Source organism: Bacillus sp. EB106-04-02-XG92, from assembly GCF_058791995.1.
This window is the reverse complement of the sequence record NZ_JBYTEA010000012.1, coordinates 1-56568: the sequence shown is the minus strand read 5'-3', so window position 1 is coordinate 56568 and position 56568 is coordinate 1. Positions and strand designations below refer to the sequence as shown.

General features: G+C 34.4%; 64 protein-coding genes, 3 pseudogenes, 1 riboswitch and 1 other annotated feature (1 of these 69 only partly in view). Of the genes and pseudogenes, 44 read left to right on the top strand and 23 right to left on the bottom strand.

What is annotated here, in order from left to right; all coding sequences use genetic code 11:
* Nucleotides 1-36: the 5' portion of a hypothetical protein gene (locus tag AC3WVA_RS23505; protein ID WP_000801653.1), read on the bottom strand. Its footprint begins 174 nt before the window's first position; the window shows 36 of its 210 coding nt (coding positions 1-36); it begins with the start codon at nucleotides 34-36; its stop codon lies off the left edge, out of view.
* Nucleotides 37-211: 175 nt separating this feature from the next.
* Between AC3WVA_RS23505 and AC3WVA_RS23500 the strand changes: the two genes are divergently transcribed.
* The 18 genes and pseudogenes from AC3WVA_RS23500 (at nucleotide 212) to AC3WVA_RS23415 (ending at nucleotide 16412) form a co-directional block, all read left to right on the top strand.
* A complete protein-coding gene (locus AC3WVA_RS23500) occupies nucleotides 212-1051 on the top strand; it encodes a phosphotransferase family protein (RefSeq protein ID WP_098519936.1) in 840 nt (279 codons plus the stop codon).
* Between the two features lie 27 nt (nucleotides 1052-1078).
* Nucleotides 1079-1639 (top strand): DUF7010 family protein, encoded by a 561-nt coding sequence (locus AC3WVA_RS23495; protein ID WP_098347511.1) that lies wholly within the window; start codon nucleotides 1079-1081, stop codon nucleotides 1637-1639.
* 25 nt (nucleotides 1640-1664) lie between these two features.
* Nucleotides 1665-2489: an MBL fold metallo-hydrolase gene (locus AC3WVA_RS23490; RefSeq protein WP_098347512.1), complete on the top strand. Its 825-nt coding sequence runs from the start codon at nucleotides 1665-1667 to the stop codon at nucleotides 2487-2489.
* 55 nt (nucleotides 2490-2544) lie between these two features.
* Nucleotides 2545-2631, top strand: a pseudogene (locus AC3WVA_RS23485) (esterase); the annotation flags it as partial.
* Between the two features lie 359 nt (nucleotides 2632-2990).
* Nucleotides 2991-3386 carry a transcriptional regulator SpxA gene (spxA, locus tag AC3WVA_RS23480; protein WP_098347513.1) on the top strand — a complete coding sequence of 132 codons (396 nt, stop codon included), beginning with the start codon at nucleotides 2991-2993 and terminating at the stop codon, nucleotides 3384-3386.
* Nucleotides 3387-3416: 30 nt separating this feature from the next.
* Entirely contained in the window at nucleotides 3417-3551 is a 135-nt protein-coding gene (locus AC3WVA_RS23475; RefSeq protein ID WP_098347514.1) for a BA3454 family stress response protein, read from the top strand.
* A gap of 192 nt (nucleotides 3552-3743) precedes the next feature.
* A complete protein-coding gene (saiR, locus tag AC3WVA_RS23470) occupies nucleotides 3744-4157 on the top strand; it encodes an Rrf2-family transcriptional regulator SaiR (RefSeq protein ID WP_001083471.1) in 414 nt (137 codons plus the stop codon).
* 114 nt (nucleotides 4158-4271) lie between these two features.
* Nucleotides 4272-4607: an IDEAL domain-containing protein gene (locus AC3WVA_RS23465; protein ID WP_097906926.1), complete on the top strand. Its 336-nt coding sequence runs from the start codon at nucleotides 4272-4274 to the stop codon at nucleotides 4605-4607.
* A gap of 15 nt (nucleotides 4608-4622) precedes the next feature.
* Nucleotides 4623-4787 (top strand): annotated as a pseudogene (locus AC3WVA_RS23460) (DUF3888 domain-containing protein); the annotation flags it as partial.
* 975 nt (nucleotides 4788-5762) lie between these two features.
* A complete protein-coding gene (locus AC3WVA_RS23455; protein WP_048525115.1) occupies nucleotides 5763-7082 on the top strand; it encodes an aromatic amino acid transport family protein in 1320 nt (439 codons plus the stop codon).
* 106 nt (nucleotides 7083-7188) lie between these two features.
* Nucleotides 7189-7611 carry an STAS/SEC14 domain-containing protein gene (locus AC3WVA_RS23450; protein WP_098881553.1) on the top strand — a complete coding sequence of 141 codons (423 nt, stop codon included), beginning with the start codon at nucleotides 7189-7191 and terminating at the stop codon, nucleotides 7609-7611.
* 226 nt (nucleotides 7612-7837) lie between these two features.
* Nucleotides 7838-8314, top strand: coding sequence for a heme-degrading domain-containing protein (locus AC3WVA_RS23445; RefSeq protein WP_071758701.1), 477 nt, complete (start codon nucleotides 7838-7840; stop codon nucleotides 8312-8314).
* A gap of 585 nt (nucleotides 8315-8899) precedes the next feature.
* Nucleotides 8900-9499 (top strand): nitroreductase family protein, encoded by a 600-nt coding sequence (locus AC3WVA_RS23440; protein WP_098881537.1) that lies wholly within the window; start codon nucleotides 8900-8902, stop codon nucleotides 9497-9499.
* A gap of 839 nt (nucleotides 9500-10338) precedes the next feature.
* Nucleotides 10339-11823 (top strand): glucose-6-phosphate dehydrogenase, encoded by a 1485-nt coding sequence (gene zwf / locus AC3WVA_RS23435; protein ID WP_098345520.1) that lies wholly within the window; start codon nucleotides 10339-10341, stop codon nucleotides 11821-11823.
* 96 nt (nucleotides 11824-11919) lie between these two features.
* Nucleotides 11920-12813 (top strand): phosphogluconate dehydrogenase (NAD(+)-dependent, decarboxylating), encoded by an 894-nt coding sequence (gene gnd / locus AC3WVA_RS23430; protein WP_098881536.1) that lies wholly within the window; start codon nucleotides 11920-11922, stop codon nucleotides 12811-12813.
* A gap of 51 nt (nucleotides 12814-12864) precedes the next feature.
* Nucleotides 12865-13533: a fructose-6-phosphate aldolase gene (gene fsa, locus AC3WVA_RS23425; RefSeq protein ID WP_098881535.1), complete on the top strand. Its 669-nt coding sequence runs from the start codon at nucleotides 12865-12867 to the stop codon at nucleotides 13531-13533.
* Between the two features lie 149 nt (nucleotides 13534-13682).
* Nucleotides 13683-15223: pseudogene (gntK, locus tag AC3WVA_RS23420) on the top strand (gluconokinase).
* Nucleotides 15224-15344: 121 nt separating this feature from the next.
* Nucleotides 15345-16412: a lactonase family protein gene (locus AC3WVA_RS23415; RefSeq protein WP_195756793.1), complete on the top strand. Its 1068-nt coding sequence runs from the start codon at nucleotides 15345-15347 to the stop codon at nucleotides 16410-16412.
* A gap of 148 nt (nucleotides 16413-16560) precedes the next feature.
* Here AC3WVA_RS23415 and AC3WVA_RS23410 read toward each other — a convergent pair whose 3' ends face one another.
* Nucleotides 16561-16737, bottom strand: coding sequence for a DUF1272 domain-containing protein (locus AC3WVA_RS23410; protein ID WP_048525140.1), 177 nt, complete (start codon nucleotides 16735-16737; stop codon nucleotides 16561-16563).
* Nucleotides 16738-16932: 195 nt separating this feature from the next.
* Between AC3WVA_RS23410 and AC3WVA_RS23405 the strand changes: the two genes are divergently transcribed.
* A complete protein-coding gene (locus AC3WVA_RS23405; protein ID WP_098521458.1) occupies nucleotides 16933-17754 on the top strand; it encodes a pentapeptide repeat-containing protein in 822 nt (273 codons plus the stop codon).
* A gap of 42 nt (nucleotides 17755-17796) precedes the next feature.
* On the opposite strand, the gene AC3WVA_RS23400 is transcribed toward AC3WVA_RS23405, so the two are convergent.
* Nucleotides 17797-18681 carry a DMT family transporter gene (locus AC3WVA_RS23400; protein WP_098881533.1) on the bottom strand — a complete coding sequence of 295 codons (885 nt, stop codon included), beginning with the start codon at nucleotides 18679-18681 and terminating at the stop codon, nucleotides 17797-17799.
* Nucleotides 18682-19007: 326 nt separating this feature from the next.
* On the opposite strand from AC3WVA_RS23400, the gene AC3WVA_RS23395 reads away from it, so the two are divergent.
* A complete protein-coding gene (locus tag AC3WVA_RS23395; RefSeq protein WP_052788997.1) occupies nucleotides 19008-19793 on the top strand; it encodes a glycosyltransferase family 2 protein in 786 nt (261 codons plus the stop codon).
* Here the strand turns inward: AC3WVA_RS23395 and AC3WVA_RS23390 are convergent.
* From AC3WVA_RS23390 to AC3WVA_RS23370, 5 genes are all read right to left on the bottom strand, one after another.
* Nucleotides 19762-20685 (bottom strand): NAD-dependent epimerase/dehydratase family protein, encoded by a 924-nt coding sequence (locus tag AC3WVA_RS23390; RefSeq protein ID WP_141539686.1) that lies wholly within the window; start codon nucleotides 20683-20685, stop codon nucleotides 19762-19764. The two genes, AC3WVA_RS23395 and AC3WVA_RS23390, sit on opposite strands and share 32 nt — an antisense overlap.
* A complete protein-coding gene (locus AC3WVA_RS23385; RefSeq protein ID WP_492322200.1) occupies nucleotides 20682-21905 on the bottom strand; it encodes a methyltransferase domain-containing protein in 1224 nt (407 codons plus the stop codon). Before AC3WVA_RS23385 ends, AC3WVA_RS23390 begins: the two co-directional genes overlap by 4 nt.
* A gap of 12 nt (nucleotides 21906-21917) precedes the next feature.
* Entirely contained in the window at nucleotides 21918-22973 is a 1056-nt protein-coding gene (gene rfbG / locus AC3WVA_RS23380; RefSeq protein ID WP_098521461.1) for a CDP-glucose 4,6-dehydratase, read from the bottom strand.
* A 1-nt stretch (nucleotide 22974) separates the two neighbouring features.
* Nucleotides 22975-23742 carry a glucose-1-phosphate cytidylyltransferase gene (gene rfbF, locus AC3WVA_RS23375; protein WP_088081913.1) on the bottom strand — a complete coding sequence of 256 codons (768 nt, stop codon included), beginning with the start codon at nucleotides 23740-23742 and terminating at the stop codon, nucleotides 22975-22977.
* A gap of 113 nt (nucleotides 23743-23855) precedes the next feature.
* Nucleotides 23856-24629, bottom strand: a complete 774-nt coding sequence (locus AC3WVA_RS23370) for a glycosyltransferase family 2 protein (RefSeq protein ID WP_048525148.1) — start codon at nucleotides 24627-24629, stop codon at nucleotides 23856-23858.
* Nucleotides 24630-24915: 286 nt separating this feature from the next.
* On the opposite strand from AC3WVA_RS23370, the gene AC3WVA_RS23365 reads away from it, so the two are divergent.
* From AC3WVA_RS23365 to AC3WVA_RS23350, 4 genes are all read left to right on the top strand, one after another.
* Nucleotides 24916-25296 (top strand): MerR family transcriptional regulator, encoded by a 381-nt coding sequence (locus tag AC3WVA_RS23365; RefSeq protein ID WP_002044232.1) that lies wholly within the window; start codon nucleotides 24916-24918, stop codon nucleotides 25294-25296.
* Between the two features lie 120 nt (nucleotides 25297-25416).
* Nucleotides 25417-26745, top strand: a complete 1329-nt coding sequence (locus tag AC3WVA_RS23360; RefSeq protein WP_046198393.1) for a hemolysin family protein — start codon at nucleotides 25417-25419, stop codon at nucleotides 26743-26745.
* A 52-nt stretch (nucleotides 26746-26797) separates the two neighbouring features.
* Nucleotides 26798-27211 carry an ATP synthase subunit I gene (locus tag AC3WVA_RS23355; protein WP_098345528.1) on the top strand — a complete coding sequence of 138 codons (414 nt, stop codon included), beginning with the start codon at nucleotides 26798-26800 and terminating at the stop codon, nucleotides 27209-27211.
* 199 nt (nucleotides 27212-27410) lie between these two features.
* Nucleotides 27411-27959 carry a DUF2179 domain-containing protein gene (locus tag AC3WVA_RS23350; RefSeq protein WP_000938433.1) on the top strand — a complete coding sequence of 183 codons (549 nt, stop codon included), beginning with the start codon at nucleotides 27411-27413 and terminating at the stop codon, nucleotides 27957-27959.
* A gap of 118 nt (nucleotides 27960-28077) precedes the next feature.
* Here AC3WVA_RS23350 and AC3WVA_RS23345 read toward each other — a convergent pair whose 3' ends face one another.
* The 3 genes from AC3WVA_RS23345 to AC3WVA_RS23335 form a co-directional block, all read right to left on the bottom strand.
* Nucleotides 28078-28317, bottom strand: a complete 240-nt coding sequence (locus AC3WVA_RS23345; protein ID WP_048525150.1) for a DUF3923 family protein — start codon at nucleotides 28315-28317, stop codon at nucleotides 28078-28080.
* A gap of 76 nt (nucleotides 28318-28393) precedes the next feature.
* Nucleotides 28394-28774, bottom strand: a complete 381-nt coding sequence (locus tag AC3WVA_RS23340; protein WP_141539687.1) for a hypothetical protein — start codon at nucleotides 28772-28774, stop codon at nucleotides 28394-28396.
* Between the two features lie 148 nt (nucleotides 28775-28922).
* Entirely contained in the window at nucleotides 28923-30122 is a 1200-nt protein-coding gene (locus tag AC3WVA_RS23335) for an MDR family MFS transporter (protein WP_098345529.1), read from the bottom strand.
* Nucleotides 30123-30234: 112 nt separating this feature from the next.
* Here AC3WVA_RS23335 and AC3WVA_RS23330 point away from each other — a divergent pair, with 112 nt between their 5' ends.
* Together AC3WVA_RS23330 and AC3WVA_RS23325 are read left to right on the top strand one after the other, a co-directional pair.
* Nucleotides 30235-30777, top strand: coding sequence for a CGNR zinc finger domain-containing protein (locus AC3WVA_RS23330; RefSeq protein WP_142320983.1), 543 nt, complete (start codon nucleotides 30235-30237; stop codon nucleotides 30775-30777).
* Nucleotides 30778-30818: 41 nt separating this feature from the next.
* The gene (locus tag AC3WVA_RS23325; RefSeq protein WP_098881532.1) at nucleotides 30819-31574 is read left to right on the top strand and encodes a class I SAM-dependent methyltransferase; all 756 of its coding nucleotides are present in this window, start codon (nucleotides 30819-30821) and stop codon (nucleotides 31572-31574) included.
* A 54-nt stretch (nucleotides 31575-31628) separates the two neighbouring features.
* On the opposite strand, the gene AC3WVA_RS23320 is transcribed toward AC3WVA_RS23325, so the two are convergent.
* The gene (locus AC3WVA_RS23320) at nucleotides 31629-31772 is read right to left on the bottom strand and encodes a hypothetical protein (RefSeq protein ID WP_000945246.1); all 144 of its coding nucleotides are present in this window, start codon (nucleotides 31770-31772) and stop codon (nucleotides 31629-31631) included.
* A gap of 97 nt (nucleotides 31773-31869) precedes the next feature.
* Nucleotides 31870-32012: riboswitch (cyclic di-AMP (ydaO/yuaA leader) on the bottom strand.
* A 38-nt stretch (nucleotides 32013-32050) separates the two neighbouring features.
* Nucleotides 32051-32512 carry a GNAT family N-acetyltransferase gene (locus AC3WVA_RS23315; RefSeq protein ID WP_098881531.1) on the bottom strand — a complete coding sequence of 154 codons (462 nt, stop codon included), beginning with the start codon at nucleotides 32510-32512 and terminating at the stop codon, nucleotides 32051-32053.
* Between the two features lie 136 nt (nucleotides 32513-32648).
* Between AC3WVA_RS23315 and AC3WVA_RS23310 the strand changes: the two genes are divergently transcribed.
* Together AC3WVA_RS23310 and AC3WVA_RS23305 are read left to right on the top strand one after the other, a co-directional pair.
* The gene (locus AC3WVA_RS23310) at nucleotides 32649-32897 is read left to right on the top strand and encodes a GlsB/YeaQ/YmgE family stress response membrane protein (protein ID WP_098521465.1); all 249 of its coding nucleotides are present in this window, start codon (nucleotides 32649-32651) and stop codon (nucleotides 32895-32897) included.
* Between the two features lie 63 nt (nucleotides 32898-32960).
* Nucleotides 32961-34082: an AI-2E family transporter gene (locus tag AC3WVA_RS23305; protein ID WP_141539689.1), complete on the top strand. Its 1122-nt coding sequence runs from the start codon at nucleotides 32961-32963 to the stop codon at nucleotides 34080-34082.
* A gap of 75 nt (nucleotides 34083-34157) precedes the next feature.
* On the opposite strand, the gene AC3WVA_RS23300 is transcribed toward AC3WVA_RS23305, so the two are convergent.
* Nucleotides 34158-34469 carry a hypothetical protein gene (locus tag AC3WVA_RS23300; protein ID WP_071758714.1) on the bottom strand — a complete coding sequence of 104 codons (312 nt, stop codon included), beginning with the start codon at nucleotides 34467-34469 and terminating at the stop codon, nucleotides 34158-34160.
* A gap of 152 nt (nucleotides 34470-34621) precedes the next feature.
* Nucleotides 34622-34830, top strand: a binding site (T-box leader).
* A 43-nt stretch (nucleotides 34831-34873) separates the two neighbouring features.
* Here AC3WVA_RS23300 and AC3WVA_RS23295 point away from each other — a divergent pair.
* From AC3WVA_RS23295 to AC3WVA_RS23280, 4 genes are all read left to right on the top strand, one after another.
* Complete coding sequence (locus AC3WVA_RS23295) at nucleotides 34874-35872, top strand: tryptophan--tRNA ligase (protein ID WP_098521466.1); 999 nt, start codon at nucleotides 34874-34876, stop codon at nucleotides 35870-35872.
* A 76-nt stretch (nucleotides 35873-35948) separates the two neighbouring features.
* A complete protein-coding gene (locus AC3WVA_RS23290; protein ID WP_000633429.1) occupies nucleotides 35949-36098 on the top strand; it encodes a hypothetical protein in 150 nt (49 codons plus the stop codon).
* On the top strand, nucleotides 36091-36849 hold the full coding sequence (locus AC3WVA_RS23285; RefSeq protein ID WP_492322199.1) for an ABC transporter ATP-binding protein: 759 nt from the start codon (nucleotides 36091-36093) through the stop codon (nucleotides 36847-36849). Before AC3WVA_RS23290 ends, AC3WVA_RS23285 begins: the two co-directional genes overlap by 8 nt.
* Nucleotides 36846-39335 (top strand): FtsX-like permease family protein, encoded by a 2490-nt coding sequence (locus tag AC3WVA_RS23280; protein WP_098881561.1) that lies wholly within the window; start codon nucleotides 36846-36848, stop codon nucleotides 39333-39335. The genes AC3WVA_RS23285 and AC3WVA_RS23280 overlap by 4 nt, the downstream gene beginning before the upstream one ends.
* A 41-nt stretch (nucleotides 39336-39376) precedes the next feature.
* Here the strand turns inward: AC3WVA_RS23280 and AC3WVA_RS23275 are convergent, their stop codons facing one another.
* Together AC3WVA_RS23275 and AC3WVA_RS23270 are read right to left on the bottom strand one after the other, a co-directional pair.
* Nucleotides 39377-39826, bottom strand: a complete 450-nt coding sequence (locus AC3WVA_RS23275) for an NUDIX hydrolase (protein WP_098881560.1) — start codon at nucleotides 39824-39826, stop codon at nucleotides 39377-39379.
* An 18-nt stretch (nucleotides 39827-39844) separates the two neighbouring features.
* Nucleotides 39845-40684 (bottom strand): DUF2785 domain-containing protein, encoded by an 840-nt coding sequence (locus AC3WVA_RS23270; protein ID WP_048525161.1) that lies wholly within the window; start codon nucleotides 40682-40684, stop codon nucleotides 39845-39847.
* A 123-nt stretch (nucleotides 40685-40807) separates the two neighbouring features.
* On the opposite strand from AC3WVA_RS23270, the gene AC3WVA_RS23265 reads away from it, so the two are divergent.
* The gene (locus AC3WVA_RS23265; RefSeq protein ID WP_098345537.1) at nucleotides 40808-41530 is read left to right on the top strand and encodes a GNAT family N-acetyltransferase; all 723 of its coding nucleotides are present in this window, start codon (nucleotides 40808-40810) and stop codon (nucleotides 41528-41530) included.
* Between the two features lie 175 nt (nucleotides 41531-41705).
* Complete coding sequence (locus AC3WVA_RS23260; RefSeq protein WP_098345538.1) at nucleotides 41706-42728, top strand: tyrosine-protein phosphatase; 1023 nt, start codon at nucleotides 41706-41708, stop codon at nucleotides 42726-42728.
* A gap of 95 nt (nucleotides 42729-42823) precedes the next feature.
* Here AC3WVA_RS23260 and AC3WVA_RS23255 read toward each other — a convergent pair whose 3' ends face one another.
* Entirely contained in the window at nucleotides 42824-43249 is a 426-nt protein-coding gene (locus AC3WVA_RS23255; RefSeq protein WP_098521471.1) for a DUF1648 domain-containing protein, read from the bottom strand.
* Between the two features lie 340 nt (nucleotides 43250-43589).
* Here AC3WVA_RS23255 and AC3WVA_RS23250 point away from each other — a divergent pair, with 340 nt between their 5' ends.
* Both AC3WVA_RS23250 and AC3WVA_RS23245 read left to right on the top strand, forming a co-directional pair.
* Nucleotides 43590-44300 (top strand): YjjG family noncanonical pyrimidine nucleotidase, encoded by a 711-nt coding sequence (locus AC3WVA_RS23250; RefSeq protein WP_098345540.1) that lies wholly within the window; start codon nucleotides 43590-43592, stop codon nucleotides 44298-44300.
* A gap of 70 nt (nucleotides 44301-44370) precedes the next feature.
* Complete coding sequence (locus AC3WVA_RS23245) at nucleotides 44371-45333, top strand: tubby C-terminal domain-like protein (protein ID WP_098881559.1); 963 nt, start codon at nucleotides 44371-44373, stop codon at nucleotides 45331-45333.
* Nucleotides 45334-45379: 46 nt separating this feature from the next.
* Here AC3WVA_RS23245 and AC3WVA_RS23240 read toward each other — a convergent pair whose 3' ends face one another.
* Complete coding sequence (locus tag AC3WVA_RS23240; protein WP_044793191.1) at nucleotides 45380-45583, bottom strand: helix-turn-helix transcriptional regulator; 204 nt, start codon at nucleotides 45581-45583, stop codon at nucleotides 45380-45382.
* The gene (locus tag AC3WVA_RS23235; RefSeq protein WP_098345542.1) at nucleotides 45571-45930 is read right to left on the bottom strand and encodes a DUF3796 domain-containing protein; all 360 of its coding nucleotides are present in this window, start codon (nucleotides 45928-45930) and stop codon (nucleotides 45571-45573) included. The genes AC3WVA_RS23240 and AC3WVA_RS23235 overlap by 13 nt, the downstream gene beginning before the upstream one ends.
* Nucleotides 45931-46109: 179 nt before the next feature.
* On the opposite strand from AC3WVA_RS23235, the gene AC3WVA_RS23230 reads away from it, so the two are divergent.
* The 6 genes from AC3WVA_RS23230 to AC3WVA_RS23205 all read left to right on the top strand — a co-directional run bounded on the left by AC3WVA_RS23230 (nucleotide 46110) and on the right by AC3WVA_RS23205 (nucleotide 51788).
* Entirely contained in the window at nucleotides 46110-46304 is a 195-nt protein-coding gene (locus AC3WVA_RS23230; RefSeq protein ID WP_000958869.1) for a hypothetical protein, read from the top strand.
* An 86-nt stretch (nucleotides 46305-46390) separates the two neighbouring features.
* Nucleotides 46391-47116, top strand: coding sequence for an ABC transporter ATP-binding protein (locus tag AC3WVA_RS23225; RefSeq protein ID WP_048525168.1), 726 nt, complete (start codon nucleotides 46391-46393; stop codon nucleotides 47114-47116).
* A complete protein-coding gene (locus tag AC3WVA_RS23220) occupies nucleotides 47109-48767 on the top strand; it encodes a putative ABC transporter permease subunit (RefSeq protein WP_088315878.1) in 1659 nt (552 codons plus the stop codon). The genes AC3WVA_RS23225 and AC3WVA_RS23220 overlap by 8 nt, the downstream gene beginning before the upstream one ends.
* Nucleotides 48768-48823: 56 nt before the next feature.
* Entirely contained in the window at nucleotides 48824-49582 is a 759-nt protein-coding gene (locus AC3WVA_RS23215) for an SDR family oxidoreductase (RefSeq protein ID WP_098345543.1), read from the top strand.
* Between the two features lie 338 nt (nucleotides 49583-49920).
* Nucleotides 49921-50637, top strand: a complete 717-nt coding sequence (locus tag AC3WVA_RS23210) for a hypothetical protein (protein ID WP_098345545.1) — start codon at nucleotides 49921-49923, stop codon at nucleotides 50635-50637.
* Between the two features lie 92 nt (nucleotides 50638-50729).
* Nucleotides 50730-51788 (top strand): pyruvate kinase, encoded by a 1059-nt coding sequence (locus AC3WVA_RS23205; protein ID WP_098521478.1) that lies wholly within the window; start codon nucleotides 50730-50732, stop codon nucleotides 51786-51788.
* Nucleotides 51789-51989: 201 nt separating this feature from the next.
* Here the strand turns inward: AC3WVA_RS23205 and AC3WVA_RS23200 are convergent, their stop codons facing one another.
* Together AC3WVA_RS23200 and AC3WVA_RS23195 are read right to left on the bottom strand one after the other, a co-directional pair.
* Nucleotides 51990-52280: a DUF1292 domain-containing protein gene (locus AC3WVA_RS23200; RefSeq protein WP_142342073.1), complete on the bottom strand. Its 291-nt coding sequence runs from the start codon at nucleotides 52278-52280 to the stop codon at nucleotides 51990-51992.
* Nucleotides 52281-52430: 150 nt separating this feature from the next.
* On the bottom strand, nucleotides 52431-53111 hold the full coding sequence (locus AC3WVA_RS23195; RefSeq protein WP_098345547.1) for an NAD(P)H-dependent oxidoreductase: 681 nt from the start codon (nucleotides 53109-53111) through the stop codon (nucleotides 52431-52433).
* Between the two features lie 128 nt (nucleotides 53112-53239).
* Here AC3WVA_RS23195 and AC3WVA_RS23190 point away from each other — a divergent pair, with 128 nt between their 5' ends.
* Nucleotides 53240-53620: a winged helix-turn-helix transcriptional regulator gene (locus AC3WVA_RS23190; protein ID WP_071758723.1), complete on the top strand. Its 381-nt coding sequence runs from the start codon at nucleotides 53240-53242 to the stop codon at nucleotides 53618-53620.
* A gap of 121 nt (nucleotides 53621-53741) precedes the next feature.
* Here the strand turns inward: AC3WVA_RS23190 and AC3WVA_RS23185 are convergent, their stop codons facing one another.
* Both AC3WVA_RS23185 and AC3WVA_RS23180 read right to left on the bottom strand, forming a co-directional pair.
* A complete protein-coding gene (locus AC3WVA_RS23185; RefSeq protein WP_098881557.1) occupies nucleotides 53742-54053 on the bottom strand; it encodes a hypothetical protein in 312 nt (103 codons plus the stop codon).
* 162 nt (nucleotides 54054-54215) lie between these two features.
* Complete coding sequence (locus tag AC3WVA_RS23180; protein WP_098881556.1) at nucleotides 54216-55493, bottom strand: histidine--tRNA ligase; 1278 nt, start codon at nucleotides 55491-55493, stop codon at nucleotides 54216-54218.
* A 339-nt stretch (nucleotides 55494-55832) separates the two neighbouring features.
* On the opposite strand from AC3WVA_RS23180, the gene ybaK reads away from it, so the two are divergent.
* Nucleotides 55833-56309 carry a Cys-tRNA(Pro) deacylase gene (ybaK, locus tag AC3WVA_RS23175; RefSeq protein WP_098345550.1) on the top strand — a complete coding sequence of 159 codons (477 nt, stop codon included), beginning with the start codon at nucleotides 55833-55835 and terminating at the stop codon, nucleotides 56307-56309.
* Nucleotides 56310-56568: the final 259 nt, after the last annotated feature.

Below are 56568 nucleotides of genomic sequence, written 5' to 3'. Positions count from 1 at the left end.
AGCATCATGTACCGCTTTTAAAAATTCAGGTTTCATAGTGACCTCCTATAGGTATGTAGCGTTATTGTTATTATCTCCCTATTTTTGAAATATAAAAGTAAATGAATTTTTGTTATATTAAGATTTTGGAAGGGGTTTCCTATTTGTTTGTCAAATAATAGTAAAGTTGTCTTTTAAATTAAGGGAATCTTCGGAATTAAAAGGTGAGGGAATGGACATTTCAATAATTGCTACACAACTCGTTAGGGAGAAAGTTATTTCAAATGATCCAAATAGCATAAAAGTGTTGAACGGAGGAACGACAAGTACTGTGTATTTGTTGGATGAAAAATATGTAGTAAAGCTGAATGAACCGGACGTAATACGTGAAGAAGCTAATTTTCTCTCGTTTTATGGGGGGAATACTTTATTTTCAAAGCTTTTGTATAAGGAACCTTTCCATACATATTTCGTATATTCTTTCCTTGAAGGTAATACTTCGTGCGAACAAGGATATAAAAGAAGTACGCTTCGTACACTTATAAAAGAAGTTATTAATAAGTATAAAATTGTCCCAGAGGCAGATGGCTGGGGGTGGAAAGAAAGTCCGGTTCAATCTTGGAATGAATTTTTAAAAGGAAATGTGATGGAAGCTTATGAAAATGTAAAACGTTACATAAATGAGGAAGAGTATAGAATTGTTCTTAAACTAGCAAATAGGGATGCCGGAGTAAATCAGCCATTTTTATTACATGGTGATTGCGGATTTCATAATTTTATATTTCGGCAAAATAGGTTACATGGGGTAATTGATCCGTTACCAGTCCTTGGAGATCCTTTATATGACTTAATTTACGCGTTCTGTTCAACTCCGGAGGATATAACGAAAGAAACGATTGATTATGCGATGGAACAATGTGTATTTCAGAAAAAAGAGCGGGATTTGTACGACGAAATAGTCATAGGATTATATTTGCGTATAGATACATGTTTGAGACACCACCCGAAAGATTTAGAAGATTATTTACTAGCTTGGCGTTATTGGATGGACGAAATCAATCCAGCTTTATAGTACAAATAGTTGGGGGGAGATAATGAAATGAACATAGCAGAAGCAAAAAGAGATTTAGCACAAAGAACGAAAAGAGGATTTCCAGTTATAATAGCTGGTTTTTTATTTTGGGTTGTAGCGAGTGTAACCGGTATTCTTCTTTCTGAAAAGCAAGTTGTGTGGGTGTATTTAATTGGTATGGGCTGTGTGTTTCCTTTCGGCTTAATAATAGCTGCTATATTGAAAATTGATATGTTTGCGAAAGGAAATCCGCTAGGAACTTTAGCTGGATTAATTGGCGGGATAAATGTATTAAATATTCCGTTTGTATTACTTGCCTATTTTCAATTTCCAGAGTGGCTACCTTTTGTAGTAGCAATGTTAATAGGAGTTCATTTCGTACCGTACGTATGGATTTATGAAAGTAAAAGTTATGGTTTATTGGCAGTAGGGACTGTATTCGTAACGTCAGTTTGCGGGATTCTTTTTGCAGAGAATGGATTTGCTATAATTCCATTGTCAGTTACAGTTGTCTACTTACTCACTCTAATTGGTCTATTAATTGAAAATAAAAAATTAGATCAGTATCAACAAAAATCAGCTTCATAAAAATATAGGGGTAGGGGGAATTATGATGGAAAATTTCGTTTGTACAACGTGTGGCGTACAGTATGCAGCGAGTGTGGAAGAACCGGTAAGTTGTGTTATTTGCGATGAGGAGAGACAATATGTAAATCCGAAAGGGCAGTCTTGGACGACTTTAGAAAACTTGCGAACGAGTGATACATATAAAAATGAAATGATAGAAGAAGAGCATGGACTTTATAGCATTACGACAAAACCAAAATTTGCAATCGGTCAAACGGCATTTGTCGTAAAGACAGATTCTTATCGATTATTATGGGATTGTATTACTTATTTAGATGAAACGACAATTGAGAAGATAAAGGAGTGGGGCGGGTTAGATGCGATTGCACTATCTCATCCTCATTATTATTCAACGCAAGTAGAATGGGCAGAAACGTTTGATGTACCAATTTATATACATGAAGACGATAAAGAGTGGGGAGTACGCCCGAGTAGCCGTATTATTTACTGGTCTGGTGAGTCTTTACAATTAGCGGACGGAATTACTATTCATCGTCTCGGAGGACATTTTAGCGGCGGTTCTGTATTACATTGGGAAGAAGGAAATGATGGGAACGGTATTTTATTAACAGGTGATATTATTCAAGTTGTAGCGGATCAGCAGTGGGTGAGTTTCATGTACAGCTATCCGAACTTAATTCCATTACCGGCAAGAAAAGTGGAGGAAATGGCGAATCGAGTGAAGCCGTTACAATTTAATCGTTTATATAATGCATTTCACGGAGTAGTGAAAGAGAACGCTAATGAGGCAGTGGAACGTTCTGCTGAAAGATATATTAAGGCAGTAGAAGGAAAGTTATTTCATACGTAAAAGGAGAATTAGCTATATGAAAACTTTAGTATGTTTCGGTGATAGTATTACAGCTGATGAAAAAGACGGCTTACATTTTGGTCGACAAGGTTATGAGTATGTAGCGGAGTTAATTGGTAAAAAGTTAAAAGGGATTTTGTAAGAAGCAAAGTGTGTGCGCTTTGCTTTTTTTACTCGTGTATTTCCTCCTACAATGTTGCTGTGTTCATTGCAGTAGCTTTTATTATGCTAAACATATAGGGAAGAAATGAATAAAGTGGAATATAATTTGCTGCGCTAATGGAATGCATCCAAGACTTAACAGTTGATTAATTGAACTGTAAAGTTTAAAATTACAGTATAGTTTTTAGAAGTGAATTGTTATTGTTTGTAAAAAACAGATAAATTAAATATTCTCGAATAAATAATATAACGTGTATTTCACTTTAAACTGTAATTTTTTTTAATACATTTTAATAATCTATATAATAATTTTAAAATGTAAAGGAGTGTGTGTAAAATATGGTGATTTTATATACGACAGCAAGCTGTAGTTCATGCCGAAAAGCAAAAGCATGGCTTGAAGAACATCAAATTGATTATACCGAAAAAAATATCGTATCAAATTCGCTTACAGTCGATGAACTTAAATCCATTCTTCGTTTAACTGAAGATGGTGCTACTGAAATTATTTCAACTAGATCTAAAACTTTTCAGGAATTAAATATAAATATTGAGGCGCTTTCGCTTAATGAGTTTTATAAATTAATAATTGAGTATCCTCAAATGTTACGTCGTCCAATTATGCTGGATGAAAAAAGATTACAGGTTGGTTTTAATGAGGACGAAATTCGCAAATTTTTACCGCGTAGCGTTCGAACATTTTTGAATGTTGAATTGCAAAAAATGGCTAATTAATAAGTAATATTTTGAAAGGAGGAAACAGAAGTGGTTGAAGTACGTGTTACAGTTAATTATAAAGATAGAAATTATCACACAAATGTTATTGTGAGTAAAGATACGATTTGGACACAAATTAAACAATTGGCAGAAGAACAAGTTAAGAAACAGTGGACTGTTTAAATTGATTTGCGACTTAAAAAGCTACATGAAGTTAGGAGATATAGGGGAGTTCTGATAGAATATAAAGGGGTTTAATTTTTCATGCTAAGCATGCTTCTTATATTTTTACGTTTGACTAACCTATCTGTAATATTTATGGCTACAGTAAGTTACTAAGCGAGAAATCATATTTTTTATCGTAGGAGGACAACAATGAACAGCGACTTTACCTTGGCCATACACAGTTTAACTTATTTAGCTTTACAGCCAGATCGAATGTCAACAAGTAATGCTATTTCCGAGAGTGCAGGTGTTCATCCCGTGCGTATTCGCAAAGTGCTAAGTTTGTTAAAAAAACATAAGTTTATACAATCAAAAGAGGGAACTGGCGGAGGCTTTATTTTTGCCCGTGATTTAAGTGAAATTAACCTTTGGAATATGTATCAAATAACTTCTGAAGGTGCGTTGCAGCCGAAGTGTCCAGAATCAAATGATCAGTGTATTGTAGGTTCGAATATGCGGAAAGTTCTTTTTGCTATTTTCTTAGGTGCAGAAGAACATCTAGGTGAATATTTAAAGAATTATACAATGAAAGAAGTTGTTGACCTTATTAATCAAGAACGTTAAACGGCTTAATTATTATGTAGCCGTGAGTTCTTAAAAAATAACTGTAATTAAAAGAATTACAGTTCGAGTTAGTTTTTATCGTTTCAAAAAATATGTATAAGAAGGTGAAAAGGTATGGTGTCAAATAATAATCATGTTTTAAAAGTGGGAGATTGGGTTCGTGGAATATCAAATGAGGGTGAATTCATAGTTGGTTACATTGTATCACTTGATGAAGTAGAAGATGTAGTTACAGTTAGCATTGTGAAACGTGACGATAAGTACACAAAAAACGAAGCGATTTTACTCTTTAGTAAACACGTTAACAAACTTCCTGAATCAAAGGTAATAAATAAGGAACAAATCCTTTATCTTATAGACCTTGCATTATTAACAGGGGATGAAGAATGGTTTATTGAGCTCTCTGCAAAATTAAACTCGATAAAAGAGCTAGTTAATGAGGGGTTTTAAAGATTATATTATTATATTTTCTATGTAACTGTGCAAATTCAAACTTTTGAAGGGGCACACAACCCGCCTTATGGAGAGGATACAATTACTTTTCGTATAAAAGGAAATGAAATAAAATCCATTCATTACAAACATAGAAATATTCTTGAAGAAGAGTTGAAAAAACTACAATTAAGATGACATTGAAGTGATTTGTTTGCTAACGCCTAATAATGATGTAAATAAGCTGTCTGTATACGGGCAGCTTATTTTATGTTTTCGTTTAGAAAAATGTTAGCGGTTCCCTCGTTACCATCAAGTTAAAATGTATATGAATGCAATATCTATAATTTATATCCTAAAAATTGGTTTGTGCATTTAAAAAGACAATTCTTTTAAACCACATTAATTATTTATTAGAATATCTTTTTAAAATTAAAATAAAATTTTCGATAAAGAAATATATATAAATTTTTAAAATGAGTAGTTTAAATACACAATATTTTACTGTATTTTATGCTCATTAATTCCGTTTTAAGCGATAGGAACAAGGGTTGCGTACTAACTGTAAAATATTATCCATGTAAAATTATATCCATTTAATATTTCTGAAAATATAAAAATATTAATTTTATAAATATACACGTTATAATGAGTGCGTCGAGAGAAATTTTATTATCTCTGGAGAAAATATAAAAAATGCGATTATTAGTAAGAAGGGTGTGTGGTTAGAGGAGAAGTGTATGTAAAGTGCTTCAGTGGCTTGTGTAATCAATACCATAAATGCTGCCGAAGCTATGAAAGTGATGTATAGAATTGAGAAAGAAATGCCTCATAAATGAAGAGAGGCCGGTTTAGCTGAAATTACTATTACAAGTAATTCAGAGAAACCATTAAAGTAATACATTGTTATTAGAAATGTTGCAACGTATTTATGAAATCTATTCTATATTGTTCTCTTAAGCGGTCTTTATATAAGGAGCGGATAGTACGAGTAAACTTTTTTGTTAACGCTAACAATTATATTAGGACGCTATCTAGTGAATGTTTTAATTTGGATTCATTTTGATGAAGGACTTGCAATGTGGGGCAACTTGTAAGGAATTCATTTTCCGAAAAAAATATTCGCTAGCCATAAAGAGAGATACAGGAATAGATAAAAGGGGGAGTTATTATATGAACGGGAATACTGCAAAGAAAATAGAAGTTCAAGCTGAAAATAACGCACGAAAAAATGAGCAATATGCAGATCCGAAAAAGTGGCATAAGCAGGATACTACATGGGCATTGAGCCTATTTGGAACTGCAATTGGAGCAGGGGTGCTCTTTTTACCGATTAATGCAGGTTCAGGTGGATTATTATCATTACTACTAATTACATTGCTTGCATATCCAGTTATGTATTACTCACATAGGGCACTTGCTAAAATGATATACGCTTCTAATTCTGCTGATGAGGGGATCACAGGTACAATTAGAGAGTATTTCGGAGATAAAGCGAGTATCATTTTTAACATCGTATATTTCGGTTCAATTTATACAATCGTACTAATGTATTCGGTTGCACTTACAAATACTGCAAGTAGTTTTATCGTACATCAATTGCACATGCCAGAGCCTCCAAGGGCTATTTTATCACTTGTATTAGTTCTTGGTCTTATCGCTATATTGAATTTTGGTCAAGATATTACTGTAAAAGTCATGAGTATGCTAGTGTATCCTTTCATAGCTTCTCTACTGTTTATCGCAATATCTTTAATTCCACAGTGGAATACGTCAATGCTTAGCTTCTCAGCTGTTTCTACTGCTTCAACAGGAACAGGATATTTTGGAACGATATTAATGATTCTACCAATCATCGTATTCTCATTTAATCATTCACCTATGATTTCATCATTTGTTGTGAAACAGAGAGCTACGTATGGAATAGAAGCTACTGATGCTAAATGTGCACAAATACAAAAAGTTTGTTACATTATGACATTTGTTGTAGTTATGTTCTTCGTTTGGAGTAGTGCACTGAGCTTAACTCCAGATGATTTAAAAATGGCAAAAGAGCAAAACTTATCAATCCTTTCTTATCTTGCGAATGAGCTTAATTCACCTGTAATTACGATTGCAGCTCCAATCATTGCTTTTGTGGCTATTACAAAATCTTTCCTTGGCCATTATATCGGAGCATTTGAAGTAATGCGTGACATGATTATTAAGTTCGGTAAATCACGTGGAAAAGTAATTGAAGAAAAAACAATTAAGACAATCGTTCTTACTTTTGTTGTATTATCATGCTGGTTTGTTGCTTATACAAATCCAAGCATTCTTGGACTTATTGATTCTCTAAGTGGTCCATTAGTTGCTGCTATCTTATGTCTATTACCGATGTATGCAATTCAAAAAGTACCAGTACTAGCTAAATACAAAGGGAAAATGAGTAACGTATTTGTTATTATTGTAGGTGTGCTTACTGTTTTAGCAAGTATTAAATCATTATTCTAATTCACGATTGTTAGTTCTAATACAAAATAGAACGATTTTGGGACAGGCTTCTCCGTTTGGAGAGTCTGTCCTTTTTAATGCGTTACAATTTAATCTTATTGATTTTATGGGATATTTCCGCATAATTGTAACTAAGGGAGATGATTTCAGATTGAGTAAACTGAATATTAGTACAACGGTTTCGGGAGATATAATTGTTACCCGTCTAATCGGCAAAATTAAAACAGATGATGTGTATGAATGGTTTAATGGTCTTGAGCAAGTTTGTCAGCAATTCATTTCCGAGGGACGGAAATACAAATTGCTGGTCGATAGAAAAGGATACACGCCAGATCATTTTTCTGTTCAAAAAATATGGAAAGAGAAGTTTTTCAATGAAACGATTTTGAAACACAGTAAGGCAATTGCTTTTCTTCTTGAAGAAGGGGAGATACTGAATTATTTACAACAGTCTAATACAAAAGAATCTGTAAAATTCTTCGATGATTATGAACAAGCATTCCTTTGGTTGAATGAATATCCAATATGAAACTGTTAGTGAACCAGCTGCTTAAGCAACTGGTTTTTTTATGTTTGCGAGTAGTATTCGGAAGAAAACTTCTATACGAAATGTTTAGCATTAGAGGACATACATTTTTAGTGCGTTAAATATAATTCATAATAGCACCAGGAAGAAATGAATACGCTTTACGGTATTAGATATATTGATTTTAAAAATATCAATGCGGCATAAAGTGAGTAAGGGGGATAAACATATGAGTACTTCGAATTTGAATGAAATTAGTAAACAAATTTTAATAGAGGAGGAAACACTTCAATTTTCCTCTTTTACAAATGAAGATGCACTGCAAATAGGATTATTTATCGTTGAAACAGCAAAAAAGGAAGGGAAATTGATTGCTGTTGATATAGCGAAAAATGGTGTGCAACTATTTCATTTCAAGATGACAGGGACAACTGCGGAAAATACGCAATGGATTGAGCGTAAAAAAAGAGTTGTTTCTTTGCATAATCATAGCTCGTATTATATGCAAATACAAAGTGAAATAACGGGCGTTCCATATAATGAAAAGTATCTTTTAGATAGGTCGGATTATGCGGCGTTTGGTGGATGTGTTCCTGTTCAAATAAAAGACGTAGGGGTTATTGGAATGATAACTGTTTCAGGATTACCACCAGAAGAAGATCATGAATTAGTTATAAGGGCAATCAAAAATCATTTGAAGCAATAACAAAAAGGCAAGACCGAACAAGAATATGTTCGGTTTTGCCTTTTTGTTATTCTTTTTTGTAAATAGCGAAGAAGATACTTGATTATACACTGTTTTTTGATTACATCGCCTTCTTTCAGTTTGTGATATAGCTGTATTAGTATCTCTTTTTTATGCATCTGTCACTTTTGTTAAATGACAAAGAAGAGTAGCTTAAATGTAATAAATCAAGTAATAAGTTGTTAATGATTCCTATATTTCTTGATAATTACAATAGATTAATTTAATGTTACTAATTCCCATTAAAGACAGGTCGCTTTAAGATAAAATTTGATGATTAAAATTGCTGCATTTCATATTAGTGTAAATATGAAACATCTAGGATACATGAATAGAGAATGGTTAAAATACTACCAGATGCCGTTTCTATTATAAGACTTTTTAGGTAAATTGAAGCGTCTTGGACAAGAAGTAGAGTGTTTAGAGTTAGAATGATTGGCAACTGGTGTTAATAAGTTCAATCATTAAAAATGAAATCATTTAAAACCATATTTTCTTCGAGGTGTATCATTTTGAAGGAGATTAGAACTCAGGAGGAAATAAATTATGACAAAAGATTTCTATACTGCACTGAAAGAAAGACGTACTTATTATGGGATTAATAAAGAGGTACAAGTATCAGATGAAAAAATTAAAGAAATTGTGGAGTTTGCTGTGAAATATACTCCGTCAGCTTTTAATTCTCAAACTGCGCGATTAGTTGTATTATTTGGTGAAGCTCATAATAAATTATGGGATATTACAACTGAAACATTAAGAAAAGTAGTTGGAGATGGAGATTTTTCAGGAACGCAACAAAAAATGGATTCCTTTAAAGCTGGTTATGGAACCGTACTATACTTTGAAGATGAAGCTATAGTTAAATCACTTCAAGAAAAATTTGCTGCATATGCTGAAAACTTCCCGATTTGGTCACACCAAGCATCAGGTATGCACCAATTAGTCGTGTGGACAGCGTTAGAAGCAGAAGGATTAGGAGCATCTTTACAACATTATAATCCATTAATTGATGATGAAGTAAAACAAGAATGGAATGTTCCTGCTAATTGGAAACTTATTGCACAAATGCCATTTGGTAATCCAACAGCTGCACCAGGGAAAAAAGAATTCCAACCACTTGAAGAGCGTGTGAAATTTCATAAATAATATTTAATGGACATCATCTGTAAGGAAATTGACTTTTTCATGGACAAAAAGATTCTAGTTATGAATTCAATGACAAGTGTAACAATATGTATATTTCAAAAAAACACGAAGGACTTTAAGTCTTCGTGTTTTTTTGATTACTGTCTGAAAGAGAAGAATTAAAAGCGTAAATGAAATTATAGGATATGTAAACAATTGATAAGAATTATGTAATCGATAATCATGAATTAATGTAACTATACCAATGAGTAACGCACTGACCACGATCATGATGGATTACACACGAACATTAGCATTATTAATAAAGTAGCTTATCTTTAAGGTTATTAGGATGAATTGTAAGCTCCTTATTTTAATATATAGAAAAAAGTTTGCAGAATTTCTCTGCAAGTTCTTTTTGTTAGGCATGGCATTTTATTTATCATTATTTCGTATTAATTGGTAATTAGGATAATTAATAATATGAGGATTTACGTTCAATTTTTTGCGGGCGATAAAATTTTTAATAAATAGATAAAGGCTAAATAGAATTACGAAACAAAGACTCTTCATTTTAAACCATTTTTCTTGACGATAATAATTTATAGGGTTAATATACTAGACGTTAGGTTATTTAATTACTAAAAGTAATTAAATATATAATATTTCGTTAAGTTTGATAAGTAAGTTGAGGTGAAAATGCTTTGAATTGCCACTATTAATATTGGGGACAATTAGAAAGCGACAAATATAAAGAATTAGCAATTAAGAAGTAAGATTGGATACACAACAATAGTAGCTTCTGTACAATGCATTTTTACTATAGTGAAAATGACTATACATCACGAGGGGGACTGAAATTGGAATCAATGACCTTTGTTTTATTTGGAGCAACAGGGGATTTAGCTAAAAGAAAAATTTACCCCGCGCTATATAACTTATATAGAGATCAAAAGCTTCCGAAGCAAATATCTGTTATTGGGCTTGGAAGACGTGAAGTATCTCATTTAGATTTTCAAAAAAGAGTAAAAGAATCTATAGAAACTTTTTCTCGTCGCAAAGATGAAGGGACTCCGAAAATAGAAGGTTTTTTAGAGTATTTTCGTTATTGTCCGTTGGATGTGAATAAGCCAGAAGATTATAAAAGGTTATTACAAGTAGTTCGTGAAAGGGAAGAAGAACAAAATATACAAGGGAATAGAATGTTCTACCTTTCAGTTACTCCTGATTTCTTTGAGACCATTGCTTTAAATATTAAGGAAAGTGAACTTGATAAAACGGATGGATGGAAGCGCCTAATGATTGAGAAACCGTTTGGTCATGATCTTACATCTGCCCGAGAGCTGAATGATAAGCTTAGCCGAACGTTTGAAGAAGACGAAATATACCGTATTGATCATTATTTAGGTAAGCCGATGGTTCAAAATATTGAAGCACTTGAATTTGCAAACCCTGTTCTCCAATCGATTTGGAATAAAGAACATATTGCGAATGTACAAATCACAGCTAGTGAAACTGTTGGTGTAGAAGAAAGGGCAGGATATTATGATCATGCAGGAGCCATTCGCGATATGGTTCAAAATCATATGCTGCAAATATTAATGATGACTGCTATGAATCTGCCGGAAAAGATTAATGCATGTGAAATTCGTGAGGAAAAACGAAAGGTCATGGAGACTCTTCGTAAAGTGAAAAAAGAAGACGTTCAGAAGCATATCATCCGCGGACAATATGCTTCAGGGGAGATAAAAGGACAACCAGTTGTAGCGTATAGAGAGGAGCCGGGAGTAAATCCTTCTTCTCAAACAGATACATTTGTTGCGGCTCGCTTATGGATTGATAACCCATTTTGGACTGATGTTCCTTTTTACATACGAACAGGAAAAAGAATGAAAGAAAAGTCTACTCGTATTGTAATTGAGTTTAAAAACACATTAAAACAGCAGTATCAAGATAGTAATCCAAATGCAGCGCCTAATTTGTTAATCATTGAAATTAGCCCAAATGAAAATGTTTCACTCCAATTAAATAGTAAAAATCCATTGAACAATGGAGAGCTTGAACCGATCCGTATTCATTTTACTTGTGAGCAAACAGGATTGGGAGTACCGGAAGCTTACGAAAGACTTATCTATGACGCTGTATGTGGAGATTCTACATTCTTTGCACACTGGAGAGAAGTTGAATTGTCATGGGAATGGGTGCAGCCAATTCTTGAAGCGTTCGAAGAGAACTTGTTACCTCTTCATGAATATGAGTCTGGCTCGTATGGTCCAGATGCTGCTCATGCTCTATTACAAGAAAGTGAATTTAAATGGTGGTTAGATGAGGAATGGAAAAAGTAAGTACATTCTTATAAGTAAAGCAATATGACAAAAAGATATTCATCATTTTATTAACATGTATTTATGATGAAAGGTAATTCAAGGAGGAATTATATTATGAGAGTTGGATTAATTGGTTTAGGTAAAATGGGATTAAATTTAGGGAAGAATTTAATGGATCATAAACATGAAGTAGCTGCATTTGATTTAAATACGAGTGCAGTGGAAGAAATGAAAGATTACGGGGCTACAGGTGTATCTAGTTTAAGCGAACTTGTTCAATCATTACAATCACCAAGAATTCTTTGGGTAATGGTTCCGCACGCTGTCGTTGATTCTGTTATTGATGAAGTTACACCATTGCTTTCAAAAGGAGATATTTTAATTGAAGCTGGGAATTCACATTATAAAGAATCTATTCGCCGATACGAGCAACTAAAGAAAGACGGCATTCACTTTATGGATGCAGGAACTTCTGGTGGAACGGAAGGCGCTCGTAATGGAGCTTGTTACATGATCGGAGGGGATCAAGAAGCTTGGGAGATCGTTGAGCCTATCTTCCGAGATACAGCTGTAGAAAATGGATACTTATATGCTGGAAAAGCTGGTAGTGGTCACTTTTTAAAAATGATTCACAACGGAATTGAATACGGAATGATGGCTGCTATCGGTGAAGGATTTGAGGTTTTAGAGAAGAGTGAATTTGACTACGATTATGAAAAAGTATCAAGAGTATGGAACAACGGTTCAGTAATCCGTTCATGGTTAATGGAATTAACAGAAAATGCATTTTCTAAAGATGCGAAACTGGATGAGATTAAGGGCGTTATGCATTCTTCTGGTGAAGGGAAATGGACAGTAGAAACAGCATTAGACCTACAAACAGCAACTCCTGTTATCGCAATGTCTCTATTAATGCGCTACCGTTCATTAGACAATGATACGTTTACAGGAAAAGTAGTAGCAGCACTGCGCAATGAATTTGGTGGACATGCTGTAGAGAAGAAATAAGCATTTTAATATTATAACTCGATAACGTTTAAAAAATGGAGGGAATGAATTATGAAGTTTTTTATTGATACTGCAAATCTTGAGGACATAAAAAAAGCATATAAACTAGGAGTTTTAGCTGGCGTCACAACGAATCCGTCTTTAGTAGCGAAAGAAGGCATTAAGTTTGAAGACCGTATTGCAGAAATTTGTCAGGCAGTGCCTAAAGTTGAATCTGTTTCGGCAGAAGTAACGCCAGATGCTATTACAGCCGAAGAGATGATCGCTCAAGCAGAAGAACTAATTAAAATTAACGGTGGCGATGAAAAAGTTACAATAAAACTTCCGATGACATTAGCAGGATTAGAAGCTTGTCGCTACCTTACTGAAAAAGGTGTGAAAACGAACGTTACACTAATTTTCACTGTGAACCAAGCTCTTTTAGCTGCTCGAGCAGGTGCCACGTACGTTTCTCCATTTTTAGGTCGTTTAGATGATATTTCTGAAGATGGCGTACTATTAGTTGCTAAAATTGCTGAATTATTCGATGTTCATCTATTAGATACACAAATTATTGCAGCTTCAGTGAGACATCCAGACCATGTAACTCGCGTAGCGATGGCAGGTGCTCACATTGCAACAATTCCTTATAAAGTCATTGAACAACTTGCTATGCACCCATTAACTGATGAAGGTATTGAAAAGTTTGCTGCGGACTGGGCGAAAGCGCCTAAGTTATAATGAAGTGAGGCCTTCAATTTTCAAAATAGCACTATAGTTAGAAAAAGGACCTCCTTATGAGAGTGAAGTTTATGAAAACGTAGCTCTCATAAGGAAGCGTCTTTTTTGTATAAATCTTTTATGTATAGGAATGTTTTGAAAGGGGTTACATGGTGAACTCAAAATATATGATTGGTGTAGATAGTGGGACAACTAGTACAAAAGCAGTTTTGTTTTCGATTGATGGATCTGTTATTGCAAGTCATGGGATTGAATATCCTTTGTATTCTCCTACGCCAGAAACAGCAGAACAAGATCCAGAAGAGATTTTTCAAGCGGTCATACATACGATTAAAGAAACTATACAAACAAGTAATGTGCAGCCAGCTGATATTCTTTGTGTTTCTTTTAGTTCGGCAATGCATAGTGTCATTGCTGTAGACGAAGCAGGGAATCCATTAACGAGATGTATTACTTGGGCAGATAATAGAAGTGCGAGCTGGGCAGAGAAAATAAAGAATGATATGAATGGTCATGAAATTTACCTTCGTACTGGTACACCAATCCATCCTATGTCACCACTTTCGAAATTAGTTTGGCTTAAAAATGAGCATGCTGAGTTATTTGCGAAAAGCTATAAATTCATCTCAATTAAAGAGTATGTTTTCTATAAGTTATTTAAAGAATATGTAATTGATTATTCTATTGCATCAGCGACAGGAATGTTCAATTTGAAATCTTTAAAATGGGATGAAGAAGCTTTGCATGTTGCAGGAATTACAGATGAAAAGCTATCTACAGTTGTTCCCACGACGCACAGTTTAATAGGGATACATGAAGAACTTGCAAGAGAGATGAATGTACTTGTTACGACTCCTTTTATAGTCGGTGCGAGTGATGGAGTTCTATCGAATTTAGGCGTAAATGCAATAGAACCTGGAGTAGTTGCTATTACAATTGGTACGAGCGGTGCGGTGCGAGTTGTCACAAATCAGCCTGTAACGGATCCGAAGGGTAGGACTTTTTGTTACGCGTTAACTGAGGACCTTTGGGTAATTGGTGGACCGGTGAATAATGGCGGTATGATTTTTAGGTGGGTTCGTGACCAGTTATGTGCGTTAGAAGTTGAGCAAGGGAAGCGCTTAGGACAAGATCCTTATGAATTGCTTACGGAAATAGCAGCAAAAGTGAGTCCTGGATCTGACGGTTTATTGTTTCATCCGTATTTAGCAGGAGAAAGAGCTCCTATATGGAATGCGAATGCACGGGGATCTTTCTTCGGACTTGGTCTACATCATAAGAAAGAGCATCTTATCCGTGCGGTTTTGGAAGGAATTATTTATAACTTGTATACCGTTCTCCTTGCTTTAAAAGAGCTAATTGGTGAAACGAAAAAATTCAAGCAACAGGTGGCTTTGCAAGGTCGGAACTTTGGAGACAGATGATGGCGGATATTTTTCCTCAAGACGTATACGTTCCCGAAAGTTTCGAAAGCTCTTGTCTAGGAGCAGCTATCCTCGGTTTATATAGTCTAGGTGAAATAGATACATTATGCGTAGTATCTGAAATGGTAGGTGCCAACTTTTATCATGAGCCAAATATGGAAAGTGTGGAAAAATATAAAGATTTGACACCGATCTATATTCGTCTATCCCGTCAATTGGAAGAAGAATATGAAAGTATTGCAGCGTATCAAAAAAAGTGGGTTTAAAGGTAATTTAGTAGGAAAATATGGTAACGTATAAAGAGGTACTCCGATTTTTTTAGGATACTCTTTCAACATAAAATATTTTAAGTAATATGGTGAACGAAAAATATAGGGAGAGAGGGTTATGAAAATGAAGGAAAACAAAGAGTTTATTGGATATGTTGGAACGTACACGAAAGAAAATAGTGAAGGAATATATAAGTTTACTTTAGATACGGAAGCAAAGAAAATTAGTAATGTAACACTTGCGGCTAAGCTGGATAACCCTACATATGTAACGATTAGCAAAAATAATGAATATCTCTATTCTGTTGTTAAGGAAGGCGAATCTGGTGGTGTAGCTGCTTATTCGATTCATAGTCATACTGGAGAGCTAACGGAACAAAACAGACAAGTAGTAGAAGGGGCTTCTCCTTGTCATATTAGTGTTGATAGTGGAAATCGTACGGTAGTTACAGCGAATTACCATAAAGGAACGATTGAGTCTTTTGTAGTTAATGAAGAAGATGGAACTGTAAATCCTGCCACATCTATTATTACGCACGAAGGTTCAGGTCCGAACAAAGAAAGACAAGAGAAACCACATGCACATTACGCGGGATATACTCCTGATGAAAAATATGTGGTAGGTGTTGATTTAGGGATTGATAAAATACTTACGTATGAAATAAAAGATAGTAAGTTAAAAGAAGTAAATAGCTTGTCTGTAAAACCAGGAAGTGGTCCGAGACATATTGCTTTTCACCCAAACGGAAAGCATGCTTATGTGATGACTGAACTTAGCTCGGAAGTTATTGCATTATCATATAATCCGGAAGAAGGGTCCTTTACAGAGTTGCAGTATATTTCTACCGTTCCGAAAGAATTTGATGACAATAGTCAAGGAAGTGCGATTCATATTTCTTCTGACGGCCACTTTGTATATGCAGGTAATCGCGGTCATAATAGTATCGCTGTATTCAGTGTGGATCAAAATTCAGGTGAGCTTACATTTGTTGCACATACATCTACAGAAGGAAATTGGCCGAGGGATTTCGTATTAGATCCGACTGAAAAGTTTCTTATTGCTACAAATGAAAAGTCACATAACCTTGTACTATTTTCAAGAAATGAAACGACAGGGGAGTTAACATTGTTACAATCTGATGTTGTTGTACCAGAGCCTGTTTGTGTGAAGTTTTTGAATGTTTAATTTGAGTTGAGGTTCAATGCATATAGCGGTGTCGGTATTTGTCGGTAAGTCGATATTCCTTGTCGAAACGTCGATATATTTGAAAAATCGTTGATACAATTTCAAATCCTCAAAAACAGAGAAAAGCAAAGCGATATCGCTTTGCTTTTTACTGTTTTTTCTTAGGTCTACGTACTAATTCGCCACCGCAGTTTGGGCAAACGTTTTGTCTTTCTTCTGTACATGGTGCACAAAATGTACATTCATACACGCAAATGTAAGCTTCAGAGTTTGGTTCGAGAGATTGATCGCAAATTTGACAGTTTGTTTTCATTTCGAGTGCCATAGTAAGTCTCCTTTTAGTTTGAAAATTTATAATTTAATTATAATTGATTAGGAAGAAACTGTCTTTTTCAATTGAAAGGAAATCGAATGATAAAGTTATGATTTGAAATGAAAGAAGCTCATTTATTTTTTAATTGATTATTTAATAAGGTTGGAATATTATGAAATAGTCAAAAGACAACAGGGGGTATACATTTTGACTAATCATAACGATCATTTAAAAGCAAACTGCGAAAAATGCTTCGGTTTATGTTGCGTAGCATTACCGTTCGCAGCATCGGTAGATTTTGCGGTGAATAAAGATGGCGGGAAGCCATGTACTAACTTACAATCAGATTTTAAATGTAGCATACATAAAAATCTTAGAGGAGAAGGTTATAAAGGTTGTACAGTATTTGAGTGCTTTGGTGCTGGGCAGAAGATTTCGCAAGTTACATTTAACGGGATTGATTGGCGGGAAGATGCTAAGCATGCGAAAAAAATGTACGATGCTTTTCCAGTTATGCATCAGCTGCATGAAATGCTTTGGTATTTGAATGAGGCGATTCTTTTACAGGCGACGCAACCAATTCATAAAGAACTAAGTAAAGCGATTGAAGAGACGGAGTGCCTTTCAAATTTAAATGCGGACGAGTTAATGAAAGTAAATATTCCATTACACCGTGCAGAAGTAAATGTGTTACTTTTAGAAACGAGTGAGCTAGTTTGGAAGGAAATGAATGTCGCGCGCAAGAAACGAGTGAGTCACCGCGGGGCAGACCTTATGGGAGCAAATTTGAAAAAGAAAGATTTGCAAGGAGCGAATTTAAGAGGGGCTTACTTAATTGCGGCTAACTTAAATGGAGCAAATTTAAGAGGAGCAGATCTTATCGGAGCAGATTTGCGAGATGCAGATATTCGCGGGGCTGATTTTACAAATAGTATTTTTCTGACGCAAGTTCAAATTAATGCAGCAAAAGGGGACAAACATACGAAATTGCCGAAAATGTTGTCCCGTCCATCGCATTGGAGTGCGTAAAGAATGTGGAACAGGCAGAGACTAAGAATCTCTGCCTGTTTTTCATTTCTTTTCAAAAGTAGTAATAAAAACACTACATACAATAAGAATACCACCAATAAAAAAGTTACTATTTAATGTCTCATTTAAGAGCAGCCAACCAAGCAACGATCCGACGATAGGTTGGAAGAAGAAAAATAACGATCCGATGCTAGCATCTATTAATTCTAATCCTTTATTCCAAAGGAAAAAGGCACCTGCTGTTGAGACGATTCCTAGGTATAATACGCCTAACATTACGTACGTATTTACTGCTTCGATAGAGGTTGATTGTAGTTCCCATATCATAAAAGGTGTAATGAAAAAGAGTGAAAAGAATATGGCGTACGTTGTAATCATTAAAGATGAAAATCGAACTGAAGCAATCTTCACATAAATGGATAGTAAAGCCCATGTAATTGCGGCCCCGACTAATATGATTGTACCGATAAAATAGGAGCCAATTTCAATATCCCATCCAATGACGATAATGACACCGATTGTCGCTATGATAGTAGATAGAAGTCTACGAGCGGTTAGCTTTTCTTTTAAAATGATCGCTGCAAATATAACCATAAATGCAGGTGTAGCTGATGTGACTAAAGAGCCAGTATGAGCGTCGGATAATTTTGTTCCGATAAATTGACAAGTAATCGAAATAAAATAGCCGATAAATCCAATCCAGGCGAATAATAGCCAATCTTTTTTACGAATGGTTACTTTTTTCTTTTGCTTTTTCTCAGCTGTTTTCAAAATGAAATATAAAACAACGAAAGCAATGATAAAGCGTAGCCAAACGAGTATCAGTGGTGGGATAAAGTCGAGTACATATTTGCTAACAACATACATACCGCCCCATATACTTGCTGCTAGTGATAAACATATAGCTCCTAAAATTGTTTGTTTCATGTAAAGTACCTCCGTCTATTTTTAGGGTTTTATGAGTTCCCTAAGACGAGGCATAGTGTTATGTGTTATATGAATGCCCGCCTTAGTTTATAGACGGCCTACAGGTTGATCGTTTTCGAATGAAGTGTTGTAGTACATGAGTGCATTCCTCCTTCATATTTTATAAAGATATTATAACTTAATTTTCAGTTTATTGGGATGTTTCTTTAGAAAATGGTGTTTGTCTAAGAAAGCATAGTATATGGTAGAAAAACATATTTTTAAAATAAAAGAAACCAATGACATAACTGATAAGTATAGTAAGAGTAGGATGAAAAAGTAGATTAATAGAGAAAGAGGAGGAGATTGTTATAACTACAACCGTTATTTCTCATTTTTATAACGAAGAGTATTTATTACCGTGGTGGCTTGCTCATCATACGAAATTGTTTGATCATGGCATTTTAATTAATAAAGGTTCAACAGATCGTTCGGTTGAGATTTGTAAAAAATTCGCACCGCATTGGGAAGTGCGAGATTCTGTAAATCCAGAGTTTGATGCATATGCGACAGATCATGAAGTAATGAGGGTAGAACAAGAAGTACAAGGATGGAAAATGATTTTAAATACGACCGAGTTTCTTTGTGTGCAAGATAAAAATCAGTTTTGGAAATCACTCAATGAATTGGGAGGGAGGATGTATTGGCTGGAAGGGCTTATTATGGTTGATGATCCTAACTACAATTATCCGGACCTTAACTTTGGAATACCGTTAATGAAACAACGATTTCACGGTTATTTACCAGAAGATTGGCCGTTATGGAGAAGAGGTAGATTTATTCATAATCATGAACATGGAAGTTATACGGTTGGAAGACATTTATCTGCACATGAATCTATGATTTATCCGCCACTTGCGTGTATTGCATGGTTTGGTTTCAGCCCTTGGAACGATGCGATGAGAAAGAGGAAATTACAAATTGGTCCGACTCTTTCTGAAGCTAGTAAGCATGGGGGAATGGGTACGCACCATATTATCACGCCAGAAAAATTAGAGGAATGGTATAAAGATTTAGCAAGAGGGACAAAGGATTTACGTTTTAGTGATGCATATCGTTATGTTTTTTTATAAATGATTCCCACCATGAAATTGTTTCTTCAATTCCTGTATTTAAATCATATGTTGGTTTCCAGTTTACTTCATTTTTTAAACGCTCTACATGAACGCCGACGAATAAAGGTTCATCTTTAGAGAAAGGAATCGCACCTAATTTAATTAAATGTTCTTTTCCTATCTTTTTAGCAATGATAGACGCCAATTCTTTAATTTGTACAGATTGACCAGAAGCGATATTGATTGTGCCAGTAACGCCGTGTTCTAATATTGTTACGAGAGCATCAGCGACGTCGCCCACATGGAGGAAATCTCTTGATTGTTTTCCATGTGTACATAGTGCTTCCTCATTTTTTAATAAGGAAGTGATAATGTTAGAAACGAGCCGATTCCCTTGTTCGTGAGGGCCATACATATGAAAAATGCGGCCCCAACACATGCTGAGGCCTGTTTGCTCAGCGTATGATTGTAGCCAAGAGTGTAGTGCGTTTTTACATAATGAATACGGTGTTTTATAAGAAAGAAGCGGTGAATCTTCAAATAGTACGCCGTTAAACCATTCATATTCTGCGCCAGTACCGGCAACGATGACTCGTTTTCCGCCGCATGTTGTGAAGTGTTGAATTAATGAGATGCTAGATGTAAGCCAATAGTAATTATTAATAGATACATAACAAGCTGGCGGCACTGCTTCCCAAGCTAAATGAATGAGGTGACTAGGCTTCATGTCGTAAATGAGTTTTTTTACTTCTTCATCACAAAGTAAGTTTACTTTATGCCAGTGGCAAGGGATGTGAGAAGGCTTATTTGTATTGTAAGTGGCGTGCACCTCATAGCCCTTTTGTATAAGAGAATTTACAACATATTTACCAATCCATCCACTACCGCCTGTTACAAGAATTTTTTTCATGGCTCAATTACCTCAACTTCTGGAATGGTTACTAAAAATTTGCCGCCCCATTCACGAATGAAAGAGCATTCTTTCATAATTTCATCTTTCAAATTCCAAGGGAGTATGAGAATGTAATCAGGTTTTGTACGCTTAATTTCTTCTGGAGATTTTATTGGAATGCGTGTTCCTGGCAATAAGAGATTTTGTTTGTGAGGGTTTTTATCTACTGTATAAGCTAAAAATTCTTTTCCTATTCCGCAATAATTTAAAAGGGTGTTTCCTTTAGCTGGCGCACCGTAACCGATAATTTGTTTGTTTAAAGTTTTTGCTTCGATAAAAAACTGTAAAATATTTATTTTCAATTGCTCGATGCGTTTAGAGAAAAGGAGATAGCAATCTAATGTATTTAGCACGTGATCTACTTCTTTTTCGATTAATTTTGTAACACTAGGATGGATAGTGGATGTGTCACTATGATGTTTTACAAAAATACGTAAGGAACCACCGTGGGTTGCAAGCTCTTCTACATCGACAATTTGTAAATGATGATGAGCTAAAACTTTTTGAAGACTTATAAGTGAGAAATAGGAGAAGTGCTCATGGTAGATCGTATCAAACTGTTTAAAGGATATGAGATTTAATAAGTGCGGGAATTCAATTGTTATTGTGCCATCTTGTTTTAATAACGTTTTTAAACCGGCAACAAAATCATGTAAGTTCGGAACGTGTGCTAATACGTTATTTGCGATGATTAAATCTGCTTGCGGTAATTTTTTTGCTAAGTCATTGCTGAAAAAATTTACTTCAGTAGGAATCCCTTTTTGGATAGCGATTTCTGCTACATTTTTTGCTGGTTCAATTCCTAACGTTTCGATATGTTCTTTTTGAAAGTATTGTAATAAGTACCCGTCGTTACTTGCGATTTCAACCACCTTTGAATGTTTCTTTAAGTGGAAGCGCTTAATCGCCATTTCTACATATTTTTTAGCATGCAGTAGCCAGCTTGATGAGTAAGAGCTAAAGTATAAATAGTCATGAAAAATATTGTGCGGAGATTCAAATTCATCTAATTGTACAAGTAAACAAGAGTGACAAACAAATGTGTGCAGCGGATAAAATGGTTCCATTTTATATGAGTTTTCTGGAGCGACAAATGAGTTTGCGAGAGGGGAAACACCTAAATCTAAAAAAGTGTTTGTGAGTAATGAGTGGCAAAAACGGCATTTTTTCTGGTCCATTTTGTAGCCCCCTTATAAATTTTTGAATGCATCGATTTGTTGCCGCGTGAAAGATTCTATATTTTCACCGAATGCATATTTTTTGTACCAATCAACAGTCCAAGTGATAGAATGATCTGTTGATAACTTAGGTGTCCAACCGAGTTTATTTACTGCCTTTGTACTGTCGAGTGTTAAAATAGGTGATTCATAAGGAGTGTTTGTAGGAGGTGAAAGGGTTGTTAATGGTTTATTCCATAATTTTATTATAGATTGAATGACGTCATGAACTGTTCGGTTAGGTTCGTTCAGCGGACCGAAATTCCACGCTTCTGCATATGCAGCGTCTGTCCAAAGTTTTTCAGCTAAAAGGATATAGCCATGTAAAGGATCTAATACGTGTTGCCACGGGCGAATAGCGTTTTTGTTTCTAATAGTTAATGTACCATCTTGTAAATATGCACGAATGACATCTGGGAATAATCGGTCTTCTGCCCAATCACCACCGCCGATGACGTTACCTGCTCTTACTGAGGCGAGTTTCTGTGTATTAGTGCGGAAGAATGATTTTTGATAGGATGTTGCCACTAGTTCAGCGCAAGCCTTACTAGCGCTATAAGGGTCGAAACCTCCTAGCCGGTCACTTTCCACAAATGCTTGGTTACCGCTCCCGTCATTTTCATAACATTTATCACTTGTAACATTAATGATGCCACGTATACTGTCTATATGTTTTGCCGCCTCTAATACGTGAACGGTGCCTAAAACATTCGTTTTAAATGTTTCGATAGGATTTTTATATGAAGTGGTGACGATTGGCTGGGCTGCTAAATGAAATAGTATATCAGGGGTATGTTGCTTTAGGGCATGGAATAAAGAATCGTAATCTGTAATGTCGCCATGAATTGATGTGCACTCATTTGCTACATTACCTTGTTCAAAAAGGTTTGGGATAGATGGAGGTTGAGAAGAATAGCCGATTACTTCTGCGCCTAAAGAAGTTAAAAAAAGGGTGAGCCATGAGCCTTTAAAGCCAGTATGTCCTGTAATAAATACTTTTTTCTTATTCCAAAAAGATGATGAAGCCATATTACCAAACCTTCCACGGAGCATTGTTACTTTCCCAAAGCTCGACTAATTTATTTTTATCGCGCAATGTATCCATCGGATGCCAAAAACCAGTATGTTGATATGCGGCTAGTTCATTTTTGTTTACTAACTGAACTAAAGTGTCTGTTTCAAAAACAGATTTATCTCCGCTAATGTAATTGAAAACATCAGGGTTTAAAACGAAAAATCCACCGTTAACCCATCCACCATCTCCGAGTGGCTTCTCTTGAAAGGATGTGACAGACTGTTTATCTAATATGAGAGAACCGAATCTACCAGGAGGTTGTACGGCTGTAACAGTCGCCATTTTTCCATGTTTTTTGTGAAATGCAATGAGTTCTTTTATATTTACATTACTTAATCCATCGCCATAAGTGAGACAGAAAGGTTCGTCTCCAACAAAATTTTGAATCTTTTTCACTCGTCCTCCTGTTTCGGTATTTACACCAGTATCGATTAGTGTAACTTTCCACGGTTCTACACGATGAGAATGGCTAGTAATTGTATTGTCCTTTAAATGTATCGTGAAATCTGACATGTGTAGGTTGTAATTTAGAAAGAACTCTTTAATTGCATATCCTTTATACCCTAAGCAAATAATAAACTCTGTAATGCCGTAATGGCTATACAAACTCATAATGTGCCATAAAATAGGCTTTGTTCCAATTTCAATCATAGGTTTCGGTTTTAAATGTGTTTCTTCCCCAATCCTTGTCCCATATCCACCAGCAAGAATAACAGCTTTCATTTTTTCCTCCTAAAATAAAAAATATAATATATACAGTATTCATATTGTATGCAAATGGTTTTCGTTTTGACTAAGTGCATAAAAATATGTGGAGCATGATAGGATGAGAAATATTAAGGTTTGAATTTAGGGAATAATTGTTGATACTCAGGGTGATTACGTAGATCCTGTGTTGAATTAGTTAACATTAAAAATAGAGCTTCGAGTTCTTCAGAGGACCGACCATATTGTTTTTGAAGTCCCAATCGAACGCCCTTTTTTGAGAGGGTGGGTGTAATTTGTAATTTTCTTGCCTTTGTATGTTCGTTCCAAGGGCTAAAATAAAATTTAAAAATGAATGAAGGGGAGTTATAAACGATAGGTTGGTGCCGCGTAAAATGTCTGCCTGGTAAATATGCGCCATCAAGATGGTTGTGTATAAATCTCCAGGCGCAGCCGATTTCTGGTTTATAAGGAAAGAGCCCGTGATATCGTTGTTCTACTAAAGGAATGGAATATCTTAGTTTTGAATAATTGTAATCATGCTTATCAATCATGACAATCATTCTAATCGCATACATATTTTGGCCTAACGTATGAAGTGATGAGAAAAATTCTTCTACATTATTACAACAAAGAAATTCTGTAGTATTTAATACCATTTTCCAACCTGAAACTTCTCTTTCAATTTCCATTACTTCAATGTCAGTATTAGTGGGATCGAATTCAAGGAATCTTGAATCTCGTACTTCCCAGTGGGGAGCAAATAATTTGCAAATTTCAACTGAACGATCTGTAGAACCTCTATTAATTAAAATACCGTGATCGAATATTTTTGTGTGGTGCATAAGCCACCATGGAAGTAGGTATTCTTCATTATAAAAATGAGAAATGAGTGTCTTTCTCATGTTAATCATCTCCTATACAAGCAATCATTATTAGTAGGATATGTTTTTAAATAAGAAAGGTTAAAAGGTACAGACAATGTAGTGATTAAGTAATAGTTTAGTAATTATATTGTATAAGAGTAGATTACTTGTATGGAATAATAGGGTGAATCTTGGGGGTTTGTGTAAATTATGAACGATAAACCATCACGTTTGACTGTACAGTTTATGTATTGTATGATGTTAGTAATATAAACAAGGGGGGAAGATCGTTGGGAAGGTGTATCGAATCGGACAGTTGGCTCTCATGGCTCACGTGTCGAAACGAACGATTGATTATTATACGAATCTAGGAATCTTAAAAGCGGAGCGATCTCAATCTAATTATCGCTATTACGACGAAACAGCATTTGAGACATTACAATTTATTGAGAAGTGCAAAGAAATGCATATGCCGCTTTGTGAGATTAAAGAGAAAATCGAGGAGAAGAAGAAGCTGCTCGGTATCAATGAACACGTTTCGAAACAAGTGAATGAAGTGACAGACCATATTCATCGATTAGAAGCAGAGTTAACGGAGTTAAAGCCGCTTTTAGATGGATTGACTGATTCACAACGTGAAAAAATATCGAAATCTTTATCATGTCAAACGACAGCTTTAATACAGACACTTGCTCTATTATTATAGAAAAAGTGAAATCCGACCTCTTTAATTTTTGTATCGGGCTATGTTTTCTAAGAAACAAATAAGAAAACATTATAGTATACAGGAGGTGGACACCTTAGTTTTTTAAACTAAGGGGATTCATTGGAAATATTTAATTTAGTCATGGTTGCGATTTTAATCGCATTTACTGGATTTTTCGTAGCAGCAGAGTTTGCGATTGTAAAAGTACGTTCAAGTCGTATTGATCAGCTTGTTGCGGAAGGGAAACGCGGTGCTTTAGCAGCGAAAAAAGTAACAACAAATTTAGATGAATATTTATCTGCTTGTCAATTAGGTATTACAGTTACAGCTATGGGATTAGGTTGGTTAGGTGAACCGACAATCGAAAAGTTATTACATCCTTTATTTGAGAAATGGAACTTAAATCCTTCTATTTCATCAGTATTAACATTTGGTCTTGCTTTTATGATTATGACGTATTTACACGTTGTAGTCGGGGAGTTAGCTCCGAAGACGATGGCAATTCAAAAGGCTGAAAGGGTAACGTTATTATTGGCAGGTCCATTAATGATGTTCTATAAAGTGATGTATCCATTTATTTGGGTATTGAACGGTTCAGCGCGTGTTGTAACTGGCTTATTCGGTTTAAAACCAGCTTCAGAACATGAAGTAGCTCATACAGAAGAAGAATTACGCCTTATCCTTTCAGATAGCTATGAAAGCGGCGAAATTAATCAGGCTGAATACAAGTATGTAAATAACATTTTTGAATTTGATAATCGTATTGCAAAAGAGATTATGGTACCGCGAACAGAAATCGTTGGTTTCTACCTGGAAGATTCAGTAGAAGAACACATGAAAGTAATCCAAAATGAGAGATACACACGTTATCCGATTTTTGGAGAAGATAAAGATGATATTATCGGTATGGTCAATGTAAAAGATTTCTTTATTCGATATATGACCGAGGATCAAAAAGATTTATCATCAATTCGCTCGTATATGCGTCCGATTATTGAAGTGATGGAAACGACTCCAATTCACGATTTATTACTTCAAATGCAGAAGAAGCGAATTCCGATGGCTGTTTTATATGATGAGTACGGAGGAACAGCTGGAATTGTAACGCTTGAGGACATCTTGGAGGAAATCGTCGGCGAAATTCGTGACGAATATGATGAAGATGAAGCACCACCAATTCAACATGTGAACGAGCAACATATCATTGTTGATGGAAAAGTGCTTATCTCAGAAGTGAAAGATTTATTTGGATTACACATTGAAGAAGATGATGTGGATACAATCGGTGGATGGATCATGATGCAAAATCATGAAATTGAAGAAGGACAACATGTTGAGGCGGAAGGTTATGAATTTAAAGTGTTAGAAAAAGACGCTTACCAAATTAAACGTGTTGAAATCCGTAAGATGGAAGAGGAACAAGAAGAAGAGAAAGCAGCAACTGTGTAAGTTGCTGCTTTTCTTCTAAAGTATAAAAAATGCAAAATTAGGAGCGGATATTTTGATTCAAACAGCCTTACGTGTATATCGATTACAATTGTATGTGATCTTTAGTGGTTTACTACTTATGTGGACGATTACTCCGTTTGGAAAACAAGTAACAGGATTTGGTATCGGATTAGCTGTAAGTGCATATTGTCTTTGGTTATTAGCTCGCAGAGTGGAGAAACTAGGGAAAAGTATCGTAATGAAAGAAAAAGCTCCTGGATTAGGAGTTTTAAACCGATTTGCAGCTGCCATTTTAGGAGCTATCATCATGTATGAAATTGAACATGAAATGGAAATGTGGGCATTTGGTACAGGTATTTTAGGTGGTCACTTTTTAATGATTGCGAATTTAGCCTATGCAAATATGCAGTTAGTGAAAGAAGAAGAGAAGCAAAGAGAACATGCTTCGAAAAACATAGAGCTATGATGAAAGGGGCCTAATGGGGGTTCCTTTTTTAGTTTAGCGATAATATAAAAGGAATCAAATTAACGACAAATATAATACGCTTCTTTTTTGTGTTTTTCAATAGTATGAAAAATAATATGAAAAAATTTAAAAACCCATCGATTTCTAAAGGTTATGTATGTTATCATGACAAAAGACTTTTTGAAAGAGGTGGATACCAATGTTACAAGCGTTACTTATTTTTGTGCTTCAAATTATTTACGTTCCCATTTTAACAATCCGTACGATTTTGCTTGTAAAGAATCAAACAAGATCCGCTGCTGCTGTTGGATTGTTAGAAGGAGCTATTTACATTGTCAGTTTAGGTATTGTGTTTCAAGATTTATCAAATTGGATGAACATCGTTGCCTATGTCATTGGCTTTAGTGCGGGACTATTATTAGGTGGTTATATAGAGAATAAATTAGCAATTGGTTATATTACGTATCAAGTTAGTTTACTAGACCGTTGTAATGAATTAGTAGATGAATTACGTCACTCTGGATTTGGCGTTACAGTATTTGAAGGTGAAGGTATTAATTCAATCCGTTATCGCTTAGATATCGTTGCAAAGCGTTCTAGAGAAAAAGAACTGTTAGAAATTATTAATGAAATTGCACCGAAAGCGTTTATGTCTTCTTATGAAATTCGTTCATTTAAAGGCGGATATTTAACGAAGGCGATGAAGAAGAGAGCGTTAATGAAGAAGAAAGATGAACATGCATCGTAAAAAAGGGGAGTCGAGCTGCATTAAAAGTGCAGTATAAACCCATATGTAAAAAAGAGGAATCTATTTGATGTAGATTCCTCTCTTTTTTATGAAAAAAATTCATCTGTTCATTAAAAAACTAAATCGTATAATTATTTTTTCTACTCATTCTCAAATTAATGATTAGCCATATAACTTGAAAGAATACAGGTATGATAAACGCGATTAATAAAACGATAAGTGATATGGATTTAATTTCGGGTGTTTGGATAACACCAGCGCCATCAACGTCGCGTAACCAAATAATAGTGGCCCATATTCCAAAAATGATAATCCAAAATATGTTACCAATCCACCAAGAAATCCATCGTCTTTTCATGTTAACACCCCTTACATTTCTTCTCTGTTAAAAGTATATTTTCGTTCGTTACATTTATAATGAAATATCTATTAAATTAATTCTTTTTAACTGTATATCTAACTTGTTTAAACGTTACCATTTCTCCATCTTTATCATCATCTTCATTCTGTAAAAGTTGAACTCGTGGTTTGTAGTCTGTCCTATGAGCGTCCTCGATACCTGTAATATCAAGCTTGTAGGATTCACCATTCTTTATTTTTTGTTCAAATACCTTTGTATTGGCAACATAAATAAAAGTTACTTTATTTTCATCAATACCTTCAGTCTTAATTTCTAATTCGTTATCTTTTGTTGTAATCGTCGGTGTTAATAATTCAATACTGCCATTTCCGGTTTCTAAAGAATTTTCTGCTATAGTTGAACATCCAGAAAATATGATTGGGGTGAATAGAAGTATAGCTAATTTCTGTTTCATAACATCCTCCGATTTCAAGTGATTTTTGATTTTGGCATTGCTAGGCTTGTAGTGTTTTATGTAATTAGCTAGCACTCTTTTTAATTGTACCATAATATGTAAAGTGAAACAGGCTGTATATCCAATTTAAGGGAGATTGAAAGTTTACTTATTGCCGTAAATTAGTATTTTTACAGTAGGTATATATCTTCTTTAGGAAATCCTTTTTCATATTTAAAATATGTAGTGAAATAAAACCAATAAGTCCTATTCCACCGAAAATAAGCCATGGTGTATACATCCCGCTTAGGTTGGATGTAAAAGATGTACCGGTATAATTACCGATAGTAAAACCAAATGCGAGTGATAGTTGATAAAATCCGAAGTAAGTAGCTGTATAGGATTCGTTACTGTAATTTGCAATAGCGATATCAGCGTTAGGTAAAACGAGTGTTTCACCAATTGTAAATACAATTACACAAATAAATAGCCAATACGGGTGTTGAAATAAAGGAATGAGTAAAAAGGAAATACTCATTAATAAAACACCGTATTTAATAATTGAAAGTGTGTTGTATTTATGAAATAGTTTTTGGAATAACACCATAAATATGACGCCTGTTATTGCATTTATCGTAATAACGAGTGTAGCAAACTGATTGCTATTACTAATGTTTTTCATATGAAGTGGAAGTGCCACAGTAAGCTGAGTAAACATAATATAGAAGAAAATCATGATACATGAAAACAGAAGAAAAGACTTGTTTTGTAAGATAGCCTGTATACCTAATGCGATAGACGTGTTATCAGTAGTGACTTGGAAGTGATTTTTAAGTAAGTAAAAGATAAAAGCGAATAACAGCATAAGACATCCTGTTAGAGAAAAAGCATAGATTGGATCGAGTAAGAGTAAGAACCCTCCGGCAATTGGTCCAATTATTGCGCCGCAATTAAAACTAAGGTTTAAATATGTAAATAAATTTTTTCTTGTATGAGCTGGTTGTGAGCCGAATATGGCGCGCGCAGCAGGTTCATAAAATGCAGTTCCGAAGCCGATAAGTGCAGAAGAAATAGAAATGGTATAGAAATCAGAGCATATTCCTAAAGCGATAAATCCAATTCCTCTTAAAGATAATCCGGCTATCATCATAATGATATAGCCTATTTTGTCAGCGATTAATCCTGAGAATAGAGGGACAACTCGTGATGTGATTGTCATAACCGTCAACACTGTTCCTACTTGGACAGCAGAAAAATGAAGAAAGGTTAATAGATAAATAGCTAAAAATGCATATACCGCAAAATACCCAAAAGACATAAAAAATGAAGAAATAAGCATGAAACGTATCGGTATTGAGAAACTTTTCATAGAACTCCTCCTAATATTGTAACCAGTAAAACAATTTGATGGTTAACTATTTTATATTATAATTATACATAAAGTCAGAAAAAAGTAAATTTTAAGAAGAAGGTGGATGAAATTGAATCAAAATGCACCAAATGAACTAGAATATATTCGAGAATTTTTAAATACATGGAAAATACCAAACGATACGAGAGAGCCAATTGATATGCTGCAAACAGAAGAGGATATAAAGCTTTTTATGAAAGGATATTTTCATGAAGAGCTTCCATTTCATACGATAGAGGAATTAAAAAGTTTTCGAGAAGATATTCGGATGACAATTGAGGGCGAAGGATCATTGCGAAAGTGGTTAGAGAAATATCCATTTCATGTACATGTAAAGGAAGATATGAAAGGTATTACATATGAGCCTGTGTACAAAGAAAATATATATACAAAAGTGTTAAGCATTGTTTTAATAGCAGTTCAAGAAAATTTGTGGGGGAGGTTAAAAGCATGCCCGGATTGTCGCTGGGTATTTTACGATCATTCGCGAAATGGAAGTAAAAGATGGTGCGGTATGTACGCTGGAGAAGAAGGCGGAAGAGCGTGCGGTACGATTGCGAAAGTGAAAAATTACCGGGCGAAGAGAAAAGGAAGATCAGGTTATAATGTGTAATTTAAATTAGGGGAAGAAAATAGGATGGGGGAATGTAGAACATGAAGGATACACAAATGTTAGCCTTAAATAAAAAGTGTTGGGATACAGTTGCACCATATTTCTTTCAAGTAGATTGTTTACCGAAATATGGTCCGTATACAGCGTCTGAAGACGAGGTTCATTTGTTCAATTCAATTAGAAATAAAAAGGTTCTTGATATTGGATGTGGAAGTGGGCATTCGTTGCAATATATGGCAGAGCATGGGGCGGAAGAGTTATGGGGGCTTGATCTTTCCAGTGAACAAATTAAAACAGCGAATGAAACGTTAAAGAGTTGGAATCCAAAGTTAATATGCGGAGCAATGGAAGAGGAATCGGATATTCCGAAAGGGTATTTTGATATTGTGTACTCGATTTATGCATTAGGTTGGACTTCGGATTTAGGGAAAACGTTAGAACTGATTTATTCATATGTAAAGCCAGGAGGAAGTTTTATTTTTAGCTGGGAGCACCCAGTATATTCAAATTTACAGTATGGTACAGAAGAAATTGCTTTCAAGTCTTCTTACCATGAGGAAACGCCTATTACATTTGAAACATTTAAAGGAGAGAATGTACAAGCGACATTATATAAGAGAAAAATAAGTACATACATAAATGAGTTAAATAGAGCTGGATTTACAATTGAGAGAATAGAAGAGCCTGAACCATCAAGCTCGTTTGATGGAGAACGAGCTGAGCCGTCTACGAAATATTATTCTTTATATAAAGCTAGAATGGTGCCGACTACTTTTATTATTAAGGCGAGAAAATGAAAAATACAGCGTACACTTTTTTCAGTGTACGCTGTATTTTTTAAAGGTCAGTACTTATCTTTTCGGCTGGAAAATATGTTGAAAGAAGTATTTGTGATGTAAATTATCGACAACTTTATTTGCTTGATATGTGCGGTGTTGTTCGAGTCGAAGTCTTTGCTCCATCATTTTTATTGCGTGATCAGATAAACGTAACATTTTACAGTTCTCCTTTTCTATAAATATAGGTGACTATTTGGTATCGATCCCATATTTATAATTAAGGAGGCAAAATGTGTAACATAGGCAAAAAGCACCTTCCTCTCCCATTACGCTTACGAGGTTAGCTGTCGGACTCGGGAAGTGAGAGTTTCCCTACTTAAATAAGATTCGCCCCAAGTAGCATGGCTACAAAAATGGTTCCCCCGCTCCAAAATTTGGACTCAGCAAAAGGTTTTATAAAGTAAAAGATAACATAAATAAAATAATAAGTCAAATTATTTGTTGTTTTCTGATTTTTTAAGTGAGGTTAAAATCACTCCATCAGGTAATATGATATCCTTTACTTCAATAAATCCATGTTTTTTATATAAAGATAGAGCGGGGGTATTTTCTTTCCCTGTTTGTACAATATATGTTTTAGAAGGGGAGAACATGTCAAATACATATAGTAGTAGTTTTGTTGCAATCCCTTTATGAAAATGATCAGGGGATACTACTAAACGATGAATATCAACTTCCTCTTCATCTACTTTAAAAGAAATAAACCCAGCAAGTGTATCTTCATAAAAATAGCCGTAAAACATTTCATCACAGGATTGTATATCAGCTACAGTATCATAAAGACGAGGGATAGCCGTACTATTTATATATTTTGCTTCAATTTCATAAGCGGGTATTTGAATGTTTAAAATAGAAGTAGCGGTGTTGTGAGAAGTTGTTATTAATTTTTGAATCATAGGGTAAAACCTCCTTGTAGACTTTATTTTCATAGATTTGACAAGATTTTTCTTTTTTGGATATAATAATTATAATAGTTACATAAAAATTTAGTATGAAAAAGAAACACACCATAATAGAAATGGAGGACTAAAAATGGGATGGATTATCACATTAATAGTTGGTGCTATTATAGGTGCAATTGCAGGTTCTATAACGGGTAAAAATTTTCCGGGTGGTATGTTTGGAAATATTATCGCAGGTTTATTAGGTGCTTCGTTAGGTAGTAAACTATTTGGATCTTTTGGGCCATCATTTGGTGGGATTCATGTTGTGCCGGCATTATTAGGTGCAATCGTGTTAATTCTTATTGTATCATTTGTAGTGAAAGCTGCAAAGAAATAGAGATATAGATTATGACGAAAAGCCCTGAATAAGGGCTTTTCATCTTTCGAAGAGGTGGTTTCGTTGGAGAAATTAAATATAAGAAAAAGAGATAAGTTGAAAAAGTTTTTTAGAGAACACAATTATTTAGCAGTGCTACTTGGGTTTGCACTATTGTTTATTAATATTTTATTACTAACAAAAATATCATTTGTTTTTACACCGTTTATCGTCTTTTTAAAGACAATTTTCTTCCCCGTATTATTAGCGGGTGTACTATTTTATATTTTGCATCCATTCGTTTCGCTTCTCGAAAAGAAAGGTGTATCAAGAATTGTATCGATAGCTTCTATATATATAATAGTAATAGGATTATTTGTATTTTTAGTCTTGACGGTTATTCCTATTATTAAAGATCAAATTGATGCATTAATAGATAACTTACCGTATTTCGGTCATGAAATTGAGAGAGCAGCACGTAGATTTGGAGAAAGTAATTTACTAGGAAAAATTCAGGAGAATTTAAATATTGATGTAGCGAGTATGGTAAAAGACTACACAGTTGATTTTACGAAGTCGTTATCATCAGTAACTGGAAATGTAACTGGATTTTTAAGTACTATTACAGAGGTCGTTTTAACATTTGTAATGGTTCCATTTATATTGTTCTACCTTTTAAAAGATGGTGAGCAATTACCGAATCACTTTTTAAAGTTTATTTCAGAACAAAGACAGCCAGCAGCGATGAGAATACTAGATGATATGCATTATGCGATTAGCTCGTATATTAGAGGGCAAATTATCGTTAGCTTGTTTATCGGAATTATGCTATTAATTGGTTACCTTATTATTGGTATTAAATATGCGGTACTGCTTGCAATTTTAGCGATGATTGTAAATATCGTTCCGTACGTAGGACCGATCATTGCAATTACACCAGCATTAATTATCGCATTTATTGACTCGCCAGCAATGGTGTTAAAAGTAATTATCGTTATGATGGTTGTGCAATTAGCAGAAGGTAAATTTATTTCTCCGCAAGTCATGGGAAAAAAGTTAGATATTCATCCAATTACAATCATTTTTATCATTTTAACTGCTGGAAACTTATTTGGTATTATGGGGATTATTTTAGCGATTCCAGGGTATGCGATATTAAAAGTGTTAGTAACGCATAGTTATAGATTTGTTAAGTTGAATACGTAGGAAAAAGAGCTAAAACAGATAATACTGTTTTAGCTCTTTTTCATTTATACTCTTGTTATAGTAAATAAATTTATCTTATGCGTAGGCTTTTAATTCAACAATAGGTAGATTGCTTTCCTTTAGTTTGTAATCAAAAATTAAATCATCCATTCGGAAATTAGCATCCACTTCAAGAGAAATGAAAGTACCTCCGATTTCTACTTGATTTCCGTTTTCATTTTCAAAAGTGAGTGCACCGTCAAATGTTTCTATGTATTCATCGCAAGTGTATACATATATAGCGACAGGTGTGAAATGTATAATGACCCCTAAAGTATCATCTTGCGTTTTATCATCGTTATTAAACGTATCAATTTTTCCGTCATTCTTTTTAGTAAACCAACCCATAACATCACCTCGTTTTTGTATTGCAAATCGATTCTATATATATTGATTATATATCGTTCGTAATAAATTGGTAATCAATATTGTTAAAACTTAACAAAAAAAGAAAATTCAGTTTTAGATAAAAGAGAAATGTGATAAACTGTAAAAAATAACGAAAAGCAATGAAAGAGAAGAGTACATATTCAAAACTTTTTAGAGAGCTGATGTGTGGTGGGAATCAGTAAGGGATGAATATGGAATGGGCTCTGGAGCTTCTAGCTGAAATGAGTAGGCAAAGACGGTTACTTCACGTTAAGAGGTTGAAGTGAGCTATGAATGATAGCTAATTAAGGTGGTACCACGGGAGTCTCTCGTCCTTTTTAAGGATGAGAGGCTCTTTTTATTTTTGGAAAGGAGGAGTTAGGGTGAGCGAAAAAATAATGTTAACAGGAATTAAGCCGACAGGTTACCCGCATTTAGGAAATTATATTGGGGCGATTAAACCTGCATTACAAATGTCAAAGAGTAATGAAGGGAAAGCATTATACTTTATAGCTGATTATCATGCGTTAAATGCTGTACATGATCCAGAGAAGTTCAGTAATTATACGAAAGAGGTAGCAGCTACTTGGTTATCACTCGGACTTGGAGAAGATGTTATTTTCTACAGGCAAACAGAAGTGCCGGAGATTTTAGAACTAGCTTGGATATTAGCTTGCCTAACTCCGAAAGGGCTTATGAACCGTGCCCATGCGTATAAAGCGAAGGTGGAGCAAAATAAAGAAGTAGGTTTAGAGTTAGATGCCGGAGTGAATATGGGGTTATATACGTATCCGATTTTAATGGCTGCTGATATATTATTATTCCAAGCAACTCATGTACCCGTTGGAAAAGATCAAATTCAGCATATTGAAATTGCGCGTGATATTGCGACGTATTTCAATCATACATTCGACACGACATTTACACTTCCGCAGTATGTCATACAAGAAGAGGATGCCATTTTACCTGGTCTTGATGGAAGGAAGATGAGTAAAAGTTACGGAAATGTGATTCCATTATTTGCAGAACAAGAAAAACTACGAAAGCTAATATTTAAAATTAAAACAGACTCCTCACTTCCGAATGAACAGAAAGAATTAGAAACGTTATTTACGATATATAAAGAATTTGCGACGGAAGATGAAATACTGTTGATGCGTGAAAAGTATGAAACTGGCATTGGATGGGGCGATGTGAAAAAAGAGTTGTTTCGCGTTGTGGACCGTGAATTAGCTGGACCTCGTGAGAAATATGAGATGTATATGAATGAGCCGAATTTATTATACGAAGCATTGGGAAGAGGTGCTGAACGGGCAAGAGAAATCGCGAAGGTAAATTTAGCGGAAATTAAAAAACGGATTGGATTTGAGAGGGAACGTTAAGCGTTCCCTTGTTTTTTTATAAAAAAACCGAACGAAATTTTAATTTGTTACCAATATAGAGTGAGGAGGGATAGAAATGATTACAACTCTCGAGTTAAAAGTGTTGTTATTCCAAATAGGAACAGAAATTGTACCACCTAGTAATTTAAAAGAAAAAATTTTAATTCAGGTTAATTTGGTGGAGGGAATAAAACTTAATAATGTTGAGGTGAATAATGATGAGTGAAGTTGTGTTAGCGGTTCAAGATTTAAGTAAAACATATGAGAGTGTAGATACAAATGTTAGGGCGTTACAAAATGTAACTTTGGAGTTAAATAAAGGAGAACTCCTTGCCATAATGGGAACGAGTGGATCTGGAAAGAGTACATTACTAAACATTCTTGGTGCTCTAGATAAGCCCGATGAGGGGGTTATCTATGTAAATGGTAAAGTGCCTACAAATATGTTTGTTGAACCATATGCAACGGAGTACAGGCGGGATAACATAGGATTTATTTTTCAGTCATTCCATTTATTAAAGGATTTATCTGTAGAAGAAAATATTGCGTTACCTCTCATATTATCAACTGATTCAGAAGAGGAGATACGACAAAAAACCAATAAAATATTAGATGTTCTTGGTTTAGTAAATTGGAGAAATCATCGACCAGTTCAGCTTTCTGGGGGACAACAACAGCGTGTTGCAATTGGTAGGGCGTTAATAACATCTCCTCCCATTGTTCTTGCAGATGAACCTACTGGAAATTTAGATTTCAATACGTCTAATGATATTTTACGAGTACTAGTCGATATGAAACAAAGATTTAATCAAAGTATGATTCTTGTTACTCATGATCCACACATTGCTACGTATGCGGATCGGGTTCTTTTCTTTCATAATGGAGAAGTTGTTGATGATTATACGTGTTCTCATGGAGCAAATGATATGAATATTATTTTAGATAAATTTAAAAAATTAATGGAGAAATCAAAATGATAAAATCAGTACGGGGATTAAGCTTACGCTTTTTTAAGACGAATAAATTTATTGTTATTTCCTCTATAGTTAGCGTTATGTTGGCTGTTTCTCTAATTGTTACGATGATTGTATTTTCGAGTCATGCGAAACAGTCTGTTATAAATGAAGTTAAAAGTTTATATGGAGATATGGATTTATCTGTTGGATATAAACCTGATCAAAATAAATTGATGGATAAATCTTTACTACAAAATATTAAGGAACAAGAAAATATTGAATACATGTCAAAAGTATTAGTAAATCATTTGCAAGTGAATAAATTGAATACAGCTATTTATACAGTAGGTGTTCAAAATGATTCGTTATCTAAAAGTCGATATCACTTTTCTAAAAATCTATCAAATGAGGAAGTAACATTAAATGATGGATTAGCAGAAACTTTACAAGTAAAAGTTGGGGAAAAGATTGAAATAGAAAATAAATCCTATGTAGTAAAAGAAGTGTTACCTGATATAGAAGCTGGAGGTTTAGCTCCAGATATACTCATTTTATCGGAAGGTGCGGTGAAACAGCACGTATATGAAAAAACGGGTAAACACAATGAGGCTACTTATGTGTTGATAAAAGCAAAAGAGAATGCAGATGTACTAGCGTTGTCTAGTCAAATTCATAAAATAGACAAAGAATTAAGAATCGATATTGTAGAGGAAGATGAGTTTTTAAAAAGTAATTTAGCATCATTACATATTTTTATAATCGTTTTATCTGCATTAATAATTATTATTACTGCGTTATTATTGATGTCTAATTTTGAAATGTTTTTATATAAATATAAAAGTCAATTTGCTATTATGCGATCAATGGGAGCAACAACGAAACAAATGTTTAAAGTTATATTTATTCAATGTAGTGTAATTAATTTTTTTGGTGGAATATTTGGTTTGTTACTAGCTGTAATAAGTAATCGTTTTTTACAAAGGTGGCTAGAGCATATATTTGCTTTTCAAATGAATTCAATGAGTTTCGACTATAAAATAGCAATTGTAACAATGATTTGTAGTATCTTTTTTATTGAATTGTTTATGTTATATCCTTCATACAGAAGTTCGAAAATATTGCCAGTAAAGCTTATGCGCGAAAATGAAGAATCCGACTTTTCTAATAAAAAAACACGCAGTATGATGGGGAATTTCCTTTTAATTAGTAGTATATTTTTAACTGTTTTAGGTGGATTTTTAGCAAATGCGGGAGATACGCAGGCAATAGTGATATTAATAGGAGCTATATTTCTCGTTTTAGGATTATATATTTTATTTCCGATTTATATTTCTTCGATATTACTAGCATGTCTACCTTTATTGAAAAAAATATTTGGAAGGAACACATTTGTTGCTATTAAAAATGTAATTCCGCAAGTAAGGAAAAATACATTTGTTATCTTAATGATAAGTACAATGATGGTGATAGTTGTCTTCGGATCCACTATATTTAAAACGATGCAAAAAAATAATGAAAGATATTTAAAGCGAGAATTTCCAACACATATTGTTGTAGAAAATCGTTTGAATAATGATTCAACAATTTCCTCACCTCATATACAAAATATATGTAAAGAAATAAGTAGTGTAAAAGGAGCTAGTACGATTAGTACGAACTCACTTGCAGAATTAAAACATGGTGAAAAATATATTACTTTTGACTATAATTTAGGTGATTTGAAGGAAATGGAAAAGCAAGGATTATTGCCAGAAGTACCTGCAAATTTGGAGAATAGTATAATTGTTAAAAAAGAGTTAGCGGAGCGGTATAAACTTCATGTAGGTGATATCGTTCAATTGGGTCTGTTTTCAGAACAGGAACAAAAAGTTCGACCGACTAGTAAGGTAGAAATCGGATTAATTGTTAATGAGCTACCAAATTCGCCTTCGGTACTGATGGATTGGAGTAATGTAACATATAAACAAAGTTATACAGTTTTTGAGCGGGCATTTATTAGTTCAAATAATGAGAGAGAGACGTTGGAGCAATTAAAGAAACTAAAAGGTCAATATCCACAATTAAAAATAAGTAGTTATACTCAATCGTTAAAGCAATCTAATTTAATGTTTCAGCAAAGGTGGTCCATCTTTATTGGTGTTATTGTAGTAATTTTGTTTAGTGTAACATTAGGGGTATGTAATACACTTATAAATAATATTCAATCTAAAAGAAAAGAGTTTGCGATTTTACGAGCAATAACAGTTAAGAAAAAAGGGATTGTACAAATTATTTTGACACAAGTTCATTTATATGTACTTATTGGGATTATACTAGGGGCTTTGATAGGGATATCTTTAACCTATATGGTAAGTATAATAGATCATACACCTGTATATTTTGATTTCAAACTTATCGTAACGGTAATAACGGGGATGTTCGGAATGGTCCTTATTATTTTTATCCCTTTTGCTAATAGAATAGGAAACAGGGATATTGTTCAAGAGGTAAATAAAGATAATAAATAAAATATAGTCAAGATGAATTCCATCTTGACTATATTAATAATTCAATTCGAATTCTGAAAGTCAGTAACAATCCTCTCAATAACAGAAGGAAGATTACTAGGTAACTCATCAAGTGGAAAAAAGCGCAGTTCTTTCGATTCCGTTTGGTCACACACAAGTTCACCGCTGAATTCACGGCAAATATAAACAACGAGTACACCGTGTACTTGATCGCCGTTTGGATAGATTTGAAAGAAATCAGGTCCTGAGTATGCACGGAATAGTTCTGGATTTTTAATAATAAGCCCCGTTTCTTCATATACTTCTCGTTTTAAAGCGTCTTCTAATGTTTCGTTATATTCTAATGCACCACCAATAATGCCCCAGCGGTTAAAATCTGTACGGAGTTGCAGTAATATTTCATTTTTCTCATTTAATATAATGGCGTGTGAACCTATTAAAATAAGTGGATGATTTCCTACTAAATTTCTCATGTCTTCAATATAACCCATATTTGTTCTCCTTATATGTTAATAATAGTTAGGAAGTTCTTTTAACATTGTTTCTGTTTTACGTGCAGTAAAGGCTAAGTTATGATCATCTTTCGTTCTAAAAAATAATGTACGTAAAAAGGTTTTAATGTTGGCACATAAAATACAATATTCATTTAGCGAAAGGCGTTTTCTAATTTGAGGAAGCCTTTTTATTTTTTTATGAATAATTGAAATTAACTCATCTTGCGGGAAGTCATGATATAGCATCGATAGTAACGGCGTAACAATTCGTTCATCTTCATTATTATGAAAAAGGTCAGATGGAATGAAGATTTTATTTAATAAACAATGAATTAATTCTTCGTACCACTTAAAAGTCGTATAGGAATTATGAACAATTTCAGTAAAGGCATCAGATACGTGGGCAAGACAATGAGCCCATCCTTTATTTTCAATATAGCCCCGGAAATCTGTTTCTAAGTTTGTGTATGTAATGAGTTTGTTTTTTATGTCTTCGATATCCTCCTCTGTAAAAAAGTAGTGCGAGTTAGCGAATTGGAGTATTAACGCAATTAACGAGACAGTATAAGAACGTGTGAAAACCCCATCTGTATGTGGGGAGTAAATGTCACAATATAAATACTCATCACTTAAACAAGTTTGTAAAAGTAATTTCAGCTGATCATCCATAAGGAATTCATGATGAATGAAATGTGCAAAACATTTATATATAAGTTGGTAACGAACGTAACTATCAGTCGTTCCGATATACTGAAGCATGTTGAGTGTTAACTCATTTATATCTATATGTTGTAGTTGCGTATAGTCATTTTGTTGTATAAGCTCTAACTGTTGTTGCAGCTCTGTAATATCCAATGGAGAACCTCCTCCGCACTTTAAAGATGCGATGTTTTCTAGTATTCTATATATTCAAGGACAATCCTGCTCATGCAAGGAGAACAAATAGAAATTCGAGTATGACATAGATGAGGGAAGTATATGATGACTATAGAACAGTTAGAAAAACATTTTAAAATAAGAAGAAATGCTTCTTCGATCATGATAAAAGAAAATAATGCAGAGCCTTTTACAGAAGCGCAATTAAAGGAAATGATGCAATATTGCGTTGCTGAGGCTGAAAAAGAGGGAATAGAAAACTTACACTTTGAGATTTCTTCAAAAAGTCCAAATTACGATGTGTATAAAAAATGTTTCGAAACGTATTCATTTGAATATATTACTGAAAACATGATTGTATTTAAGGATATATATGAAGTAGAAGATGTAGAAAGTGAAATTGATTTTAAGCTGATTGAAGAAGTAGGAGAAGATACATTTTATTCTCTTTGGAACGAAATGACGGAAGAACAAGTCACTTATGATCAATTTGTAAATATGATGCTACAAGAAATTGGGGAGCAATGGAAAGAGCATTGTTTAACAGCGAGTATTGATGAAGAGCCAATAGGAATTGTAATCCCGCATATTGAAAGAGGAACGTTAGAAGAAGGAAAACTCATGTATTTCGCAGTCGCTCCAAATATGCGAAATAAAGGGTACGAAGGAGCATTCTTCACAGGTGCAATGTTTGTCTTAAAAGAAATAGGTGCATCTTATTATATTGGCGAGACAAATGTACAAAATGAATGGATGAAGGATGTTTTTGAAAAGAATGGATGTCAGTTACTGAGTTGTACTGAGCGATATGTGAGGGTGTTTTAGGAAGATGGAAAAGGTTCTTGAACTTGTTTAACGGAAATCCGTGTACAACTTATGAACAAATAAAAGAACTTCTTGCCTTTTTGTAAGATAAAAAGAAAAATGAGAACGACAAAGTAGATATTTCTATAATACAATAAAGAAAGATTCGATTATATGAGAAAGCGTTGGTGAAAGAATGGAGCAGCAAAGAAGTGGGTTACAAGCAACTGTAGAAAGAAATGAAGATAATACGTTATATATAAAATGGGAAAATAATATAGAAGAAGTTCGCATTTACTGGAGTACTTCGCCAGATCATATTGAAGAAAATGGCGAATTACTTGCAAAGGTAAATGGAGAATCATCATGTACAATTGTAAACCCGAGTGAAAATGAGCGTCCATATTTTAGACTAGTAGGAAGTAATGGACAAGCAGTGACAGTAGCTGAGCGTAGATTGCCATTACAAGGTGCGTTTAACTTCCGTGATATGGGAGGATATGAGACGACAGATGGCCGTAAAGTAAAATGGGGCAAGTTGTACCGCTCTGAAGAATTAGCAGGACTAACAGAGTGGGATATCGACTATTTACAAAAGTCTGGCTTAAAGTTAATTTGTGACTATCGTACAGACTTCGAGGTAAAGCATAAGCCCAACCCAGAAATTACAGGCGCTCGTCAAGTGTGCTTACCAGTTATGCAAGACTTAGCGAAAGATTTAAATATAAACGAGTTTTTCCAAGTTGGTGACCTTTCTATGTTAGGGAAACCAGGTGAGTATCTTGTGAAAATGAATCAAGATTTCGTAAGTGGTAATGAGGCATTCGTGAGCTTCTTAAACTTAGCGCAAAATCCAGAAAACTTACCGTTAGTAAACCATTGTACAGCTGGAAAAGATCGTACTGGATTTGGATCGGCACTGTTATTACTTTTACTAGGTGTACCGGAAAAAACAGTAATGGAAGACTACTTACTAAGTAACGGTTTCCGTGAAAAATTAAATGAGAAAATGATGGCCTTTTTAGGTGCAAAACTACAAAACGACGAAAGTAGAGCGATATTAGGTGCAATGTTTGAAGCACGTGCTGAATATTTACAAGCTGCGATTGATGAAGTGAAAAAGCAATACGGTTCAGTTGAAGCATATGCTGAAAAAGCTTTAGGCTTTACGAAAGAGTCGTTAGAGGAAATGAAAGAGTTATTGTTAGAGGAAAAATAATGGGGAGGGAGGCTGATGTGGATTAGCCTCCTTTTCTTATTGTTCATATAATTTTGTTCCATAAGGTGATTGATAACCGAATATCGTTGTTTGCATTATGAAATTTTTCGTTGCCTTATTATGCCTATAATAATTGGAATAGCTGTCCCAATTAATAATATTGGTAAAAATAATTTACCAAAACCGCCACTCCAATTTAATGCTATTGAAATTGTTTCAAATTGGATGAAAGAAAAAATAAGTAAACAGACATTTTTTAATTGATTAAGCATTTTTCTGCTATTTAAATAAAACTGATCAGCATTCGATTCATTAAATCTTTTTGGATAGTTATGAACTTCTGGAAACTTTTCTAAAGTCTGCATTAAAAGGAGTATGAATGCTCCTATTCCTGGTAGAAGTAAAAGCTCCCATTTGGATCCCCAACGATCTACAGCCCCATATGCGTTATAATGTGTGGGTACTTCCTCAGGTAATCTTCCCCAAATGATAATCAAAAAAATGATTGATCCAAAGAACAATGAATATCCAATAATATCTCCAACCCATTCACTTTTTGTTCTTGGAATTTTTATTTTAGGTCTTTCCCATGAATTTACTATATTTTTCCGCTCCCTTCCTATAATAACTAGAGTAATACATTTCCTGTATTATCTTTTTAAAATTCAAATCTATTATCAGAATTATCTCAAATTTATAGTATTTTCACAATTAATTATTTTTGAATAACATGACTCATGTATCTTAAGCAACTGTAAGATCTCTGGATAGTAGCTTTTCGTAAAAGAAAAAAATTCGACTTAAGAGTCAATTAATGAGAAAATACAAGTTGTAAATAACGTACTAGTTGAGGAGAGCATAATGAAATATAAAGTTATATTATTCGACGTAGACGATACATTATTAGATTTCCCTGAAACGGAAAGACACGCATTACATAATGCGTTTGTACAGTTCGGGATGCCTACAGGGTATAATGATTATCTTGCAAGTTATAAAGAGATTAGTAATGGATTATGGAGAGATTTAGAAAATAAAATGATTACGCTAAGTGAATTAGCGGTAGATCGATTTAGACAATTATTTGCCCTTCATAATATAAAAGTAGATGCGCAGCAATTTAGCGATGTATATCTTGAAAACTTAGGGAAAGAAGTACATCTTATAGAAGGTGCAGTGCAATTATGTGAGAATCTACAAGATTGCAAGTTAGGTATTATTACGAATGGATATACGAAGGTGCAACAATCGAGAATTGGAAATTCGCCTTTATGTAATTTCTTTGATCATATTATTATTTCAGAAGAGGTTGGTCATCAAAAACCAGCACGTGAGATTTTTGATTATGCGTTTGAAAAGTTTGGGATTACAGATAAATCAAGTGTATTAATGGTTGGAGATTCGCTTTCTTCTGATATGAGAGGCGGAGAAGATTACGGCATTGATACGTGTTGGTATAATCCGAGTTTGAAAGAAAATAGGACAGATGTTAAGCCGAATTATGAAGTGGAGAGTCTGCAACAAATTTTAGAAATTGTAGAAGTGACTAAAGAAAAAGTAGCTTCATTTTAAGTGTATTGATATATGTTCAGTTACAGTTAATATAGGAAAGAGCTGTGTAACAACTAGAGGTGAGTAAAGAATGTTAACGTTTTTATTTGAGTTAGACAAAAGTATTCCGCAGAAGGATGAACCGCGGTATGCCGCATATGCAAATGGCTTTATTGAAGGGGATGTAACGATTCTTGTCGGTGACAGCGTACTTTTCCAGAAGTCCCGTATGAAGGTCGCAGAGCTCGGCATTTATTTAGGACAGTGGATGGAACAAGTGCAAAACGGGCAGAACGAACAGTTGAATTATGAAACGAGTGACCGTGAGGAAGTAATTCTCGGCTTCGTATACGAAGAGGAAGATCAGTGGAGAGTTTCTTCTAGTTGGCAGCAATTTGAACTACAAGAGCGTATATCCACTACAGCATTAGTAGAAAGCGTTGGGCGTTATTTGAAGGAGCTAAATAAGGAACTGCGCGCGATAGAATATCCTGTGACGTTTGATCAGTACTTAAGAGGAGAGCGAATGATGCAGCTTTCTTATAAACGACTGTGTGATAGTAAGGCGGATACGACGTCAATAGAGGTTTATAATGAAAGCGAAAGAGTAGGCGCAGTACGGGGCTATTATAAAAATACGTTGATGAAAGTGCTAGACTTTATTCCAAAAGTCGGTAGTAATATCATTTATGAAATAAAGGATAGTAAGGACAATATTCGCGTCGTTGCAAAGGATGTAAGTAGGCAGCGCCAAAGAAGGATTTTAGTAACGTACATCGATCATCAGGATGCAGAGCATGAAATACTTGTATGTGACGGAAAGTTATTAGATGCAAATTTCTTATTTACCTTTACATTTAAGAGAGAAGAATATGTTGTTCACAAAACTACAATTGGGCTTGGAAAGTTATTACGAAACGGCTATGTAATCGCAGATTGGAACATTCGTCTTGAGGAAGATATGTATGATATTGAGATGAATGTGTATGATGAGGGTTATATAGAAGATCAATATTTACTATTAGGCGTATTTCATGCTGTTTTGTATGGGTGATAAATGAGAAATACCGGCATTCTTCATGGGAAGGATGCCGGTATTTTTATTTATTCTCAAAAATAAAAATCTCATCAATCGTACTATGAAGCGCTTTCGCTATATCGTGAGCAAGCTGTAAGGAAGGATTATATTTTCCTTTTTCAAGATGGCTAATTGTTTCACGGCGTACACCAACACTTTTCGCTAAATCTTCTTGTGTCATGTTCAACTTGGCGCGGTATTCTTTTATTTTCGTTACGAACGCCATGGTGCATCTTCCGTTTCATCAACAGGTTTATCGTAAAAGAACATAGAGAAGCCGAACGTAAGAATGAGTGTGCCGAAAATAAGAGCGATATCAATCTCTTGTAGTACCGGGTTTGGAAATAACATTTCAATAAACAGAATGATAGCGGTAGTTAGTAATGTAACGATAAAGGCATTGCGGCACGATTTATTGACGATTTGTTCAAATAGTTCATCGTGTTGAACCGTTCTATACGATGTGAAAAAGGAGAAGAAACAAAACATAGTAAACAATCCTTTGTCGTAAAAAAAGCCGAGAAATCCAAAGAAACCGAGAAACCCTAAATATTTAATCCAAGTAGTTTTCATAATAGGTCCTCCTTAGAATGTTAGAAATAATTCACGTTATGTTATAAATATATCACATGTAAAAATGTATAGTAATAATAGTTTTCCAATTCTTTTCATAATAATAGTAAAAAGAGGAAATATACTGCGAAATAAAGAGGATAATATTGTAAAATGGTTGTAAGGAGGGGGAGGAAGGTATGTTAACTTGGATCATGATCGTTGTATTACTTGTAGTCATTACTGTAGTTGCGACGGTGTTAATCGGGCGAAATGGTGATGCGAATTATAGTAAGGCGACAAAGGGGAATATTAGAAGACTTACGATGATTTATATTATACTAGCTGTCGTTTTAATCGTTGGGTTAGGTTTGTATATTTATTTTAAAGGTTAAAAACTGAAAAATAAAAAAATCTAAAAATATAAGTATGCTATAATGTTAATATAGTTATTTGGTAATTAAGGAAAGGATTGGATGTAATGATTGAAATTACAAATGTGTCAAAAAGTTATAATGGGTCTACTTATGCAGTGAAAGATTTAAGTTTATCTGTGCCTAGCGGAGAAATTTTTGGATTTTTAGGGCCGAATGGTGCGGGTAAATCAACGACAATTAAGATGATTACTGGTATTCATGGGGTGGACAAAGGAACGATTACGATTAATGGTATAGATATTATGAAAAATCCGATGGAAGCGAAAAGGACGTTTGGTTATGTCCCAGATAGCCCAGATATGTTTTTACGATTAAAAGGAATTGAATATTTAAACTTTATGGCAGATATGTATGAAGTGCCGAAAGAAGTACGACAAGAGCGAATTGAGTCTTTAGCGAAGAAATTTGATCTTTACAATGCGTTATCGGATCAAATTCAAAGTTATTCGCACGGTATGAGACAAAAAATCGTTATTATTGGTGTGCTCGTGCATGAGCCAGATATATGGATTTTAGATGAACCGTTAACGGGGCTTGATCCGAAATCCGCATATATTTTAAAAGAAATGATGAGAGAACATGCGGATAAAGGAAAGATTGTATTTTTCTCGACACACGTATTAGAAGTAGCAGAAAAAATATGTGACCGCGTTGCAATTATTAATAAGGGCAATCTTCAGTTTAAAGGGAATTTAGATGAAATGAGAGATCATTTTAAATCCAATGAATCACTTGAAAAAATGTTCTTGGAGATGACGGGCAATGAGTAAAATTTGGACGTTAACGAAAGTATTATTAAAATTAAATTATGCAGATTTTATAACAGATAAGAAGAAGCGATGGGCGTATGTATTTTCATTTGCAGCCATTTTATTTGTCGGCTTTTTACTATTTGGTTCTATCACGCACGCAATGTATGAGGGAATGATACATTTAGGGCAAGATCCAGGAATGATTATCGCAATGGGACTTGCGATTGCGAGTATATGGGTATTTTTAATGAGTATAACGAACATTTTAACTGTATTTTACTATAGTAATGACATTGAAATGTTACTACCATTACCATTAAAACCAGCGCAAATTATTTCGGCGAAATTTTTAACAGTATTAATAACACAATACGTAATGAGTTCATTCATTTTATTACCAATCTTTATTACGTACGGGTTAAAAAGTAGTGCATTTATTACATATTACATATACATGATTTTTATTTACTTACTCTTCCCGATTGTGCCGTTAGTACTAGCTTCGTTACTGATGACAGTTATTATGAGGTATACAAATATAGCAAAAAATAAAGACCGAGGAAATATATTTATTGGAATTGTAAGTATACTATTTATTGTAGGAATTAATGTATTTTTACAGTGGAAAAATAAAAGCTCGTTTTCTGAAGATGCAATTGCGGATTACCTTGCGAACAACCAATCTTCTCTTTTAGTACAAATGACAAACTATTTTCCAACTACATATTTCGGAGCAGTGGCATTAGTAGAAAATGCAAATTGGAAGGGTCCTTTATACGTATTAATCTTTGCACTTATTTCATTTGTATTTTTTGTGTTGTTTTATTACATTGCAGAGCGTACATATTTAAAAGGGGTTATTGGACTTTCAACGAGTACAGCAAAAAAAGAGGTCATTTCAGCAGAAGGATTACAGAAATCAACGGTACAAAGTTCACATTTAAAAGCGTATGTGAAAAAGGAATTTAAAACGTTATTCCGTACACCACAATTTTTCTTAAATTGTATCGTACAAACTTTCGTTATGCCGATTATGTTATTCTTTGTTTTATTCGTGCAAGACGGGAATTTAAAGTGGATTACAGGGTATATTGATAACCCAAAATCAGCAGGCCTTGCAATTGGCGTGGGTCTTTGTGCATCGCTATTTTTAATGGGAAGTAACGTCATCGCAACAACATCATTTTCACGTGATGGAAGTTCATGGTTTGTAAATCGTTATTTACCTGTAAAAGCTTCAGATATCTTTTTTGCGAAAGCGATAACGGCTTGGTTAATTAATGTGATCATTTTAGCAGTATTCGGCATTACGATGGCAGTTGTAGCAGGGATTTCTCCTGTATTTATGTTACTGTGGTTTTTACTAAGTGCGAACGGGTTACTGTTAATTAATTTAATCGGTACACGCTGGGATGCACAAACTGCAGATATTCATTGGGATACAGAACAGAAATTATTTAAGAGCCGATATACAACATTGTGGAATTTCTTAGCTAATATTTTTATAGCTTTAGTTATTGTTGCGGGAGTAGGTTTATTATACTTCTTCCTTCAAGTAGGATTGTGGGTAATGTTTATCGTTTTATTTGTAATGTTTACGATTGTAAATTATATCTTCATTAAAATTTTAAAATTAGGTGCAGAACGTATATTGTCAAATATTGAATAAATAGATAGATCCTCTGTATTCGTGCAGAGGATTTATCCATAGATGGAGGAGAAAAGGTGAAGAAAATAGCAATTGTAACAGGGGCAACTCGTCTGAATGGAATTGGTGCAGCTGTATGCAAGGTGCTTGCTCAAGAAGGGATAGACATTTTTTTCACGTACTGGTCTCAGTATGATAAAGCGATGCCGTGGGGAATGCATGACAAAGAGCCCTTTTTGTTGAAAGAGGAGATTGAAAGTTTAGGTGTTCAATGTGAAATGGCAGAAATCAATTTATCGCAGTCGTATTCGCCCAATCGTTTGTTTTATATGGTCTCAGAACGTTTAGGTGATCCATCTATTTTAATTAATAATGCAGCGTATGCTACTCATACGAGAATTGAGGAATTAAACGTAGAACAGTTAGATAAACATTATACAGTGAATGTTCGCGCTACTATGTTATTAAGTTCATTATTTATAAAACATTATGCAAGCAAGGAGAGTGGAAGTATTATTAATCTTACTTCAGGGCAGTCGTTAGGGCCAATGCCTGATGAACTAGCATACGTAGCGACGAAAGGAGCAATTGAAGCATTTACAAAATCAGTAGCACCTGTTGCGATGGAGAAGGGGATTACAGTTAATGCTGTTGATCCTGGACCGACGAATACAGGATGGATTACAGAGGAACTGAAGCATCATTTAGTATGGAAGTTTCCGCAAAATAAAGTAGGGGAACCGGCGGACGCAGCACGCTTAATTTCTTTTTTAGTAAGTGAAGAAGCAAAATGGATTACGGGTCAAGTTATTCATTCGAACGGCGGTTACTCATAAATATATTATGTTAACAATTATTGAGAAACAAAAAAATGAAGGGAAATTTTATTTTTTTGTTTAAATAAAATGTCAAGAAAGATAAAAATTTGATAGGAGAGTATATCGTTATATGAAGATCGTAATTCTTCATGTGACAATATACTCTTTTTCTTTTGCCAAAGAGAAGAAAAATGTAGTAGAAGAAACTCGAATGTTCAAATAGATTTATCGTTTTTTGTACGTATTATTATGAAGATTACTGTCGGAAAGATGGTAATTCGTATGAAAAGGGATTTTTTAAGGGGAAATCGAATCGTAAAGGGGAGGATAAATAAAGTAAACATAGGGGGATTTATATGAAAATGAAAAAGGTCGCTATCGCATCGATAACAATTGGTACAATGCTTACTATGGCAGCTTGTAGTCCATCAGCAGATAAAGAGACAGAAAAGAAAGAGCAAGTAACAGCGCAAAATGAAGGAGAAGCAAAAACGACAAGTGCAGATGAAACGTCAAAAACAACGAAAGATACTGACAAAGAAACAAATACTTCTTCAAACGAAAAAACAGAGAAAGATGCAAAAAATACGAAAGAATCATCAGGAACAGAAAGTAACGGTAAAACGTCATCGCAAAATGAGAATGTGAAAACAAAAGAAAAAGAGACGACAGGAAAAACGAATGATCAAACGACTAGCGGAAAAACAACAGATCAAAGTACAAGTACAAGTACAAACGCAAACGGGAAAACAACGAAAGATCCAAAGAAAAGCGTAGCTGTGAAAACAAATGTAAAAGAAGTTGCTGCATTAGTTGATAGTTTAGACAAGCAATTAGCTGCCAATCCGAAATTAGAAACAGTAAATAAACTTGGAAAACAAATTAATGAAAAGTGGGATGTGATTGAGAAAGAGCTAGAAGCATCACACCCAGCTGAATATAAAACAATTGGACAAAGTATGTACCCGTTAATTGTAGGAGCGGAGAAAGAAAAGATAGATATTAATAAAATGAAGTCATTAACGACGAAAACGAAAAAAGATTTAACTCAGTTATTAACGAAACTTTCGTAGTTTTAAAAGCCTACTGTGTAAGTAGGCTTTTTTATGTTGAGAGTGTAATGAAAGTTTATGGGAATCCTAATGAAGAAAGGATAGTGATAAATATGACAATTGATCGGATTTGTACAATAGGGCCAGCAAGTAATAATAAAGAAACATTAGCGCAGTTAATAAACAATGGCATGAAAATAGTGCGGTTGAATTTATCACATGGCACGCATGAAAGTCATAAAGATATCATTCATTTAGTCAAATCGTTAGATGATTCTATTAAAATTTTAGGCGATGTACAAGGCCCTAAAATAAGATTAGGTGAAGTAAAAGGAGAACAAATTACGCTTCAGGCGGGAGATTCTTTTATTTTACATACGCAACCAGTTACAGGGAGCAATGAAGAAGCAAGTGTTGATTATGAAGGAATTGCGAATGATGTGAAAGTGGGAAGTAGAATTTTAATTAATGATGGTGAAGTTGAGTTAATCGTTGAGAAGGTAAGTACGGATAAAATAGAAACAAAGGTGAAAACGGGTGGTAATATTTCCTCACATAAAGGGGTGAACTTACCGGGGGCAATCGTTAGTTTACCGGCTATTACAGAGAAAGATAAAAAAGATATTCAGTTTCTTTTAGAAGAGGAAGTCGATTTTATTGCGTGTTCTTTTGTGAGAAAATCTAGCCATATAAAAGAAATAAGGGATTTTATAAAAGGGCATAAAGAAACTGCTCCTAATTTAATTGCTAAAATAGAAACGATGGAAGCAATCGAGAATTTTCAAGATATTTGTAAAGAAGTAGATGGAATTATGATTGCAAGGGGGGATTTAGGAGTAGAGTTACCGTATCAATTTATTCCGCTCTTGCAGAAAATGATGATTCAGGAATGTAATCGAACGAATACATATGTTATTACAGCGACACAAATGCTTCAATCAATGGTAGATCATTCTATTCCAACAAGGGCTGAGGTGACTGATGTGTTTCAAGCTGTACTCGACGGAACGAATGCTGTTATGCTTTCTGCTGAAAGTGCATCAGGCGAGCATCCGATTGAAAGTGTAAAAACATTACGTCTCGTTTCAGAATTTGCGGAACATGTGAAAAAAGACGGTCCTTTTGTGATGAAAGATGTACTGGAATTGCTGCATAAGTCTTTGGATGAGTGATAAAGTGAAACTTTAATCAGTGGAGGGTTTGTCCATCCCCACTGATTATTAGCCTTCACCAATCGGGCTTTAACGGGCAGTGGACCTCCTACCTAACTGCTCCATATTCGCCGAATTTTGAGGTGGGAGTCTTACTGCACGGCGAATAGCGGGATAAATAAAAAGAGGGCGGATATGCATCCGTCCTCTTGTGTTTCATTCCTATTCTTCTTGCTCTTGCTCTTGCTCATCCAAAATCTTTTCAAATGCAGCAGATACTTTATCAAACTCTTCATCATTTTCAATGTATGAGAATTCATTATCTTCTTCTACTTTTAAAAAGAAAATATCAATGTCTTCCTCAGTTTCGGTTTGGATATCCTCCACAAAGGCAACGGCAATATATTCTGCGCCTTCGACATCCATCGCTCCAAGTACTTCTACCTCTTGCTCTTCGTTATTCTCATCACTAAGAGTAAACACTTCGCCAACTTCAATATCAGACATATTCATTCTCCTCCTGTCCAGCTCTAATAAATAGAGTGTTTAAACTGCATACATACTAATATAGTTTTCCATGAAAAATCAATTTCATACATAAGAAAAATGAAATTCTACTTCTTTAGTATGCGTATACAGCTATAAGGAGCGCGTGTTATCTTACTAAATCCATTCAACAATTGTATCCATAGTCTGTCTTGTTTTATCGCGCTTTGGCTCTTCTTTACGGTAACCAAAGGCAACCATAACTGATACTTCAAGATTATCGTCTTTTATAATGCCTTCTTGACGAAGTAAAGAATCTACTTTCTCTTTATCAAATCCTTCTATTGGACAAGAATCAATACCGATTTGAGCTGCGCTCGTCATCATATTACCTAAAGCAATATAAGTTTGCTTAGATGCCCAATCAAATACAGCACGATCGGATTGTAATAAGTTAAAATCTGTTTCCTGGAACTTTTTGAAGAATTCATATCTAATTTGTTGAGTGTCTTCAGGTAATCCAATAATATCGTTCATCATATGTTTAATATACTCTGCATCATAATGCATATCTTTAATATTTCTTGAAAGAACAATAACAAAGTGACTAGCTGTTGCAAGTTGCCCACCAGCGCCCCATGAATGTGGTTGTAGTTTTTCTCTTAATTCTTTATTTTGTACGACAATAAATTTCCAAGGTTCATATCCAAAAGAAGAAGGAGATAATCTGCCTGTTTCTAAAATGAAATGAAAATCTTCTTCTGAAATTTTGTGCATAGGATCGAACTCTTTACATGCATGTCTGAAATGAAAGGCCTCCATAATTTTCTCTTTTGTAATTTGTTTTGTATTTGTCATAAAAGTTCCTCTTTTCATTAATGTATTTTGTAAGTAAATTATATTTTTAAAGTAACATAGAAACAAGTACGCACATTTATGTGTTATAGTATCAAAAAAGATACTATTGATAAGGGAAGGGATTTTTGATGGATTGTTCAAACGAAAATAATATAAATTACCCATTTTTAAATAAATATTCTTGTCCAGTGGAAGCTATGGTTGAGGTTATTGGTGGAAAATGGAAAGGGGTTATTTTGTATCATTTATTAGATGGTACAAAGAGGTTTAATGAATTAAAAAGATTAAAACCTAATATCACACAAAGAATGTTAACACTGCAGCTGAGAGAACTTGAAGCGGATGGCATTATACATCGTGAAGTATACCGTGAAGTGCCTCCGAAAGTAGAATATTCATTAACAGAGCTTGGTGAATCACTACGTCCAATCATTCTATTAATGATGGAATGGGCGACTCAAAATATGGAGAAAGTTTTGGAGAGTAGGAATACGAAAAATAATAGTTAAGAGTTGTAGAAATAAAAGGTGTTTTCCATATGTGAAGACACCTTTTATTTTTTACTTTCTAAACTTTTGGTTGTAATTAAAATGCATGAGAATCTATTCTTGGGATGTACTATTGATTTTGCTATGAATCAAAAACTTCCTTTTTAGTAGTAGAAGCGGCATCTAATAAAAGGAAAACGGCTGCTATAAAATGTAGAACCATTTCTATATAAGGAAAGAAGGCAAATAGGGTAACGATAATACCGATAGAATGAGGATACGTATTCAGGCCTTCTTTTTTAGCTAATAAGATGGTAGTGATATGTAAAGCAATCAATAGTAGCAAAGGTATCCCATATAGGTTAACAAGACTTGGAAATATATAATAGCAAGGAAGTAATAAAAGGTGATAGATCCCTGTGATCCACTTTAGTGCTTGTATGTAGGTTTTCAAAGTTAATCCTCCTAAAACAATTCATATCTATATATTACCAAAATTAATAGGTGATAGGATATTAAATATTTGTGGTTATTAGTTAAAGGTAATTATTTTATGTTAACTAATTGTTTCGTTATCTTTAAAATAGAAAAACCACCCAAACGAGGGTGGTTCGTATTATAAATAACTACTTAAAGAAGAAAGGGGAACCTTCACCTCACTACCTTCCTTCATATTCCGCAGCACAACAGTGTCTGTACTAAGTTCTTCTTCCCCGATAATAAGCACATAAGGGATATTCTCTTTATTTGCATAATTAAGGGCACGTTTTAATTTACGGCCTGCTAGTTCAAGTTCGATTTTTAAGGAAGTGGTAGAACGTAATCGCTGGGCAATTTGTAAGCATTGTAACTCTGTACCGATTGGGATGATAAATATATCTGCTGTAGATGATATTGTTTCTTTCTGAGATAGTGCTGTATAAATAACGTCTAAACCGAATGAAATACCGACTGTTGGATAGCTCATGTTATCGCCACGGAATGCTCCGATAATATTATCGTATCGACCGCCGCTACCGATGCTGGATGTAATCGAGCCGTCTTTTAGAAAGATTTCATATACGGTGCCTGTATACATTGTAAGTCCTCGCGCTAAAAACGGATTGAATATAGCATTTTCATTTATTCCAAGGGCGATTAAATATTGCTGTAATTGTTGTAATTCGTTTACTCCCTCGGCAACGAGTGGAGTATTGAAAGCCTCTTTAAAGTCAGCAATTGAAAGCTTTAGACAAGATAAAACGGTATTACATATCGTATCAGCCATTTCTTCAGAAATTCCGCGCTCAAGTACATCTTTTCGTACACCGTCAATCCCAATCTTTTCGATTTTGTCTAATGATAAAATGACGTCACTCGTTCGTTCAGTAGGGATGTTAATAGACTGGAGAATACCGTTCAACAATTTTCGGTTATTATATTGGATCGTTACTTCTAAGTTTAACGTTCGGAACAGTTCAAACGCCATACTCATAAGTTCTGCTTCTGCCATGACAGATTCTACACCGACTATATCAACGTCACATTGAATGAACTCACGAAATCTTCCTTGTTTAATGGGCCCATCTCGAAATACTTTTCCAATTTCATACCGTTTAAAAGGGAGGCGGATGTTCGGATTCATTGCCACGACTTTTGCAAATGGAATTGTTAAATCGTAGCGTAAGGCAAGTTCGCGTTTTCCTTGATCTTGAAGCGTATATATTTCTTTTAATATTTCATCACCGCCGCCGTACTTGTAAGACATAAGCTCATACATATTTAACGTTGGTGTTTCTAACGGTTTACATCCGTATCGTTCAAACGTATCTTCACAAGCTCTTTTAATTTTATTTCGCAGTACTTGTTCTTCTGGTAAATAGTCTTTCGTTCCTTTTACATTTTTCATTTCCATTGTAATCACTCCTTTTTTAAATGAAAAAAAGCTATGCAGGTATAAAAATACCCACATAGCTTTATGAACGCTTCGTGGGTCAACAGGAAAAGCCCTGTACCCACGAAGAAAAATTTTTCTTCGGATACACGGCGTTACGTATGATGATGAAGTTGGAAAGAAGTATTAAAATTTTGCATTAGAAATCTCTCCTTAACATAAGTTTTTCCAAATTATATCAGATGATTTTTGAATTATCAATATTTTTAGTTTTGAAATATACGTGAAGTTATGTAGGGGAAATGGAAAAGGTGTATAATAAAACTTAATAATATGAAATAACCTTTTAAGGAGAGCGCTATGAAAAAAGATAAAACAAATGCGATGCGAATATTAGATAAAGAGAAAATTGAATATTCGATGATGTCATATGATCCGGAAGATGGAAAAATTGATGGTGTATCAGTAGCTGAGAAAATTGGACGCGAAGTGAGAGAAGTATATAAAACGTTAATCGCTCAAGGGAATAGTAAAAATTATCATGTGTTTATCATTCCGGTAGATGAAGAACTAAATTTAAAAGCTGCTGCAAAATCAGTTGGTGAAAAGAAAATTGAAATGATTCCTGTTAAAGATATTACGAAAGTGTCAGGATATATTCGCGGTGGTTGTTCACCAGTAGGGATGAAGAAGTTATTTTCAACATGCATTGATAAGAGTGCGCAATCGCTTGAAACGATCATAGTAAGCGGCGGGAAAATTGGTATACAAATTGAGCTGAAAGTGGATGAGTTGGCAAAAGTGACGAGAGCGCAGTTTGGTGAGGTAACGAAATAAATATACATAGGGAAAGAAGTTCTAGTTTTATAGGATAGTTAGCCCATTATGGGGGCTAATTATCCTTTTTTTGCTACTGATAACGATAATTATGTAAGTAAGCTGTCCACATGGGCCATAGCCATCAAGTTTAAAAAATGAGTCCGATGCTTTTTGGCATCGGACTCATTTTTTTACAATAAGGAGTAGAAGCGTACGGTTTTGGACATACTCAAATAAGACTCTCTGGATTTCGTATTTTTTATACGGCTTTGTGAAG

Bases quoted from the DNA above. Each gene is read 5' to 3' on its own strand.
- AC3WVA_RS23500 (WP_098519936.1), top strand. From the start codon at position 212: ATGGACATTTCAATAATTGCTACACAACTCGTTAGGGAGAAAGTTATT.
- AC3WVA_RS23495 (WP_098347511.1), top strand. From the start codon at position 1,079: ATGAACATAGCAGAAGCAAAAAGAGATTTAGCACAAAGAACGAAAAGA.
- AC3WVA_RS23490 (WP_098347512.1), top strand. From the start codon at position 1,665: ATGGAAAATTTCGTTTGTACAACGTGTGGCGTACAGTATGCAGCGAGT.
- spxA (WP_098347513.1), top strand. From the start codon at position 2,991: ATGGTGATTTTATATACGACAGCAAGCTGTAGTTCATGCCGAAAAGCA.
- saiR (WP_001083471.1), top strand. From the start codon at position 3,744: ATGAACAGCGACTTTACCTTGGCCATACACAGTTTAACTTATTTAGCT.
- AC3WVA_RS23465 (WP_097906926.1), top strand. From the start codon at position 4,272: ATGGTGTCAAATAATAATCATGTTTTAAAAGTGGGAGATTGGGTTCGT.
- AC3WVA_RS23455 (WP_048525115.1), top strand. From the start codon at position 5,763: ATGAACGGGAATACTGCAAAGAAAATAGAAGTTCAAGCTGAAAATAAC.
- AC3WVA_RS23450 (WP_098881553.1), top strand. From the start codon at position 7,189: ATGGGATATTTCCGCATAATTGTAACTAAGGGAGATGATTTCAGATTG.
- AC3WVA_RS23445 (WP_071758701.1), top strand. From the start codon at position 7,838: ATGAGTACTTCGAATTTGAATGAAATTAGTAAACAAATTTTAATAGAG.
- AC3WVA_RS23440 (WP_098881537.1), top strand. From the start codon at position 8,900: ATGACAAAAGATTTCTATACTGCACTGAAAGAAAGACGTACTTATTAT.
- gnd (WP_098881536.1), top strand. From the start codon at position 11,920: ATGAGAGTTGGATTAATTGGTTTAGGTAAAATGGGATTAAATTTAGGG.
- fsa (WP_098881535.1), top strand. From the start codon at position 12,865: ATGAAGTTTTTTATTGATACTGCAAATCTTGAGGACATAAAAAAAGCA.
- AC3WVA_RS23415 (WP_195756793.1), top strand. From the start codon at position 15,345: ATGAAAATGAAGGAAAACAAAGAGTTTATTGGATATGTTGGAACGTAC.
- AC3WVA_RS23410 (WP_048525140.1), bottom strand. From the start codon at position 16,737: ATGGCACTCGAAATGAAAACAAACTGTCAAATTTGCGATCAATCTCTC.
- AC3WVA_RS23400 (WP_098881533.1), bottom strand. From the start codon at position 18,681: ATGAAACAAACAATTTTAGGAGCTATATGTTTATCACTAGCAGCAAGT.
- AC3WVA_RS23390 (WP_141539686.1), bottom strand. From the start codon at position 20,685: ATGAAAAAAATTCTTGTAACAGGCGGTAGTGGATGGATTGGTAAATAT.
- AC3WVA_RS23385 (WP_492322200.1), bottom strand. From the start codon at position 21,905: ATGGACCAGAAAAAATGCCGTTTTTGCCACTCATTACTCACAAACACT.
- rfbG (WP_098521461.1), bottom strand. From the start codon at position 22,973: ATGGCTTCATCATCTTTTTGGAATAAGAAAAAAGTATTTATTACAGGA.
- rfbF (WP_088081913.1), bottom strand. From the start codon at position 23,742: ATGAAAGCTGTTATTCTTGCTGGTGGATATGGGACAAGGATTGGGGAA.
- AC3WVA_RS23370 (WP_048525148.1), bottom strand. From the start codon at position 24,629: ATGAGAAAGACACTCATTTCTCATTTTTATAATGAAGAATACCTACTT.
- AC3WVA_RS23365 (WP_002044232.1), top strand. From the start codon at position 24,916: ATGGCTCACGTGTCGAAACGAACGATTGATTATTATACGAATCTAGGA.
- AC3WVA_RS23350 (WP_000938433.1), top strand. From the start codon at position 27,411: ATGTTACAAGCGTTACTTATTTTTGTGCTTCAAATTATTTACGTTCCC.
- AC3WVA_RS23345 (WP_048525150.1), bottom strand. From the start codon at position 28,317: ATGAAAAGACGATGGATTTCTTGGTGGATTGGTAACATATTTTGGATT.
- AC3WVA_RS23340 (WP_141539687.1), bottom strand. From the start codon at position 28,774: ATGAAACAGAAATTAGCTATACTTCTATTCACCCCAATCATATTTTCT.
- AC3WVA_RS23335 (WP_098345529.1), bottom strand. From the start codon at position 30,122: ATGAAAAGTTTCTCAATACCGATACGTTTCATGCTTATTTCTTCATTT.
- AC3WVA_RS23325 (WP_098881532.1), top strand. From the start codon at position 30,819: ATGAAGGATACACAAATGTTAGCCTTAAATAAAAAGTGTTGGGATACA.
- AC3WVA_RS23320 (WP_000945246.1), bottom strand. From the start codon at position 31,772: ATGTTACGTTTATCTGATCACGCAATAAAAATGATGGAGCAAAGACTT.
- AC3WVA_RS23315 (WP_098881531.1), bottom strand. From the start codon at position 32,512: ATGATTCAAAAATTAATAACAACTTCTCACAACACCGCTACTTCTATT.
- AC3WVA_RS23310 (WP_098521465.1), top strand. From the start codon at position 32,649: ATGGGATGGATTATCACATTAATAGTTGGTGCTATTATAGGTGCAATT.
- AC3WVA_RS23300 (WP_071758714.1), bottom strand. From the start codon at position 34,469: ATGGGTTGGTTTACTAAAAAGAATGACGGAAAAATTGATACGTTTAAT.
- AC3WVA_RS23290 (WP_000633429.1), top strand. From the start codon at position 35,949: ATGATTACAACTCTCGAGTTAAAAGTGTTGTTATTCCAAATAGGAACA.
- AC3WVA_RS23285 (WP_492322199.1), top strand. From the start codon at position 36,091: ATGAGTGAAGTTGTGTTAGCGGTTCAAGATTTAAGTAAAACATATGAG.
- AC3WVA_RS23280 (WP_098881561.1), top strand. From the start codon at position 36,846: ATGATAAAATCAGTACGGGGATTAAGCTTACGCTTTTTTAAGACGAAT.
- AC3WVA_RS23275 (WP_098881560.1), bottom strand. From the start codon at position 39,826: ATGGGTTATATTGAAGACATGAGAAATTTAGTAGGAAATCATCCACTT.
- AC3WVA_RS23265 (WP_098345537.1), top strand. From the start codon at position 40,808: ATGATGACTATAGAACAGTTAGAAAAACATTTTAAAATAAGAAGAAAT.
- AC3WVA_RS23260 (WP_098345538.1), top strand. From the start codon at position 41,706: ATGGAGCAGCAAAGAAGTGGGTTACAAGCAACTGTAGAAAGAAATGAA.
- AC3WVA_RS23250 (WP_098345540.1), top strand. From the start codon at position 43,590: ATGAAATATAAAGTTATATTATTCGACGTAGACGATACATTATTAGAT.
- AC3WVA_RS23245 (WP_098881559.1), top strand. From the start codon at position 44,371: ATGTTAACGTTTTTATTTGAGTTAGACAAAAGTATTCCGCAGAAGGAT.
- AC3WVA_RS23240 (WP_044793191.1), bottom strand. From the start codon at position 45,583: ATGGCGTTCGTAACGAAAATAAAAGAATACCGCGCCAAGTTGAACATG.
- AC3WVA_RS23235 (WP_098345542.1), bottom strand. From the start codon at position 45,930: ATGAAAACTACTTGGATTAAATATTTAGGGTTTCTCGGTTTCTTTGGA.
- AC3WVA_RS23230 (WP_000958869.1), top strand. From the start codon at position 46,110: ATGTTAACTTGGATCATGATCGTTGTATTACTTGTAGTCATTACTGTA.
- AC3WVA_RS23225 (WP_048525168.1), top strand. From the start codon at position 46,391: ATGATTGAAATTACAAATGTGTCAAAAAGTTATAATGGGTCTACTTAT.
- AC3WVA_RS23220 (WP_088315878.1), top strand. From the start codon at position 47,109: ATGAGTAAAATTTGGACGTTAACGAAAGTATTATTAAAATTAAATTAT.
- AC3WVA_RS23210 (WP_098345545.1), top strand. From the start codon at position 49,921: ATGAAAATGAAAAAGGTCGCTATCGCATCGATAACAATTGGTACAATG.
- AC3WVA_RS23205 (WP_098521478.1), top strand. From the start codon at position 50,730: ATGACAATTGATCGGATTTGTACAATAGGGCCAGCAAGTAATAATAAA.
- AC3WVA_RS23200 (WP_142342073.1), bottom strand. From the start codon at position 52,280: ATGAATATGTCTGATATTGAAGTTGGCGAAGTGTTTACTCTTAGTGAT.
- AC3WVA_RS23195 (WP_098345547.1), bottom strand. From the start codon at position 53,111: ATGACAAATACAAAACAAATTACAAAAGAGAAAATTATGGAGGCCTTT.
- AC3WVA_RS23190 (WP_071758723.1), top strand. From the start codon at position 53,240: ATGGATTGTTCAAACGAAAATAATATAAATTACCCATTTTTAAATAAA.
- AC3WVA_RS23180 (WP_098881556.1), bottom strand. From the start codon at position 55,493: ATGGAAATGAAAAATGTAAAAGGAACGAAAGACTATTTACCAGAAGAA.
- ybaK (WP_098345550.1), top strand. From the start codon at position 55,833: ATGAAAAAAGATAAAACAAATGCGATGCGAATATTAGATAAAGAGAAA.